The sequence below is a fragment of the Streptomyces thermocarboxydovorans genome, from assembly GCF_039524635.1.
In the GTDB taxonomy this organism is placed as follows: domain Bacteria; phylum Actinomycetota; class Actinomycetes; order Streptomycetales; family Streptomycetaceae; genus Streptomyces; species Streptomyces thermocarboxydovorans.
The window spans coordinates 1-42,517 of the sequence record NZ_BAAAGU010000058.1; the positions used below are offsets into that span (position 1 = coordinate 1).

Genomic DNA, 42,517 nt, shown 5'->3' on the forward strand with positions numbered 1-42,517 from the left:
CTTGGTCGGTGAGTTCATGACGACGTACCACACCACCATGATCCACCATCTAGCGATCTTTGAAGACGGACCCTAGTGGCCTACGGACAGGGCACCGCCCCGGCGGGCGGTCCCGGCCGGGGCGGTGGTGGGGGGTACGAGGAGTGGGGCAGCGGGGACTGGAGCCCTCCTCCTCGGGTCGTGCGGCGGGCCGTCAGCCCATCTCCTCCAGGGCCTTGCCCTTGGTCTCCTTGACGAACTTCAGGACGAACGGGACGGAGAGCGCGGCGAACGCCGTGTAGATGACGTAGGTGACCGACAGGTTCCAGTCGGCCAGCGACGGGAAGCTCGCGGTGATGGCCCAGTTGGCGATCCACTGCGCGGCTGCGGCGACGCCGAGCGCGGCGGCGCGGATCCGGTTGGGGAACATCTCGCCCAGCATGACCCAGACGACCACACCCCACGACAGGGCGAAGAAGAGCACGAAAACATGGGCGGCGATCAGGGCGATCCAGCCCTGGGTCTCCGGGAGCTTGCCGCCGACCAGGTCGAAGGAGAACGCCCAGGCCTCGAGGGCGAGGCCGATCACCATGCCGACGGAGCCGATGATCGCCAGCGGCCTGCGGCCGATCCGGTCCACGAAGATCATCGCGATCACGGTGCCGACGATGTTGATGATCGACGTGGTGAACGAGTAGAAGAACGAGTCCGTCGGGTCGACGCCGACCGACTGCCACAGCGTCGAGGAGTAGTAGAACGCGACGTTGATGCCGACGAACTGCTGGAAGACCGACAGGCCGATACCGACCCAGACGATCGGCTTGAAGAAGAAGCTGCCGCCGAGCAGGTCCTTGAAGCTGGACTTCTCCTCGCGGCGCATGCCGGTCTCGATCTCGGTGACGCGGGCGTCGAGGTCGATCTCGGTGCCCTCGACCTCGGCGAGGATCTCCCGGGCGCGCTCGCGCTTGCCGACGGAGATCAGGTAGCGGGGCGACTCGGGGATGGCGAAGGAGAGCAGGCCGTACAGGACGGCGGGGATCACCATGACGCCGAGCATCAGCTGCCAGGCCTCCAGGCCGAGCAGCTCACCGCGCTGGTCGCCGTCGGCGGCGTTCAGGATGCCCCAGTTGACCAGCTGGGAGACGGCGATGCCGACGACGATCGCGGCCTGCTGGAAGGAGCCGAGGCGGCCGCGGTAGGCGGGCGGGGCGACCTCGGCGATGTAGGCGGGGCCGATGACGGAGGCCATGCCGATGGCGAAGCCGCCGACCACGCGCCAGAAGGCGAGGTCGTAGAGCGTGAAGGGCAGGGCGGAGCCGACGGCGCTGACCGTGAACAGCACGGCGGCGATCTGCATGCACCGGATGCGGCCGATGCGGTCGGCTATCCGCCCGGCGGTCGCCGCGCCGACGGCGCAGCCGATCAGGGCGATGGCGATGACCTGGGCGAGGGTGCCGGAGCCGATGTCGTACCGGTCCCGGATGGCCTCGACGGCACCGTTGATCACGGAGCTGTCGTAGCCGAAGAGGAAGCCGCCCATGGCAGCCGCCGCCGCGATGAAGATGACGTGCCCGAGGTGATCGGGCTGAGCCTGGGCGGCGCCTGTCGCCCGGGTCTGCGCTGTGCTGGTCACGGGTCCACCTGACTGCCTGAATGTAAAAGCAACGTTGCAGAGACTATGCCTTCAAGTTTTGAAGTCAATACCGAGAACGCCGGCGAAATTGTGAGCAACAAGACAGGCCGCTGACAGCACACTGTCAGTCATACGTTCAAGATTTGAAGATCCGGTGCCGCTACAGCGCAATCGCCGTGCGCCGTGGGCCGTACTAGGTAGGGCCTGTCGTTTGGATCAGGCCCTAGCGCAGACGCTGGCTGATGACCTTGGAGACGCCGTCGCCCTGCATGGAGACGCCGTAGAGCGCGTTGGCGACCTCCATGGTGCGCTTCTGGTGCGTGATCACGATCAGCTGCGAGGTCTCCTGCAGCTCCTGCATGATCCGGATCAGCCGCTGGAGGTTGGTGTCGTCGAGCGCCGCCTCGACCTCGTCCATGACGTAGAACGGGCTGGGGCGCGCCTTGAAGATCGACACCAGCAGGGCGACGGCGGTCAGCGACCGCTCGCCGCCGGAGAGCAGGCTGAGCCGCTTGACCTTCTTGCCCGGCGGGCGCGCCTCGACGTCCACGCCCGTGGTGAGCATGTTGTCGGGGTCGGTCAGCACCAGGCGCCCCTCGCCGCCCGGGAAGAGCCGGGAGAAGACCCCTTCGAACTCCCGCGCGGTGTCCCGGTAGGCCTCGGTGAAGACCTGCTCGACGCGTTCGTCGACCTCCTTGACGACCTGGAGCAGGTCCGCGCGGGTCTTCTTCAGGTCCTCCAGCTGCTCGCTGAGGAACTGGTGGCGTTCCTCCAGCGCCGCGAACTCCTCCAGGGCGAGCGGGTTCACCTTGCCGAGCTGCTGGTAGGCACGCTCGGCCGCCTTCAGGCGCTTCTCCTGCTCGGCCCGGACGAAGGGGCGGGGCTGGTTGCGCGGGTGCTCCGGGTCCTCCGGCAGCTGCTCCCCCTCGGCGGGGGGCGAGGGCGGCACCAGCTGATGCGGGCCGTACTCCGCCACCAGCACGGCCGGTTCGACACCCAGTTCCTCCAGCGCCTTGGTCTCCAGCTGCTCGATCCGCAGCCGCTTCTCGGCGCCGAGTACCTCCCCGCGGTGAACCGAATCCGTCAACTTGTCGAGTTCCGCCTTGAGATCGCGGCCCTCGGTCCGGGCGCGGGCGAGTTCCTGCTCGCGCTGGGCCTTCGCGGCCTCGGCCGCGGCCCGCTCCTCCTCGGCACGGGCGAGGGAGACCTCCACGTGCGCCAGAAGCTGCCGGGCGCCGGAGGCGACCGCCTCGGCCACCGCGGCCTCATGGCGCAGCCGGGCCCGGCGCTGCTCGGCCCGGGCGCGCGCCTCGCGCTCCGCGCGGGCGGCCCGGTCGAGGGAGTCGGCGCGCCCGGCGAGCGCCTTGACCCGCTCCTCGTGGGTGCGCAGCTGGAGGCGGGCCTCCATCTCGGTCTGCCGGGCGTTGGCCCCGTCCGCCGCGAGCCGGTCGCGCCGGGAGGTGTCGGGCTCCTCCTCGATCGGCATCTCCTCGGCGACGGCGAGGCGTTCGGCGAGCTCCTCGACCTCGGCCAGGGCCTTGTCCAGGGCCTCCTGGGCGCGGGCGGCCGCGGCGGCGGAGCGTTCCGCCTCGCCCGCGGCGCCGCGGGCCTGGCCGGCGAGCCGGCCGAGCTGCTGCGCCACGGCCGACTTCTCCCGGTCGGCGGCGCGGCGGCGTTCGCCGAGCTCCTCGACCAGGGCGGCCGCCTCGGCCCGCCGCTCGGCCGCCGCCTGCTGCTCCCGCGCGAGCTCCTCGCACCGCACGGCCAGCTCCTCCAGCTCGGCGGCGGCCTCGTCCACGGAGGCCTGCACCTCCAGCAGGCTGGGGGCGCCGGCGGAGCCGCCCTGGGCGAAGTGGGCGCCCAGCAGGTCGCCCTCGGCGGTGACGGCGGTGAGGTGCGGGTGGCGGTAGACCAGGTCCTCGGCGTCCTCGAGGGTGCCGACCACGACGATGTCCCGCAGCAGGCGGTGGACGGCGGGCATCAGGTCGGCGGGGCCGCTGACCAGGCGCGCGGCCGGCCGGGCGGTGGCGGGGAGTTCCTCGGGGGCGGTCGCGCCGTTATCCGCTCCCGCCGGGTACGTCTCCGAGGGCTCCTTCGCGACGAGCAGGGCCGCGCGGCCGCCGTCCTGCTTGCGCAGCAGGCGGATGGCGTCGGCCGCCGCCGACGGCGAGGTGACCGCCAGGGCGTCCGCCGCCGCGCCGAAGGCGGCGGCCAGCGGGACCTCGTAGCCCGGTGTGACGGTCAGCAGTTCCGCGGCGGGGCCCAGCAGCCCGGTGAGGCGGTCCTTCGCCTGCAGCAGCGCCCCGGTGCCGTCCTTGCGGCGCAGGCCCATGGCCAGCGCCTCGTGGCGGGCCTGGGTGGCGGCGCGCCGGCGTTCGGCGTCGCCGAGCGCCTCCCGGGCCGCGGTCAGGGCCGTCTCGGCCTCGGCGAGGCGCTGCTTGGCCGCCTCGTGCTGCTCGGCGAGTTCCGCGTCGCCGGCGTCGAGGCCGTCGACCTCGGCCTTGAGCGCCTCGTACTCCTCCTGGGCGGCGACGGCCCGCTCCTGGGCCTCGTCGCGGGCGGCGGCCAGGCGTTCGATCTCGGCCTGGGCGGCCGCGGCGCGGGAACGGGCGGCGCCGACCTGGCCCTTGAGCCGGGCGAGGCCCTCGCGGCGGTCGGCGATGGCCCGGGCGGCGTCCTTCAGGCGCCGCTCCTCCTGGGCGAGCTCGCGCTCCAGTTCGGCGCGGTGGGCGACCGTGTCCTCCAGGGCGCGTTCGGCCGCCTCGAGGGCCGCCTCCAGCTCGGCCTCCTGCTCGCGGATGCGGGCGGCCTCGCGCTCCAGCTCCTCGGGGTCACGGCCGCGCCGCTCCTCGGGGGGTGCGGAGGTGGCGCTCTTGACCCGGGCGTCGGCCAGCGAGATCGTGCCGCGCACGCGTTCGGCGAGCCGGGACAGCTCGTACCAGGTCTGCTGGGCGTTCTGCAGGCGCGGGGTGAGGCGGCGCACCTCGTCCTCCAGCAGGGCCTCGCGCCGCAGCGCCTTCTTCAGCTCCTGCTCGGTGGCTTCCTTGCGCTCCTTCAGGGCCGCCTCGTCGGCGATCTCCGCCTTGAGCGCCTCGCGCAGCCGTACCAGGTCGTCGGCGAGCAGGCGGAGGCGGGCGTCGCGCAGGTCGGCCTGGATGACGGCGGCCTTGCGGGCGACGGCGGCCTGGCGGCCCAGCGGCTTGAGCTGGCGGCGCAGCTCGTCGGTGAGGTCCTGGACGCGCGCCAGGTTGGCCTGCATCGCGTCCAGCTTGCGCAGCGCCTTCTCCTTGCGCTTGCGGTGCTTGAGGACGCCGGCCGCCTCCTCGATGAAGGCGCGGCGGCCCATCGGGTCGGCGTGCAGGACGGAGTCGAGCTGGCCCTGGCCGACGATGACGTGCATCTCGCGGCCGATGCCGGAGTCGGAGAGCAGTTCCTGGATGTCCAGCAGCCGGCAGGTGTCGCCGTTGATCTGGTACTCGCTGCCGCCGTTGCGGAACATGATCCGCGTGATGGTGACCTCGGAGTAGTCGATGGGCAGCGCGCCGTCGGAGTTGTCGATGGTGAGGGACACCTCGGCCCGGCCCAGCGGGGGGCGGCCGGTGGTGCCGGCGAAGATGACGTCCTCCATCTTGCCGCCGCGCAGCGACTTGGCACCCTGCTCGCCCATGACCCAGCTGAGCGCGTCCACGACGTTGGACTTGCCCGAGCCGTTCGGTCCGACGACACACGTGATGCCCGGCTCGAACCGGAGCGTGGTCGCCGAGGCGAACGACTTGAAGCCGCGGAGGGTCAGGGCCTTGAGGTGCACGCCGCCGGACTCTACCCGGCGGCGAAGTCTCACTCCATGAACGCGCGGTTTCACCGGTGAACGTCCAGGGCAGACCAGACGTTGAAGAGGGTGAAAGGATGCGCGGGACAACCAGGTCGTCCGGTGCGGGCAGCCCGGGGGCTACGCGGGGGCTACCGAGGGCTCGGGAGGCAAGAAAGAAGGGACGCCGGGGCGTCCCTTGCACTTCTGAACAGCGTGGCGGTTGTGACGGGCGACCCGATCACTGTGCCGATGTGAAGCGGTACGGTGATCAGGTGAGCGCAGGCTCCGCCTGGTTCGCGTCAACGCTCTCCACGATCCTGTCGTGAGAAGCGGCAGCCGTCAGTGCGTCGTTCTGGGCCTGGATACGTACGAGCTCGGATTCCAGGTCCTGGACGCGCTGCTGGAGCCGTCGCATCTCGGCGAGGAGTCGAGGGTCGGAGCCGCCGACGTAACCGAGAAGCGCCTTTGCCATGATGGATGGTCCTCCACAATGAGTGACCGACCGATGCGGTGTGGGTCGTGAGGGATTCGCACCCGCGGTTGCTTGACAGGCCTGGAGTTGTGCTGCCGTTCAGCCATGCCAAACAGCTAAGGTGCGCGGGGCTTTCAGCGTCTCACCAAAAAGTTTGACGGTCAACACGATCACGCCCCGTATGGGCGGACAACCGGGTGCGCACGGCCGTGATCGGCGGCGCCGCGACTCCTGCGGGTCCTCGGGGCGTGGCGATCATCTTGGCGGCCGGAGCCGCCCGGGGCAAGCCCTCCTCGGCGGTCACCAGGACTTTTCCGCGGCGCGGAGCCGGCGTGAAGGTCCCCGCGACCCTCGCCGGCCCCCCTTCGGCCCCCTGGGATCAGCGGATGGCGAAGCCGTCGTAGCCGCCGCGAGGTGTGTCCCAGATCTCTGTGACTCCCTCCACGCGCCCGGGCGTGTCGCCGGTCTGGAGCCAGGCGAGGAGGCGCTCACAGCGGTCACGGGAGCCCTCGGCGACCACTTGGACGCGCCCGTCCCCCAGGTTGCGGGCGAAACCCCTCAGGGCGCCGATCTCCAGCGCCTTGGCGCGCGTGAACCAGCGGAAACCCACTCCTTGGACGTGGCCGCGCACCCAGGCGACCAGTCGCACATCCTCGCTCATGTCTGCAACCTAACCGGACAATGTCACACCGGGCACTCCGTCCCCTCGCGCCATGCGGTACCGTCCCGACCCAATGAATCTCATATGAAACTCACTCGATCGTGTGAGTTCTGTGTCGATCGCGAGGACGAGCGACCACAAGGACGAGGAAGGCCAGAACATGGGACGCCACCGACGCTCCGACGCCGGCCGCGCCGCCAGGGGCCGCGCCACGGGGGTCACTCATCACGACGGCATGCCGGACGGCGGCTACGACCCGCTGACCGCCCTGCCGGACGAGTCGGCGCCCACGATGGGCATCGCGCCGTACCTGAACCCGGAGGCGTACGCCGAGACGTACGCGAAGAGCGACGCCTATCTCTTCGCCACGGACGACGGATCCCAGGGCCCCGGGGGCGAAGCCGCCACGGCCGTCCTGACCGGCGAGGACTTCCCGCCCGACTTCGCCCCTCACACCGGCCTCACGCAGGGCGCCTTCACGGGCGACGCCCCCGCGGCGGACGGATTCGGCAGCGCCGGCCCCGCGGGGCACGGCTTCCCCGCGGCCGACGGCTACCCGGACGCCGGCCTCGGCACCGGCGCCGGCACCGGCACCGGCCTGCCGACGGACGGCTACACGGGGGACGCCTACCCGTGGGCCGGCCTCGCGGCCTCCGGCAATCTTCCCGGGCACGGCTTCTCCGGAGACACCTACGCGTACGGCCAGTCCGCCGCCACCGAGGTGCTGGATCTCGGCAGCCTCGACGACGGGGGCTGGGCCAGCAGCATCTCGGCCACGGGCCTGCCGGACACCGGCCGCTCCCGGACCGGCTACTCCAAGAGCAGCTTCACCAACCGGGACTTCACCGGCGGTGCCTTCCGCAGCACGCCCCTGAGAGACGAGGGCTACTCGCCCGACGGCGGCACCTCGCGCGGCAGCGCCCACCGGCGCCGCAAGAAGAAGTCCCCGGCGCCCGTCCGCAGCGGTCTGCTCGGCGTCTCCGCCGCCGTCGCGTTCGGCACGGTGGCGGTCGCCACGGGCGCCGTGCCGGGGCTGGAGAACTACAAGCTCGGCGGCGACAGCGCGCCCAGCGACAGCGTCCAGGCGGGCGACGCGCCCACCAACACCCCCAGCGAGCAGGGCGGTGCGTCCGGCGGCAGTCTGGAGACCCCGGGCCGCGCGGCGGGCAGCCAGGCCGGCCGCGACGGGCAGCGCTCCACTTCCCCGACGCCGGCCCCGTCCACCTCCGAGACGGCGCCGCCCGAGGCGCCGGAGAAGGAGGACCGCGCCGAGACGCCGGAGGAGAAGCCGGAGACGGAGGAGGCGGCCGGCGAGACGGCGGCCCCCGACAAGCCGGGCAACTCCGAGCGCGGGGCGCAGAAGGGCGCCGCCTCGGCGTCGGAGAACGCGGCCGCCGCGCAGGTCCTCGCACTGGTCAACCAGGAGCGGGTCAAGGCGGGCTGCCGCCCGGTCACCCCGAGCAAGGAGCTGGCGGGCCTCGCCGCCGCGTTCAGCGAGGACATGGCCAAGCGGGGCTTCTTCGACCACACCGACCCCGACGGCGCCACCCCGTGGGACCGCGCGGAGCGGGCCGGCATAACCGACCTGGGCGGCGAGAACATAGCCCGCGGCCAGGCCGACGCCGCCTCCGTGATGCAGGCCTGGATGGACAGCCCCGGCCACCGGGCGAACATCCTCAACTGCGACTTCAAGACCCTCGGCGTCGGCGTCCACTTCGGCCCGGGCGGGCCTTGGTGGACCCAGAACTTCGGCTACTGAGCCGTTCGAGGCCCAGGGGTTCCGGGGGTCGAGGACCTGACACCGGACCCCTGGGCCGTCTCCGGGCCGTCCTCCGCAGGCCGCGGGTGCCTTCGGCGGGCGCAGGAGGGCGCACAGGCGCCGTCTGAGGCCCGCGCGGCCCGCTGAGTGAGGCCCCAGGTGCCGTACGTGGGCTGTCAGGGCCGTCGCAGGGTGCTCGACGACGGCCCTCGGAACGCGCTCGGCGGCGACCAGCGCCCGCGCCCACGGATCAGCGAGCCGTCACTCCGCGCACCGGGCGCGGGGGGCGCTGGCATTTGGGGCAGTAGTAGCTGGAGCGGTTCATCCAGGGGCGGCGGCGGATGGGGGTGCCGCAGCGGCGGCAGGGGAGGTTCTCGCGTCCGTAGGCGTCCAGGGAGCGGTCGAAGTAGCCGGACTCGCCGTTGACGTTGACGTAGAGGCTGTCGAAGCTGGTGCCGCCGACGGACAGGGCGGCGTTCATGACATCCCGGACGTGGCCCAGCAGGAGCAGGGTGCGCGGGCGGGTGAAGCCGGTCGTGGGGCGGTCGTAGTGGATGCGGGCGCGCCACAGCGCCTCGTCGGCGTAGATGTTGCCGACACCGCTGATCAGGGACTGGTCGAGCAGGGCCCGTTTGATGGTGGTGCGCTTGCGGCGCAGGGCCTGGTGGAAGGCCTCCTCGTCGAAGAGCGGGTCGAGCGGGTCGCGGGCGATGTGCGCGATGACGCCGGGCAGGCCCTCGGGCGTGGTGTCGTGCAGCGACAGGCCGCCGAAGGTGCGCTGGTCGACGAAGCGCAGCTCGGTGTCCCGGGCGTCGGTGAAGCGGATGCGGATGCGCAGGTGCTTCTCGTCCGGCGCGGAGTGCGGCTGGACCAGCAGCTGTCCGCTCATGCCCAGGTGGGCCAGGATCGCCTGGCCGGTGTCCTCCAGGGGCAGCCACAGGTACTTGCCGCGGCGGCTGGGGGTGCCGACGCGGTGGCCCTTGAGGCGGTGCGCGAAGTCGTCGGCACCGGCGAGGTGGCGGCGCACGGCGCGCGGATGGAGCACCTCGGCGTCGGCGACGGTCCGGTGGGCGACCCAGCGTTCGAGTCCGCGCCGTACGACCTCGACCTCGGGCAGCTCGGGCATGGTGTCGTCCCCTCCGGTGGTGTCCGGCCCCGCGTGCGGGCCGGTGTACGCCCCGAGCGCCCGCCCCGGTCGTGGGGGCGGGCGCTCGGGTGTGACAGCTCGGTCGGCTCGGGCGTGCGGTGTGCTGCCCGTCAGGCGGAGGCCGACGGCGCGTCGGCGTTCTGCTGCTGCCCGGCGGCCTTGGCCTCGGCGGCCTTGACGGCCTCCTCGGCCTCCGCCGCCGCCTTGGCGCGCTCGTCCGCTGCGGCCCGGATGGACCGCCAGGCGGACTCGGCGGCCTGCTGCTCCGCCTCCTTCTTGCTGCGGCCGGTGCCGGTGCCGTACGAGACGCCTCCGACGCGGGCGGCAGCAGTGAAGGTCTTCTCGTGGTCGGGGCCGGTCTCCGTGACCAGGTACTCGGGGACGCCGAGTCCCTCGGTCGCGGTGAGCTCCTGGAGTGACGTCTTCCAGTCCAGGCCGGCGCCGAGGTTGGAGGACTTCTCGATCAGCGGGTCGAACAGGCGGTGCACCAGCTCCGCCGCCGCGTCGAGCCCCTTGTCGAGGTAGACCGCGCCGATCACCGCTTCGAGCGTGTCGGCGAGGATGGAGGCCTTGTCCCGGCCGCCCGTGCCTTCTTCACCGCGGCCCAGCCGGATGAAGGAACCCAGGTCGAGGCTGCGCCCCACGTCCGCCAGCGCACGCGAGTTGACCACCGCGGCCCGCAGCTTGGCCAGCTGGCCCTCGGGCAGGTCCGGGTGGGCGCGGTACAGCGTGTCCGTGACCACGAGACCGAGCACGGAGTCCCCGAGGAACTCCAGCCGCTCGTTGGTCGGCAGACCGCCGTTCTCGTACGCGTAGGAACGATGGGTCAGCGCACGTACCAGAAGGGCGGACTCGACCTGGTAGCCGAGCCGCCCTTCCAGAAGCGTGTGGGACGAGGCCTGGTTGTCCGCTGAGTTCTTCTTCGGCGTGGACACAGTGCCTCTCACCAGCCGCTCAGACCTCGAGGACCTGGCGCTTGTTGTAGGTGCCGCAAGACGGGCACGCGATGTGCTGCTGCTTGGGCTCGTGGCAGCGCTCGCACGCAACCAGGGTGGGGACCGCAGCCTTCCACTGCGACCGGCGGTGGCGCGTGTTGCTGCGCGACATCTTCCGCTTCGGAACAGCCACGGCTACTTCTCCTGCTTCTCGTCGACGCCCGGTTCGGCGCCGCTCATCTCGTCCTTCTCGCCGGCCTTCATGGTGTCGGCGAGTCCCTGCAATGCCGCCCAACGGATGTCGACGGCGTCGTGGTGGTGGTCCGGGTCGTCGTTCAGGTTGACTCCGCACTCGGAGCACAGACCTGCACAGTCCTCCCGGCACACCGGCTGCACCGGCAGTGCGAGCACCACCGCATCGCGCAGCACGGTCTCGAGGTCGATCAGACCGTCCTCGACAAAGAGCCTGTCCTCGTCGTCCTCGGCGTCGTCGGCCGGTTCCGTGATCACACGGCCCCGGTCGTCGGCGTCAGGGTACGAGAACATCTCCTGGAAGTCCGCGTCGGGCCGCAGCTCGACGGGCTCCAGACACCTTACGCACTCCCCCTCGGCCTTCGCACGGGCGGTGCCGGTGACGAGCACACCTTCCATGACGGACTCGAGGCGGAGCTCCAGCTCCACCGGGGCGCCTTCCGGCACTCCGATGACTCCCTTGATACCGAAGTCCTTGGGAGCGTCGACCGTGCGGGTCAGGCGCTGCAGCGCACCAGGCCGCCGCCCCAGCTCGTGAGTGTCGAGCACGAGAGGGTTGCGGTGGTCGAGGCGGGCGTTCAGGGCCATTCCTGCTTTCGGTCTTCGAGCTGAGGGGGGTGCTGCCGCGCGGAGTTCCGGGGCAGCAGTGATCACGGGCGTACGCGCGACCGAAGAGCCAGGATACTGGACCTTCCGCTCTCGGCCCAATCGGCCCTCACCGGGGCCCGCGGTCGGCCCCGGCTCCGGCTCCGGCTCCGTCCGAGCGGCTGCTAAAGGCCCCGCTCGCGCTCGTAGGCCCGCAGCTGCTCGGGGGTGATCATGCTGGTGTCGAAGAGGCTGGTCTCGTCGAGGGTGTAGCCCTGCTGCGGGCCGTGCCCGGTCTGCTGGGCGTGGTGCTGGCCGGCCGTCTGGTTCGGGTCGTACGCCTGCTGCTGCCCGGCGTCGTAGCCCTGGTAGGCGTACGGGTCGGCCTGCTGGTAGCCGTAGGCGTCCTGGCCGCCGTAGGGCTGCTGCGGGTAGCCGGCGTAGGGGTCCGCCTGCTGCTGGTAGCCGTAGGCCGGATCGGGCTGCTGCTGGGGCCCCGGCTGGGCGTAGTCCTGGCGCTGCTGCGGGACGGGCTGGGCGGGCGGGCTCTGCTGCCCGGCCACGGAGGCCAGGTCGGCGAGGTAGTCGGCGTCGCTGGAGTGCTGGACGCTCGTGGAGTCGCCGGCGAGGGCGCCCAGGTCGTCGGTGGCGATCCTGCCGTGCAGCTTCTGACGGCCGCGGCCCACCGCCTCCAGGGTCTTGGCCAGGACCGCCTCGAAGGCGCCCAGCTTGGCGTCCACGTACTCGTCGGCGGTGCGGCGCAGGGTCTCCGGGTCGTGGCTGCGCTCGGGAGCGTCCTCGTCCTCGTAGCCCTGCTCGTCGAGGCCGGGGCCGGTGCCCAGCAGCTTCTCGCGGCCGCGGCCGACCGAGCCGATGGTCTTGGTGAGGACGACCTCGAAGTTGGCGAGCTTGGAGTCGACGTAGTCGTCGGCCTCGGCGCGGATCTCCTCGGCCTCCTTGCGGGCCTCGGCGAGGATCCGGTCGGCCTCGGCCTGCGAGCGGCGGGCGATCTCGGTCTCGGAGATCAGCTTGCTGCGCTCGGCGTGCGCGGACTGGATGATCCGCTCGGCCTCCTGGCGGGCCTGCTCGACCATCTGCTCCCGGTCGCCGATGACCTCCCGCGCCTGGGCGAGGGAGTCGGGCAGGGCCGCGCGCACCTCCTCCAGCATCGAGAGCAGTTCGGCGCGGTTGACCACGCACGAGGCCGACATGGGCATCGACCGGGCCCCGGAGACCGCGGCGACGATCTCGTCGAGCTTCTTCTGCACGTCCACCTGTGCTCGCCACTCTCTACAGCTGTGTTGGAGACGGACGGGACGAACTGTAGCCCCGGGCGGGCCGGTCAGTCCTTGCGCAGGCGCCGGGTGAGTGCGTCATGGACGGCCGGCGGCACCAGGTGCGAGACGTCGCCGCCCCAGGCCGCGACCTCCTTGACCAGGGAGGAGGACAGGAAGCTGTAGGTGGGGTTGGTGGGGACGAAGAGGGTCTCGACGCCGGTGAGGCCGTTGTTCATCTGGGCCATCTGCAGCTCGTAGTCGAAGTCGCTGACGGCGCGCAGGCCCTTGACGATGGCGGGGATGTCCCGCTCCTTGCAGAAGTCGACGAGCAGGCCGTGGAACGCCTCGACGCGGACGTTGGCGTACTCGGAGGTGACCTGGCGGATGAGATCGATGCGCTCGTCGATCTCGAACAGGCCCCTCTTCGACTTGTTGATCATCACCGCGACGTAGACCTCGTCGTACAGCCTGGAAGCGCGGGAGATGATGTCGAGGTGTCCGTTGGTGATCGGGTCGAACGACCCGGGACATACGGCGCGGCGCACTTGTTTCCCCTCGCTCTCCGGTCCGGTCATCGTGCGTCTTCGCACGTAGAGGCGGCGCGACCGTACCAAAACGTTCCCTCGCCGTAGCGGCGGGACCGGATGGCGTCGAAGCCTGGCGGCCAGGCGAATTCTCCGCCTCTGGTGCTGCGCTCCACGGTGACGAGCGCTTGCTTGTCGAGCCAGCCCTCCGAGCGGAGTGTGAGCAGAATCTCGCGAAGATCGTCGTCCGTGACCGCGTACGGGGGGTCGAGGAAGACGACGTCGTACGGCCGGGCGGGGGGCGTTCGGATGATCTGCTCGGCCTTGCCGTGGCGCACCTCGGCGCCGGGCAGGCCGAGGCTCTTCACGTTCTCGCGGACGACGCGGGCGGCTCGCGCGTCGGCCTCGACGAGCAGCACGTGACCGGCGCCCCGGGAGAGCGCCTCGAGGCCCACGGCTCCGGAGCCGGCGTACAGGTCGAGGACGCGCTCGCCGTCCAGGGGGCCGCCCAGGAGGGACTGCCAGGTGGAGAAGAGACCTTCGCGCGCTCGGTCGGAGGTGGGGCGGGTGCCGGTGCCCGGGGGCACGGCGATTCGACGTCCGCCGGCGGTGCCGGCGATCACGCGGGTCATCTCTGGTCCTCGGATCGGGGGGTGGTCACACGTCCAGTCTGGCAGTTCAGCCCTTCTCCAAGTACTGCTCCCGCTCCTCGTCGAGGAGGGCCTGAAGGGCCGTGCGCAGGGCGGGCAGCCGCTCCAGCTCCGGGTCCGCGGCGACGATCCGGGTGGCCTCCTGCCGGGCCTCGGCGATGATCTCCTCGTCCTCGATGACGGCGAGCATGCGCAGGCTGGAGCGGGTGCCGGACTGGGCCTGGCCGAGGACGTCGCCCTCGCGGCGCTGCTCGAGGTCGATGCGGGAGAGCTCGAATCCGTCGAGCGTGGAGGCGACGGCGTTCAGGCGCTGCCGGGCGGCGCTCGCCTCGGGCATCTCGGTGACCAGCAGACACAGGCCGGGGGCGGAACCGCGGCCGACCCGGCCGCGCAGCTGGTGCAGCTGGGAGACGCCGAAGCGGTCCGCGTCCATGATCACCATGACGGTGGCGTTGGGGACGTTGACGCCGACCTCGATGACGGTGGTGGCGACCAGGACGTCGGTCTCGCCGGCGGCGAAGCGGCGCATCACGGCGTCCTTGTGCTCGGGCGGCATGCGGCCGTGCAGCACCTCGACCCGGAGCCCGCCGAGCGGGCCCTTGGCGAGCTGCTCCGCGACGTCCAGGACGGCGAGCGGCGGACGCTTCTCCGCCTCGTCCTCGGGGGACTTCTTCGCCTTGGGATCGTCGGCTTCGTCGCCGATGCGCGGGCAGACCACGTACGCCTGGTGGCCGCCCGCCACCTCCTCTCGGACGCGCTCCCAGGCGCGGGCCAGGAAGTGGGGCTTGTCGGCGGCCGGGACGACATGGCTGGCGATGGGTGAGCGGCCGGCCGGGAGCTGGTCGAGGACGGAGGTCTCCAGGTCGCCGAAGACGGTCATGGCGACGGTGCGCGGGATGGGGGTGGCCGTCATCACCAGCAGGTGGGGCGGCTGTTTGCCCTTGCCGCGCAGCGCGTCGCGCTGCTCCACACCGAAGCGGTGCTGTTCGTCCACGACGACCAGGCCCAGGTCGTGGAACTGGACCTTGTCCTCGATCAGGGCGTGGGTGCCGATGACGATGCCCGCCTCACCGGTGGCCAGGTCGAGCAGGGCCTGGCGGCGGGCGGCGGCGCCCATGGAGCCGGTGAGCAGCACCACCTTGGTGGCGTTCTCCGCGCCGCCGAGCATGCCGCCCTCGGCCAGCTCGCCCATCATCTCGGTGATGGAGCGGTGGTGCTGCTGGGCGAGCACCTCGGTGGGCGCGAGCATCGCCGCCTGTCCCCCGGCGTCCACCACGGCGAGCATGGCGCGCAGGGCGACCAGGGTCTTGCCGCTGCCGACCTCGCCCTGGAGCAGCCGGTGCATCGAGTGCTCGGTCGCCAGGTCGGCGAAGATCTCCTCGCAGACCTTCCGCTGGCCCTCGGTGAGGGTGAAGGGCAGCCGCCGGTCGAAGGCGGCGAGCAGGCCGTCGGGGGCGGGTCTGCGGGCGACGGCGGGGAGTTGGGCGTCGGCGTGGCGGCGGCGGGCCAGGGCGACCTGGAGGACGAAGGCCTCGTCCCACTTCAGGCGGGCGCGGGCCTGCTCGATGTCCGCCTTGGTGTGCGGGCGGTGGATCTTCAGCAGTGCCTCGGGCAGCGGCAGCAGTCCGCGCGCCTCGCGCAGGGACGCGGGGAGCGGGTCGGCGGCCTCCTGGGCGCTGGGCAGGACCGTCTGGAGCGCCTTGCCGATCTTCCAGGACTCGAGTTTGGCCGTGGCGGGGTAGATCGGGATGAGGGCGCCGGCCCAGTTCTCCACCGTCTCCTCGCTGTCGCTGCGCAGCAACTCGTAGGCGGGGTGGGCCAGTTGCAGGCGGCGGTTGAAGACGGAGACCTTGCCGGCGAACATCGCGCGGGTGCCCGGCAGGAGTTCCTTGTGGGGCTTGTGGACGCCCTTGCCGAAGAAGACCAGCTGGAGGCGGCCGCTGCCGTCGGTGATGGTGACCTCCAGGCGCTGGCCGCGGCCGCCCGGGGCCTTGGCGGAGGCGAAGGAGTGCAGGCGGGCGTCGGCGACCTGGGCGACCACCGTGACGTGCTCGTCCATGGGGAGGTCGGCGAGGTGGGTGAGCTGCCCGCGCTCCTCGTATCTGCGCGGGTAGTGGTGGAGCAGGTCGCCGACGGTGTGCAGGCCGAGGTGCTCGGCCATCACCTTCGCGGTGGCGGGGCCGAGCACCTTCTTCAGTGGTTCTTCCAGTGCGGGCACGAGATCCATTGCACACCACGGCACTGACAATGCGGGAACATCCGGGGCCGCCGGATTTCCGGGGCGCCGCGACCGCCGGTTCCGGTGCCCGGGGAGCCGGGCTCGCCGCAGGCCGGGGCCGACCCGGGTGCGCCCGGCTCGCCGCAGGCCGCGACCGCCGGTTTCCGGTGACCGCGGCGTCCGGTCGGTGCAGCCCGCGACCTCCGCTTTCCCGCGCCGCCCTCCCCCGTTTCCGTAAGGTCTGGGGAAAGCGCTGGTCAGGGCCCCTGGACGGGCTCTAGGATGGCGCGCTCCGGCCACCCTTCTCCGCGGTCACCGCCTCACCGGGGCCGCCCGACCCCGCGCCGCAGCGAGCCCCCGCCGGCGCCGTGACGATGGATTCCCAGATCTCACAGGCTTCCCAGGCAGCACAGACACCCCAACCGTCCCAGTCACCCCACACCTTCCAGGTCGACCTGCGCGGCCTGGTGGATCTGCTGTCCCATCACCTCTACTCCAGCCCCAAGGTCTATCTGCGCGAGCTGCTGCAGAACGCCGTGGACGCCATCACGGCCCGGCGCGCCGAGCAGCCCGACTCCCCCGCCCGGGTGCGGCTGTACGCCGAGGGCGGGGCGCTGCGCGTGGAGGACACGGGCGTGGGGCTCACCGAGTCGGACGTGCACAGCCTGCTCGCCACCATCGGGCGCAGCTCCAAGCGCGCCGAGGGGCTCCAGGAGGCCCGCTCGGACTTCCTCGGGCAGTTCGGCATCGGTCTGCTGGCGTGCTTCGTGGTGGCCGAGCGGATCCGGGTGGTCAGCCGCAGCGCCCGCACGCCGGATGCGCGTCCGGTCGAGTGGACGGCCCGGGACGACGGCTCGTACACCGTGCGCACGCTGCCCGGCGACGCCCGGCCCGAACCGGGCACCACCGTGCATCTGACGGCGCGGGCGGGAGCCGCCGAGTGGCTGGCCGAGGAGCGGGTGCTGTCGCTGGCGCGGGACTTCGGCTCGCTGCTGCCGTACGACGTGCGGGTGGGCGAGGAGGCGGTCACCGGCCTTCCGGCGCCCTGGGACCGGACGTATCCGAGCCCCGCCGCCCGCCGGGTGGCGCTGGCCCGGCACTGCCACGAGCTGTTCGGCTTCACCCCGCTGGACACCATCGACCTGAACGTGCCGCTGGCCGGGATCCGCGGGGTGGCGTATGTGCTGCCGTCGGCGGTCAGTCCGGCGCAGCGGGCCGGGCACCGGGTGCATCTGAAGGGCATGCTGCTCACCGAGCGGGCCGAACAGCTGCTGCCCGACTGGGCGTTCTTCGTGCGCTGCGTGCTGGACACGGACAGCCTGCGCCCCACCGCCTCCCGCGAGGCGCTGTACGAGGACGAGACCCTGGCCGGGGTGCGCGAGGCGCTGGGCGAGCGGATCCGGGCCTGGCTGACCGGGCTGGCCGCCGGCGATCCGGAGCGGCTCGCGGCGTTCCTGTCGGTGCACCACCTGGGCGTGAAGTCGCTGGCCCGGCACGACGCGGAGATGCTGCGCACCATGCTGCCGTGGCTGCCGTTCGAGACGACCGACGGGCGGCTGTCCCTGGAGGAGTTCGCGCAGCGGCACCCGGTGGTGCACTTCACGCGGACGGTCGAGGAGTACCGGCAGGTCGCGCCGATCGCCTCGGCACAGGGCATCGGCGTGATCAACGGCGGCTACACCTACGACTCCGAACTGGTCGAGGCGCTGCCCTCGGTGCGGCCGGGCACGGCGGTCGCCGAGCTGGACGCGGACACCGTGACCGCGCATCTGGACGCGGTCGACCCGGCCGAGGAGCTGGCCCTGTCGGACTTCCTGGCGGCGGCCCGGGCCAGGCTCGATCCACTGGGCTGCGACGTGGTGCTGCGCGCCTTCCACCCGCTGTCGGTTCCCGCGCTGCACCTGGACGACCGGGAGGCGCGGCACGAGCAGGCCCGGGCCGAGGCGGAGGAGCAGGCCGACGACCTGTGGGCGGGCATCCTCGGCTCGCTGCGGGGCAGCGCGCCGCGCGCCCGGCTGGTGCTCAACCATCTCAACCCGCTGGTGCGGCGGATCAGTTCGCTCGGCGAGCCGGAGCTGATCGGCACGGCCACGGAGTCGCTGTACGGGCAGGCGCTGCTGATGGCCCAGCGACCGCTGCGGCCCGCCGACTCGGCGCTGCTGAACCGGGCATTCATCGGCCTGCTGGAGTGGGCCACGCACTCGGAGGAGGGGCGCTGATGGGCTCGGCATCCTGCGCTCAGGAGGGGCACTGATGGGTGAGATCACGGACATCGACGCCCTGCGCCGGGCGATGGCGGAGAACTCCGAGCAGCCGGAGGGGCCGGCCCGCAACGCGCGGGCGGAGCAGCTGCTCGCCGAGGCCGAGAAGCTGAACATGCCGCCGGCCGTGATCGAGGCGCTCCGGCACCAGCTGCAGGTCTACAACTACAGCTCGGAGAAGGGGAAGATGTTCGTCCCCTTCGCGCGGCTGCTGCGCATGTGGGACGAACACCCCGAGGACTTCGACGAGTACGAGACGCACTCCCTGCACTGGATGTTCAAGTGGGTCTCGGCCGGCATGCTCCACCAGCCGCACATCCCGCTGGCCTCGATCGAGAAGTGGCTCGGCGAGATGGAGCACCGCTACAAGCTGGCCGGAAATTCCGAACGGGCGGTGCGCAGCGCCGAGTTCAGCGTCGCCGCGCATGTGGGGGACGTCGAGCGGGCCGAGCGGGCGTATGCGGCATGGCTGGCCGCGGACCGCGACTCGATGGCCGACTGCCACGCCTGCGAGCTGAGCGGGCAGGGCTGGTGGCAGGTGGAGCGGGGCCGGGACGAGGAGGCGCTGCGACTGTGGCGGCCGGTCCTGGAGGGCGAGTACACCTGCGCCCACGAGCCGCACACCGTGCTCGCCTCCTCCCTGCTGCCGCTGCTGCGGCTGGGCCGCACCGACGAGGCACGCGCCAACCATCTGCGCGGCTTCCGGCTGGTACGCCCCATGGAGAGCATGCGCGGCGCCTACGCCGACCATGTGGAGTTCTGCGCGCTGACCGGCAACGAGACGCGCGGTCTCGAACTGCTCGCGGAGCGCCCCGCGTACTTCACCGACGACGGACACCCGCGCAGCAAGCTGGACTTCCTGAGCGTGGTGACCCTGCTCATGGAGCGGCTGACCGCACTCGGCCTCGGCGAGCGGCGGGTGCCCGGTCCCTCCGGCCGGTCGTGGACCGCGGCGGAACTCGCCGCGCACGCACGCCGGGAGGCGCTGGCCCTGGCCGACCGCTTCGACGCGCGCAACGGCACCACGTACGTCAGCGAGCGGGCCCGCGCCCGGATGGAGCAGCGCCCGCTGGTGGACCGGCTGCCGCTGGGCGTGCGCACGCCTGGGCCGGCCGGGACGCATCCGTTGACGGCCCCGGTCACCACAGCGCCCCGGCCGCCCTCCCCCGGCACGGGCGAGGACGGTGAGCCGGACCTGCCGGCGCTGATCGCCGAGGCGCGGCGGCTCTCCGACACCCTGCAGCCGCACGCCGTGGAGGCGTGGGCGGCGGTGGCCCGGGCGGCCGAGGGCGTGGAGCTGGACGCCAGGGACCGCGCCGAGATGACGGAGCACGAGGCGATGGGCCTCGGCCCCGAGGGCGTGCACCTCTTCGAGCGGGCCGCCGAACTGTACGCGGAGGCGGGCGACCCCGGCGAGGCCCTGGCGGCCCGCGCGCGGGGCGCGTACGTACGGGCCCTGGCGGGCGCGACGGACGAGGCGCTGGCGGCGGTCGCGGACCCCCGCGAACAGATCCTGGCCCGGTACGCCGACGGCTCCACCGGCATACTCCAGACCGCCTCGGTCCTGATGTCCCGCGCCCGGATCCTGATGCGGTGCGTGCAGGAGGCCATGGAGGCAGTGGAGGCAGTGGAGGCCCAGGAGGCCCAGGCGAGCAGCCTCGGGGCCCAGGAGAGCGGCCGGCAGGCCCAGGAGAGCAGCCCGGAGACCCTTCTCTCCGAGGCGGAGGCCGCCGTCCGTGCCGTGCTCGTGCTCGTGGACGGGCACACGGGGGACGACGTACGGCTGGCCGCGCGGAGCGCCGAGGGGCAGGCGATGCTCGGGGAACTCGCCGGGCGCGCGGGCGAGATCGAGCGGGCCGCCGAGCTGTTCGGGCGGGCGGCCGAGGAGTACGTGGCGGCGGGCCTGCCGTGGTTCGCCGTGGAGTACGAGGCGCGGCTGGCGCAGCTCGCCCGCCATCTCGGCGACGACGCCGGGGCGGAACGGGCGCTGCGCGCCGCGCTTGAGCACGGCGGACCGTATGTGGAGCCGTCCGGGCGGGCGCAGCTGCACCTCCAGCTCGCCGAGGTCACCGCCGGATCGGGCCGGGCGCGGGAGGCCGCCGGCCATGCCCTCGAAGCGGCGCACTGGGCCGACGAGGCGGGCGAGGGACCGGCCCTGGGCGCCTGGGCGCGGCACATGCTCGGCGGGCTGCTGCTGCGGCAGGGGCGGTGGGCCGAGGCCGCGGAGGTGCTGGAGTCCGCCCTGCCCGATCTCACCGTCGAGACCCACGGGGACGGTCCGGTCGTCCAGACACTGTGGTGGCTCGGGGACTGCCTGAGCGAACTCGGCGAGCACCGCGCCGCGGCCGAGCGGAGGCTGCAGGCCGCCGACATCGCCCGGCACTGGCCCGAGCAGCAGGACCACGCGACGCTGGCCCATCTGGCCGCGTCCAGCCTGGAGATGGCGGGCCTGCCCGAGGAGGCGGAAGGTGCCTTCGCCCGTGCGGGCGAGCTGTGGCGCGCCGTCGGCGACACCTCGGGCCTGGTCCGCTCGCTGCGCGCCCGCGCCTGGCTGGCACTGCGGACGGACGCGGCGGACCCGGGTCCGGCACGGAAGCTGATGGCCGAGGCGGTGACGGAGTGCGCGGCGGCGCGGGACAAGGCGGACGACGAGCCGACGCGCCTGCGTCTGACCGCCGAGCTGGGCCACACCCACCGCCAGTTCGCCGACCTGCTGCTCCGCTGGGCGGGCGGCGACGCCGGGGACGACGACCGGGCGGCCGCACTGGAAGAGGCGGTGACCCACCTGGACCGGGCGATCACCGCGTTCGACACCGCCGGACCGGAGCTCCTGCACGAACGCACCCAGACCCAGCTGGCCGCGTCCTGGCTGGTGACCGAGCTGGGCCACCCGGACACCGCGACCGCACACGCGCGGGCGGTACTGGACGCGTACGAGAACGCCCCGGCGGACGACGACACCGCCCGCGACCGCCGCACCGACGCCGAGCACCTGCTGCAGCTGGCGGAGCAGCAGGGAGACGGGGCGGACCAGCAGGAGGGCGGGACGGCAGAGCAGCAGGCCGGGACGGAACAGCAGCAGGACGGCTGACCCGCCCTTCGTTCACTCGACTCCGATGAGCAGCAGGGAGCCCTGGCGGCCGCCGTGGCAGACGACCGTGTCGACGGCGAGGTAGCGCTCGCGGACGCGGGCCTCGAGGTGGTCGGCGACGTTCTCGGGGGCGTCGTCGCCGAGGACCAGGGTGACCATCTCGCCGCCCGCGGCGAGCATCCGGTCGAGGACGTCCGCGGCGATGGCCTCGACGTCGTCGCCGATCACCGCCACATCGCCGTCGACCAGGCCGAGGACGTCCCCGGCCTGGCAGATGCCGGCCGTGGTCCAGGACTCGCGCTCGGCGACCGTGACCTCCCCGTAGCGGGTGGCGCCGGCCGCGGACGTCATGGACACCACGTCCTCGTCGAAGCGGCGCTCCGGCTCGTGCACGGCGAGCGCCGCGATGCCCTGCACGGCCGAGCGGGTCGGGATGAGCGCCACGCGGATGCCCTCCGCGCGGGCCTGCTCGGCCGCGGCCGCGGCGGTGTGGCGCAGTTCCTCGTCGTTGGGCAGCAGCACCACCTCGCGCGCGTGCGCCCGCCGTACCGCCTGGACCAGCTCGCCGCTGGCCGGAGGCTCGCCGGGGCGCGCGAGCACGGTCGTCGCGCCGGCCTCGGTGTACAGCCCGGCCAGCCCCTCGCCCGGCACCACGGCCACCACCGCCCGCTGCGCCCGCTCCCGCAGCGGCCGCTCGGCATGGGTGGTGTGGACGTCCCCGGCGCCGAAGTGGGTGATCCGGATGCGGTACGGCCGCCCGGCCTCGACGCCCGCCTCCACCGCGGCGCCGGCATCGTCGACATGCACATGCACGTTCCACAGCCCGTCGCCGCCGACCACGACGAGCGAGTCGCCGAGCGAGTCGAGCCGGGTCCGCAGCCGCTCGACCGCGTCGTCCTCGGCCTCCAGGAGGTAGATCACCTCGAAGGCGGGCCCGACGGGTGCCGGGGCGGTGTCCTCGCCCCCAGGCTCTTGAAGCTCACCGGCAATCGGGGCTGCCTCGCCGGCGCCCTGCGGCACGGGCTCCAGGCGCATGTGGGCGCCGCCCAGGGCGTCCTTCGGCATCTCCCCGGTGAAGGTCCCCAGCAGCGCCGCGAGCACCGCCAGCAGGCCGCGGCCGCCCGCGTCCACGACGCCCGCCCGGCGCAGCACGGGCAGCTGGTCCGGGGTCTCCTCGAGCGCCGCCCGAGCTCCCTCGTAGGCGGCGCGGGCCACCTCCCCGCAGCCGCCCTCCACGGCCCCGGCCGCGTCGGCGGCGGCCGCGGCCACGGTGAGCACGGTGCCCTCGACGGGGTGGGCGACCGCCTCGCGGGCGGCGTCGGCCGCCTGCCGCAGCGCGAGCCGCAGCTGCGGGCCGTCGGCGGAGGCGCCGGCCGTCTCGTCCGCGGCCAGCACCTGGGCCATCCCGCGCAGCAGCTGCGCCAGGATGGTGCCGGAGTTGCCGCGCGCCCCGATCAGCGCGCCGTGTGCCATGGCCCGTACGGTGTCGGCGAGCGTGGGCCCGGTCGCGGACTCCGTCCCGGTGCCGGCGCCGACGCCCGCCTCGTGGCCCGCGAACACCGCCTCGACGGCGGCCGCGGCCGACTCGACGGTCAGGAAGAGGTTGGTCCCGGTGTCGCCGTCCGCCACGGGGTAGACGTTGATCGCGTCGATCTCCTCGCGCGAGCGCCCCAGCGCTTCGAGCGCGAGACCGCACCAGGTCCGCACCGCGAGAGCATCGAAGAACGTCTGCGGCACCTGCGCCACCTGCGCCTCCCTGAGCTGGACGTGGCACGCAGCGTAGACCGTGGGGGCCTGAATCGCCGGAAGAGGGCCGTGGGCGGGTCGCCGAGCAGCCATGGTAGTTTCGTTCTACGGGTGCAGCCGATGTATGCTGCTCCGGTTGCCCGATCCTGATCGGGCGTCTCCCCTGGCAACGCCACTCGGATCCCCAGGGGCTCCGTAACCGGGGCCCGTGTGTTGATCCCGGCATGCCGGGATCCACCGTAAGTGCATCTGAAGTCTTTGGAGTGACCCGTGGCTGCCAACTGCGACGTCTGCGGCAAGGGGCCGGGCTTCGGCAACAACATCTCGCACTCGCACCGCCGTACGTCCCGCCGCTGGAACCCGAACATCCAGCGTGTGCGTACCGTGGTCGGCGGGACGCCGAAGCGCGTGAACGCCTGCACCTCGTGCATCAAGGCCGGCAAGGTCTCGCGCTGACGCTATCGCTGAGCGCGCAACCACAGCCGGTTCGCCGCACTGAGCCGGTCCACCTGGAGGTGGACCGGCTTTTTGCTGCACCTGTACCTGTCCCGGCGCCCGCAGCTTTGCGGCGCCCGCGCCGCCGGGTACCCCCGCGTCCAGTGCCCGGCGCCTGCGGCCGGTGCCCCGGCGGGCACGCCGGACTGACTCCGGGGTCTGCGCCCCGTCCGGGGCCGGCAGCGGTCCGCGCCCCGGGCGCAGCACGCCAGGCAGCGCCGATTCCGGAGTACCGCACCCCGTGCCGCAGCGCTGCGCCACACAACTCATCCCGCGCCGCACAACGCTCCTGCGCCCCGCCGCGCTCCCCGCAGGACTCCGTGTACCCGCCCCCGGACCGATCCGCCCGGCTCAGTCCCCCCGCTGCCTGAAGCGCCAGCCGTGGTCCACCGGGCCGATGCCCGCGCCCAGGGCGAAGCCGGCGGCGATGGCCCCCGTGACGTAGTCCTTGGCCGCGGACACCGCGTCCGGCACTGGCCGGCCCTTGGCCAGTTCGGCGGCGATGGCGGAGGCGAGGGTGCAGCCTGTGCCGTGGGTGTGGCGGTTGTTGTGGCGCGGGGCGCGGAGCCAGTGCTCCTCGGAGCCGTCGGTCAGGAGGTCCACCGCGTCGCCGGGCAGGTGGCCGCCCTTGATGACGACCCAGCGCGGGCCGTAGGCCAGTACGGCGGCGGCCGCACGGCGCATCTGGTCCGGTGTTTCGACGCGGATCCCGGTGAGCTGGGCCACCTCGTCGAGGTTGGGGGTGGCGACCGTGGCGACCGGGAGCAGTCTGGTCCGTACGGAGTCCAGTGCCGAGGAGGCCAGCAGGGCGTCCCCGTGCTTGGAGACCCCCACCGGGTCGACGACCGCGGGCGCGTCGGTGCCGGCGAGCAACTCGGCGACGGCCTCGACGAGTTCGGCGGTGGCGAGCATGCCGGTCTTGACCGCCTGGACGCCGATGTCGTCGACGACGCTGCGGTACTGGGCGCGCACCGCCTCCACCGGCAGCTTCCAGGCGCCCTGCACGCCGAGCGAGTTCTGCGCGGTCACCGCCGTCAGGACGCTCATGCCGTGCACGCCGAGCGCCAGCATGGTCTTCAGGTCGGCCTGGATGCCCGCGCCGCCGCCGGAGTCGGAGCCCGCGACGGTCAGCACCCGGGGAGGCGCCTGGCCGACGGGCGCACTGCCAGTGGAGCTTGTCATGACTCGATGTCTCCGAAGTGGTCCCAGCCGCCCTTGCTGGTCCACGGCGCCCCGTCGACCGTCACCTGGGGCAGCGCCGATGGGTTGAGCACCTCGCCGATCACCTTCCAGCGGGCGGGCAGCTTCACGTCCGGCGGGAAGGTCGCCACGATCGCGTGGTCCTCCCCCCCGGTCAGCACCCACTGCATGGGGTCGACGCCGACGGCCTGGCCGATGTCGTTCATCTGCGAGGGGATGTCGATCGCCCCGGAGCGGATGTCGATGCGCACCTTGCTCGCCTCGGCGATGTGCCCGAGGTCGGCGATCAGCCCGTCGCTGACGTCGCACATCGCGGTGGCGCCGAGTCCGGCCGCCGCCGGGCCCGCGTGGTACGGGGGTTCGGGGCGCCGGTGGGCCTCGACGAAGGCGCGCGGCGAGCGGAAGCCGCGGGAGAGCACCGCGTACCCGGCCGCGGACCAGCCCAGCCAGCCGGTGACCGCGACGATGTCGCCGGGCTGGGCGCCGGCCCGGGTGACGGGCTCCTGGTTGCGCAGATCGCCGAGCGCGGTGATCGACACGGTGATGGTGTCGCCGCGCACCACGTCACCGCCGACCACGGCGGCGCCCGCGACCTGGCACTCGTCACGCAGCCCGTCCATCAGCTCGGCGGCCCAGGTCACCGGCAGGTCCGCCGGGACGACCAGGCCGAGCAGCAGCGCGGTGGGCACGGCGCCCATCGCGGCGATGTCGGCGAGGTTCTGCGCGGCGGCCTTGCGGCCGACGTCGTAGGCGGTGGACCAGTCGCGGCGGAAGTGCCGGCCCTCCACCAGGATGTCGGTACTGGCCACGACCCTGCGGTCGGGCGCGGCGACCACCGCGGCGTCGTCGCCGGGGCCGACCCGGACCGCCGGTGTGGTGGTGAGACGGGAGGTGAGCTCCCTGATGAGCCCGAACTCACCGAGCTCACCAACAGTGCCCTTCATTGCCCTTTCTCCCCTTCTGTCCCTGTCCGTGCCCGGTCGCGAGGCGTCTGCGCCCTCGCTACGGTCGAAGTGACCGTCAACTTCTGTCGTGCCTGAACCCCGGCGCGCAAGGCCCGGTTCCCGCAGGTCTCCCCGCGGCGAGCGGCGACGCGGTACCGTGGCGTTCCTTTTCCCCACATGATCCTCGTGGCCGCCCTGGAGGTTCCGTGGTACAGGCGTACATCCTGATCCAGACGGAGGTCGGCAAAGCCTCCTCCGTCGCCGACGAGATCGGCAAGATTCCCGGAGTCGTCCAGGCCGAGGACGTGACGGGACCGTACGACGTGATCGTGCGCGCCCAGGCCGACACCGTGGACGACCTGGGTCGCATGGTGGTGGCCAAGGTCCAGCAAGTGGACGGCATCACCCGTACTCTGACCTGCCCGGTCGTCCATCTGTAGCCCCCGTCTACCCTGTGCCGGTGAACTCCTTGCGTCACCGGTACGCCGTCCTGCCCGCGCTCGCGGTGCTGATCACCGTCGCGGGCTGCTCCTCAACGGACGATGACGCGTCCGCGGCGGTTCCCAGCCCGGACGCGAAGGTCACCAAGCTGTGTCAGAACCTGGACAAGGCGCTGCCGGCGAAAGTGGACGGTGAGAGTCGCGACGATCCCGAGCCCGCCTCGGCACTGACCGCGGGCTGGGGCGGCGAGGCGATCATACTGCGCTGCGGTGTGGAGCGACCCCCGAAGATGGTCGATCCCGAGGTGGCCGAGGGCCGGGACCCGGACGCGGTGCCGGGCGGGGTGAACGGCGTCGACTGGCTGATGGAGAAGCGGGGCGAGGACACCTACCGCTTCACCACCGCCAGGCGCGAGGCGTACGTCGAGGTGACCGTGACCGACGGGCGGGACAGCACGGGGGTGCTGATCGATCTGGCCGCGCCCGTCAAGAAGGCGATCCCCGTGGGGATCGCCTCCTGATCGCCTTCTGGGTGACTGCTGCAGTAAGCAGGTGACTGCTGCCGTCAGCGGGTGGCTCAGCGCAGCCCGGTCGGCCGCCGCAGCGCGGCCTGCACCAGCAGGTCCACCAGCTCCGGGTAGCTCACGCCGGTCGCCTGCCACATCTGCGGGTACATCGAGATGGGCGTGAATCCCGGCATGGTGTTGATCTCGTTGATGACGAACTCGCCGTCCTCGGTGAGGAAGAAGTCCGCGCGCACCAGCCCCTCGCAGGACGCCGCCTCGAACGCCTCCACGGCGAGCCTGCGCACCTCGGCGGTCTGCTCCTCGGTGAGCGGGGCGGGCACGATGCCGGGCGTGGAGTCGATGTACTTGGCCTCGAAGTCGTAGTACGCGTGGTCCTCCGGCGGCGGGATCTCGGCCGGTACGGAGGCGCGCGGGCCGTCCTCGAACTCCAGCACGCCGCACTCGATCTCGCGGCCCCGCAGCGCGGCCTCGATCAGGATCTTCGGGTCGTGCGCCTGGGCGGTGGCGATCGCCTCGTCCAGGCCGGACAGGTCGTCGACCTTGGTGATGCCGATGGAGGAACCCGCGCGGGCGGGCTTCACGAACAGCGGCCAGCCGTGCTCGCCGGCGAAGTCGATGATCTTCTTGCGGGCGGCGGACTCGTCCTGCTGCCACTCGCGGGGCCGGATCACCACGTACGGGCCGACCTTCAGCCCGAAGGAGGTGAAGACCCGCTTCATGTACTCCTTGTCCTGGCCGACGGCCGAGGCGAGCACCCCGGAGCCCACGTAGGGGACGCCGGAGAGCTCCAGCAGGCCCTGCAGGGTGCCGTCCTCGCCGTAGGGGCCGTGGAGCACCGGGAAGACCACGTCGACCTCGCCGAGCGCCTTGGGCACCGAGCCGGGCTCGCTGTAGACGACCTCGCGGCTGGCGGGGTCGACGGGGAGCACCACGCCTCCCTCGCCGGTCTCGGCGAGCTGTTCGACGCTGGGCTGCCGTCGTTCGACGATCGCCATGCGTTCGGGCTCGTCGGCGGTGAGCGCCCAGCGGCCGTCGCTGGTGATACCGATCGGCAGGACGTCGTACTTGGTCCGGTCGATGGCCTTCAGGACGGCGCCGGCGGTGACCACGGAGATGCCGTGCTCGGAGCTGCGCCCACCGAACACGACGGCCACGCGCGGTTTACGCGCCGGCGGCTCGGGCTGCTGGGGGAGGTTCTCGGTGCTCATATCGCGATGAGCGTACCCGCCCGTAGGGGGCTGAGACAGCGCCCGGGAGGCGGTGTCGCTCAGCGTCGCTCGGGCTTGGCGCTGCGCGACATCAGCTCCTTGAGGGCGACCACGGGCGGCTTGCCCTCGTGGACGATGCCGACGACCGTCTCGGTGATCGGCATGTCGACGCCGTGCCGGCGGGCCAGTTCCAGCACCGACTCGCAGGACTTGACGCCCTCGGCGGTCTGCTTGGTGACGGCGATGGTCTCCTGCAGGGTCATGCCCTTGCCGAGGTTGGTGCCGAAGGTGTGGTTGCGCGACAGCGGCGAGGAGCAGGTGGCCACCAGGTCGCCGAGGCCGGCGAGTCCGGAGAAGGTCATCGGGTCGGCGCCGAGGGCGACCCCGAGACGGGTGGTCTCGGCGAGGCCGCGGGTGATGAGCGAGCCCTTGGCGTTGTCGCCGAGGCCCATGCCGTCCGCGATGCCGACGGCGAGCCCGATGACGTTCTTCACGGCTCCGCCCAGTTCGCAGCCGACGACGTCGGTGTTGGTGTACGGGCGGAAGTACGGCGTGTGGCAGGCGGCCTGGAGGCGCTGGGCCACGCGCTCGTCGGTGCAGGCGACCACGGCGGCGGCCGGCATCCGGGCGGCGATCTCACGGGCCAGGTTGGGCCCGGTGACCACGGCGATCCGTTCCGGGCCGACCTTGGCGACGTCCTCGATGACCTCGCTCATCCGCATGGTGGTGCCGAGTTCGACGCCCTTCATCAGGGAGACCAGGACCGTGCCCGGGGCGAGCAGCGGGGTCCACTCGGCGAGGTTGCCGCGCAGCGTCTGCGAGGGCACGGCGAGGACGGTGAAGTCGGCGTCGCGGGCGGCCTCGGCGGGGTCGGTGGTGGCCCGCAGGTTCCGGGGCAGCTCCACGCCGGGCAGGTAGTCGGGGTTGATGCGGGTGGAGTTGACGGCGTCGGCGAGCCCGGGGCGCCGCCCCCACAGCACGACGTCGCAGCCCGCGTCGGCGAGGACCATGCCGAAGGCCGTGCCCCACGACCCGGTGCCGAAGACGGCCGCCTTGACCGGTGTGCTCACTTGCCCAGCCCCTCTTCCTGTGCGGCGGCGCGGTCGTCGTCCTGGATGCCCTCGCGCAGGGCCTGCACCCGGGTCTTGCGGCGTTGCTCGATCCGCTCACGGCGCGGGTCGTAGGGCGTGTCGGGGGCCTTCTCGCCGCGGATCTCCTCCAGCTGGCGGGTGATGGCGGCCATGATCGCCTCGGTGGCCTCCTTGAGGAGCTCCGGGGTCATCTCCCGGTCGTAGAAGCGCTCCAGGTCCACCGGGGGTCCGGCCAGCACCCGGTGGGTCTTGCGGGGGAAGATGCGGGGCTTCTTGGAGTACGGGGGCAGCAGCTCGTTGGCGCCCCACTGGGCGATCGGGATGACCGGGCACCTGGTCTGCAGGGCGACCCGCGCGGCGCCGGTCTTGCCGGTCATGGGCCAGCCGTCCGGGTCGCGGGTGAGGGTGCCCTCGGGGTAGAAGGCGACGCACTCGCCGCGCTCCACAGCCTCGATCGCGGCGCGGAAGGCGCTGAGCGCGTCCGTGCTCTCCCGGTAGACGGGGATCTGCCCGGTGCCGCGCATGGCGGCTCCGACGAATCCCTTCTTGAAAAGCCCGCTCTTCGCCAGGAATCGCGGAACGCGCCCGGTGTTGTACTGGAAATGCGCGTAGGCGAGGGGATCGATGTGCGAATTGTGGTTCACCGCGGTGATAAATCCACCCTCGGCCGGAATGTTCTCCATTCCGCGCCAGTCCCGCTTGAGCAAGAGCACCAGCGGCGGTTTGCAGATCACCGCGGCGAAGCGGTACCAGAAGCCGATTCTGCGGCGCGGCACAAGGACACCTTCCTCTAGGGCCTGGTTGGGGCCTGGACCCGGAGGCCAGGCGGGCCGCACAAGTGTCGCCCCGGGCCGCCGGTCTGTCGAGAACACGGTACGCCCCGACTCCCCGGTCACCTCAGGCCCCGGGTGACAATGGCCGCGACAAGAGAGGGACGCGACACACGTGCAGTGGACCTTGCTGGTACCCCTGAAACCGCTTGCTGAGGCCAAGAGCAGGCTGGCGGACACCGCGGACGACGGGCTGCGTCCAGGTCTCGCGCTGGCGTTCGCCCAGGACACGGTGGCGGCCGCGCTGGCCTGCCCGGCGGTGCGGGATGTGGTGGTCGTCACGGACGACGCCCTGGCCGCGCGTGAGCTGGCCGCCCAGGGTGCCTCGGTGGTCCCCGACGGGCCGCGCGCCGGTCTGAACGCCGCGCTGGCCCACGCGGCGAGCGAAGCGCGCGCTCGCGGCGCCGGCGCGCTGGCCGCCCTGAACGCCGATCTCCCCGCCCTTCGCCCGCGGGAACTGGCCCGCGTACTCGAATGCGCCGCCGCCTTTCCCCGCGCCTTTCTCGCCGATGCGGCCGGCACCGGAACGACCTTGCTGTCGGCGGCACCGGACCGCGAATTGCGCCCCCTGTTCGGCCCCGATTCCCGCACCCGGCACCGCGCATCGGGTGCGGTGGAACTCCTGGCGGACCCGGTGGATTCGACGGATTCGACGGATTCGACGGATGCGGTGGATTCGGTCGATTCGGTCGATTCGGTACGGCAGGACGTCGACACCGGCGAGGATCTGCGGGCGGCTCTGGCACTGGGCGTGGGTGCGCACACGGCCGCGGCCGCCGCGCGGCTGCTGATGGCCGAGCAGTAGGCTGCCTGCCATGCAGGCGACCGCATACACCTTCGACCCCGCCAGCCGCAGCGGCCAGGTACTGCTGGACGACGGCACCCCGGTCCCCTTCGACGCCCCGGCCTTCGACGCGGGCGGCCTGCGCCTGCTCCGCCCCGGCCAGCGGGTCCGCATCGAAACGGAGGGCAACGGCGAGAACCGCCGCATCACACTGGTGACCCTCCAGACGCTCTGAGCGCCCAGCCGTTCTGACCGCCGGCCAGCCTTTCGGGCGTTCTGAGCGCCGCCCGCACTCCGGACGTTTCGAGCGTCGGCCGCACTACGGGCGTTCGAGCGCCGGTGACGCTCCCGACAGTGGGGCGACGCGATGGCGAGGGGGCGGCGGAGGCGCAGGAGGGGGCGGACATGCCGCGGGCCGGGCTCCGTGGGGAGTCCGGCCCGGCGCGTGAGTACCGCTCGGCTGTGTCCGTCCTACTTCTTGCGGGCGGTGGTCTTCTTGGCGGTGGTCTTGCGCGCAGTCGACTTCTTGGCGGGTGCCTTCTTGGCCGTGGCCTTCTTCGCCGGGGCCTTCTTGGCGGTCGTCTTCTTCGCGGCGGTGGTCTTGGCGGTCCCCGTGGTCTTCTTCGCGGGCGCCTTCTTCGCCGTGGTCTTCTTGGCCGTCGCCTTGGTGGCGGTCTTCTTCGCCGCCGCCTTCTTGGTGGTCGTCTTCTTGGCAGCGGCCTTCTTCACGGTCGCGGAGGCGCCACCGGAGAGGCTGCCCTTGGGCGCCTTCTTGACGGCGACCTCGCCGCCGCGCGGCAGCTTCTTCGAGCCGCTCACCAGGTCCTTGAAGCCCTGGCCCGCACGGAAGCGCGGAACCGAGGTCTTCTTGACCCGAACCCGCTCGCCCGTCTGGGGGTTCCGGGCGTAGCGGGCCGGACGGTCGACCTTCTCGAACGAACCGAAGCCGGTGACCGAGACCCGCTCACCCGCGACCACCGCGCGGACGATGGCGTCCAGGACATGGTCGACAGCATCGGCGGCCTGCTGGCGGCCGCCCAACTTGTCGGCAATCGCTTCTACGAGCTGCGCCTTGTTCACGTCTTCCCCTTCGGAGACATCGCCAGAACGAAAGTGTTCAAGCTTTTTCGCACGTTAGGCAGATATATACCGCAAATCAAACACGAAACGGGCTAATCACCCTTGTGCCGCAACGAACTCGACTGTCTCGACTGGTTCAGCGTTCCGCTTCGGGGAATCGCCCCTCGTCCAGGTCCGCGTTGAACCGCTCCAGACGCCTTGCCGCACCGGCGAGATCGTGCTTGGCCGCGGCCGTAATGACCAGCAGCTTCCGGGTCAGCGCCATCCGTACGCCCTCCGGGACTTGCAGTGCGCGCACTCGGGAGTGCGCTTCTTTGAGCCGGACCGCGACCGCCGTACAGAGCTCGAGTTGGCCGTCGTGTTCCATGCACAGATTGTGCCATCTGGGGCGAGTTGTCGCCTGCGCAGGGGGGCAACTGCCGCCTCGGACGGCCCAGTCGGGCATGGCCGCCGGTCGCGGTCCGGTGACTCGTGTACCCGCCTAATTACCTTCATAACGTGGGAAGTTGAGGTCTGGCGAGGCGGCGCGCGGGGGGGATCAGGGCAGCGAAAGGCCCGTACCTCCGATCGGGCCGATCGGGGGTACGGGCGGGGTGTCGCGGTGGCCGAAAGTCGACCCGCGACGGGGACTTCGGCACTCGGCGGATGCCGGCCGGGCCGGGGCGGCGGGACGGACCGCCGGGACGGCCGGAGCCGGACCGCCGGGGCGGTCAGACCGTGAGGGTGCGCGGCTTGAAGGACGGGCGCTTCGCCTCGTACGCGGCGATGTCCGCCTCGTTCTGCAGCGTGATGGAGATGTCGTCCAGCCCGTTCAGCAGCCGCCAGCGGGAGTTCTCGTCCAGTTCGAAGGAGGCGGTGATGCCCTCGGCGCGCACCTCGCGCGCCTCGAGGTCGACGGTGATCTCGGCCTGCGGATCCTTCTCGGTGAGCTCCCACAGCGCGTCCACGACCGGCTGCTCCAGCACGACCGTGAGCAGGCCGTTCTTCAGCGAGTTGCCGCGGAAGATGTCGGCGAAGCGGGAGGAGATCACGGCCTTGAAGCCGTAGTTCTGCAGCGCCCAGACGGCGTGCTCGCGGGAGGAGCCGGTGCCGAAGTCGGGGCCGGCGACCAGCACGGTGGCGCCCTGGCGCTCGGGCCGGTTGAGCACGAACTCCGGGTCCTTGCGCCAGGCCTCGAACAGCCCGTCCTCGAACCCGTCCCGCGTGACCTTCTTGAGCCAGTGGGCGGGGATGATCTGGTCGGTGTCGACGTTGGAGCGGCGCAGCGGCACGGCCCGGCCGGTGTGGGTGGTGAATGCTTCCATGACTGATCAGACTCCAGCGGGCGCGGCGGTCTCGGACAGGTCGGCGGGCGAGGCCAGGTGGCCCAGCACGGCGGTGGCGGCCGCCACCTGCGGCGACACCAGATGCGTGCGGCCGCCCTTGCCCTGCCGGCCCTCGAAGTTGCGGTTGGAGGTGGAGGCGGAGCGCTCGCCGGGGGCCAGCTGGTCGGGGTTCATGCCCAGGCACATGGAACAGCCGGCGTGCCGCCATTCGGCGCCGGCCTCCTTGAAGACCACGTCCAGCCCCTCGGAGACGGCCTGCAGACCCACCCGCGCGGAGCCGGGGACGACCAGCATGCGTACGCCGTCGGCGACTTTGCGGCCCTTGAGGATCTCCGCGGCGGCGCGCAGGTCCTCGATGCGGCCGTTGGTGCAGGAGCCTACGAAGACGGTGTCCACCTTGATGGAGCGCAGCGGCTGGCCGGGCTCCAACCCCATGTATTCCAGGGCCTTTTCGGCGGCCAGGCGCTCCGAGGCGTCCTCGTACGAGGCAGGGTCGGGGACGGAGGACGAAAGCGGTGCGCCCTGACCCGGGTTGGTGCCCCAGGTGACGAACGGCGACAGTTCGGCGGCGTCGATGACGACCTCGGCGTCGAACTCGGCGTCGTCGTCGGTGCGCAGCGTCCTCCAGTACTCCACGGCCGCGTCCCAGTCGGCGCCCCGGGGGGCGTGCGGGCGGTCCTTGAGGTAGGCGAACGTGGTCTCGTCGGGGGCGATCATGCCCGCGCGGGCACCGGCCTCGATCGACATGTTGCAGATGGTCATGCGGGCCTCCATCGAGAGCTTCTCGATGGCGGAGCCGCGGTACTCCAGGATGTAGCCCTGGCCGCCGCCGGTGCCGATCCGCGCGATGATCGCCAGGATCAGGTCCTTGGCGGTGACGCCCTCGGGCAGCTCACCGTTGACGGTGATCGCCATGGTCTTGGGGCGGGCCATCGGCAGCGTCTGGGTGGCCAGCACGTGCTCCACCTGCGAGGTGCCGATGCCGAACGCCAGCGCGCCGAAGGCGCCGTGCGTGGAGGTGTGCGAGTCGCCGCAGACGACCGTCATGCCCGGCTGGGTCAGGCCCAGCTGCGGGCCCACCACGTGCACCACGCCCTGCTCGACGTCGCCCAGCGGGTGCAGGCGCACGCCGAATTCCGCGCAGTTCTTGCGCAGCGTCTCCAGCTGGGCGCGGGAGACCGGGTCGGCGATCGGCTTGTCGATGTCGAGGGTCGGGGTGTTGTGATCCTCGGTGGCGATGGTCAGGTCGAGCCGCCGCACCCGGCGACCGCTCTTGCGAAGACCGTCGAAGGCCTGCGGGCTGGTCACCTCGTGCAGCAGGTGCAGATCGATGTAGAGGAGGTCGGGCTCGCCCTCGGCGCGCCGGACGACATGGTCGTCCCAGACCTTCTCCGCGAGTGTCCTACCCATCGCTTTCCCTCCGGCCGGCAAGGCGCCGACCCAACTAGAGATCTTGAGGAGACGGCGCCCGCACCCCTGACTCCGGGCGTCCGCCGCCGGGCCCTTGTGTCCACGGGCCGGTGTGACTTCGTGATTCCAGAGTGGCGTGTTCCACGGAAAATTGAACTTGCGTTTCACAGAGTGAGACGCAAGTATCGTTGCATGGACAACAGTAGCGGCGTCGGCGTTCTGGACAAGGCGGCACTCGTCCTGAGCGCTCTGGAGTCCGGTCCGGCCACCCTCGCGGGTCTGGTCGGGGCGACCGGACTGGCACGACCCACGGCCCACCGCCTGGCCGTGGCGCTGGAACACCACCGGATGGTGGCGCGCGACATGCAGGGCCGGTTCATCCTCGGCCCGCGCCTGGCCGAACTGGCCGCGGCGGCGGGCGAGGACCGGCTGCTCGCCGCGGCCGGACCGGTGCTCACCCACCTCCGCGACGTCACCGGCGAGAGCGCCCAGCTCTACCGCCGGCAGGGCGACATGCGCATCTGCGTCGCGGCGGCGGAGCGGCTGTCGGGCCTTCGGGACACGGTCCCGGTGGGGTCCACGCTGACCATGAAGGCCGGTTCCTCGGCGCAGATCCTGCTCGCCTGGGAGGAGCCGGAGCGGCTGCACCGCGGCCTGCAGGGCGCCCGTTTCACGGCGACCGCCCTGTCCGGTGTGCGCCGCCGCGGCTGGGCCCAGTCGATCGGTGAGCGCGAGCCGGGCGTGGCGTCCGTCTCCGCGCCGGTGCGCGGCCCCTCCAACCGCGTGGTGGCCGCCGTGTCGGTGTCCGGCCCCATCGAGCGCCTGACGCGCCACCCGGGCCGTATGCACGCCCAGGCGGTCATCGACGCCGCCGCCCGGCTCTCCGAGGCACTGCGCCGTTCCTGAGCCTCCTCTGTCCCTGCTTCTATCCCTGCCACTCAGCGTTCGGGGGCGGGGCCGCCTCAACGCCGCGGCGGCTCCGCCCCCGTTGTTCTGCACCCCACGTGGTCGCGGACCTTCGCCTTGCGCTCCATGCCGTTGATGACCGGCCACGCCCTGTGATGGAACGTGTCCGGGGCGTGCACACAGGGACGCCGAACAGATGGCGCCGTACGCGGAGTTGCTGCACCAGGCGGCCCGGCGTGATCCGAACTGCGTGGAGACCTTGGCCGCAGTCGTTGAGTGACACGCGTGTGCGGCGCGTGTACATCGGGTGAACGCCCAAGGGGCCTCCGCCGAAGCGGAGGCCCCTTGGGACTCGTACCCCCGACCGGATTCGAACCGGCGCTACCGCCTTGAGAGGGCGGCGTGCTAGGCCGCTACACAACGGGGGCGTGGACTCTGCGTTTCCGCAGGTCCGAGCTGGTCTACCTGGACTCGAACCAAGACCAACTGAACCAGAATCAGTCGTGCTGCCAATTACACCATAGACCAATGTGGTTTAGACCAGTCAGTACCCCCGACCGGATTCGAACCGGCGCTACCGCCTTGAGAGGGCGGCGTGCTAGGCCGCTACACAACGGGGGCCCTAGCGATCCTGCATCGGTAACGGTGGGAGCTACCCGAACCATTCCCGCGGGAAGGATCTGTACCCCCGACCGGATTCGAACCGGCGCTACTGCCTTGAGAGGGCAGCGTGCTAGGCCGCTACACAACGGGGGCTTGCGGATGATGATCCGCGGGTGCAGATGAGCTCTGCGAGCTGGCCTACCTGGACTCGAACCAAGACTAACTGAACCAGAATCAGTCGTGCTGCCAATTACACCATAGGCCACTGGAACGCAAGCCCCGGAGGGGTCCTTGTTCTAGTTCCGCGCCCCGGGTCCGGGGCCTGTCGGCCCGCTTCCCGCGGCGCAGGAAGAACATTACCTGAAGGAGCGCGGCGGTCCAAAACGAGTATCGCCGCAAAGGAGCGCCGGGAGTTCGGCGAGGGAGGCGATCCGGCGCGGACCCTCGGGCGGGTCGACGGCGGCCCTGCCGCCGGTGCGGTCGATCCACACCGACAGCAGCCCGGCCTCGGCGGCGCCCCGCCCGTCGATCTCCCGGTGATCACCGACGTACGCCACCTGCTCCGGGGGCAGCGACAGCGCCGCGCAGGCGGCCAGGAACGCCCCGGGCTCGGGCTTGGAGACGCCCAGCTCGGCGGCGCACAGAATGGCCTCGAAGCGGTCGTGCACGCCCAGCACGCGCAGCTTGCGGTCCTGTACCGGCAGGCTGGAGTTGGACAGCACGGCGTGCCGGTGGGTGGCCGCCAGGGCGTCCAGCACGGGCAGCACGTCGGGGAAGAGGCTCCAGGCGGCCTCGTAGTGGACCAGGTAGCGGCCGAACCAGTCGTCGGCCTCCTGGTCGGTCAGCTCCCGGCCGAGGAAGACCCGGGTGCGGTCGCGCCGCTGCGTGACGAAGTCCACCTCGCCCGCGGCGAAGCGGGCCCACTGGGCGTCGGTGATCTCCCGCCACAGCGCCAGCGCCTCCTCGGCGGAGCCGTACCGGGCGAGCAGCCCCTCGGCCAGCAGATGGGCGCGCAGGCCCTCGCGGTCGGCGGTGGTGTAGTCGAAGAGGGTGTCGTCCACGTCCCACACGACGGCTCGGATGCCCATGCGAGAGACGGTACCGTCCGTACCGAGGGGCGGCTCCCGGACCACCGGGAACCGCCCCTCCAAGCAGGCGACAGCAGAGGATCGGGCCGTCAGGCGGTGAGCTTCGCCAGCGCCGCGTCGATCCTGGCCAGCGACTTCTCCTTGCCCAGGACCTGGAGGGACTCGAACAGCGGCAGGCCGACCGTGCGGCCGGTGACGGCGACCCGGACCGGGGCCTGCGCCTTGCCGAGCTTGAGGCCGTGGGCCTCGCCGGCGGCCAGGACGGCCTCCTTCAGGGACTCCGGGGAGTTCCAGTCGGCGGCCTCGAGCTTCTCCCGGGCGGTGCGCAGCAGGGCGTCGCTGCCCTCCTTCATCGCCTTGTTCCAGCTGGCCTCGTCGAAGACCGGCTCGGGCAGGAAGAGGAAGTCGACGTTGTCGGTGATCTCCGACAGCACCTTCACCCGGGTCTGCGCGTGCGGGGCGACGGCCTGCCACTTCTCCTCGTCGAAGGCCTCCGGCGCCCAGGGGGCGTGCGGGGCCTGCAGCCACGGGCGGCAGCGCTCGGCGAAGTCCTTCACATCCAGCATGCGGATGTGGTCGCCGTTGATCGCCTCGCACTTCTTCAGGTCGAAGCGGGCCGGGTTGGGCTGCACATCGGTGACGTCGAAGGCCGCGACCATCTCGTCCAGGGTGAAGACGTCCCGGTCGGGGGCGAGGGACCAGCCGAGCAGGGAGAGGTAGTTGAGCAGGCCCTCGGGCAGGAAGCCGCGCTCGCGGTAGAGGTTGAGCGAGGACTGCGGGTCGCGCTTGGAGAGCTTCTTGTTGCCCTCGCCCATCACGTACGGCAGGTGGGCGAAGCGGGGGATCTCCTTGGCGACGCCCAGCTCGATCAGCGCCCGGTACAGGGCGATCTGCCGCGGGGTGGAGGAGAGCAGGTCCTCGCCGCGCAGGACGTGGGTGATCTCCATCAGGGCGTCGTCGACCGGGTTGACCAGCGTGTACAGCGGGGCGCCGTTGGCCCGGACGATGCCGTAGTCGGGGACGTTCTCCGGGGTGAAGGTCAGCTCGCCGCGGACCAGGTCGGTGAAGGTGATCGCCTCGTCGGGCATCCGGAAGCGGACGATCGGGGTGCGGCCCTGGGCTTTGTACTCCTCGACCTGCGCGGCGGTCAGCTCGCGGCAGTGGCCGTCGTAGCCGGAGGGCCGGCCGGCGGCGCGGGCGGCCTCGCGGCGGGTGTCCAGCTCCTCCTGGGAGCAGTAGCAGTGGTAGGCGTGGCCGGCGTCGAGCAGCTTCTGGGCGACGTCCCGGTAGATGTCCATGCGCTGCGACTGGCGGTAGGGCGCGTGCGGGCCGCCGACCTCGGGGCCCTCGTCCCAGTCCAGGCCCAGCCAGCGCATCGCGTCGAGCAGCTGGCTGTAGGACTCCTCGGAGTCGCGGGCCGCGTCGGTGTCCTCGATGCGGAAGACCAGGGTGCCCTGGTGGTGCTTGGCGTACGCCCAGTTGAACAGGGCGGTGCGGACCAGGCCCACATGGGGGTTACCGGTCGGTGAGGGGCAGAAACGGACGCGTACAGGTGCGCTAGCCACGCTTGACAACCTTGTTGGTGAGAGTGCCGATGCCTTCGATGGTGACGGCGACCTCGTCGCCGACGTTGAGCGGGCCGACCCCGGCGGGGGTGCCCGTGAGGATGACGTCGCCGGGCAGCAGCGTCATGGCCTCGGAGATGTTGACGATCAGATCCTCGATCGAGTGGATCATCTCGCTGGTGCGGCCGAGCTGGCGCTGCTCGCCGTTGACGGTGAGCTGGACGGTCAGATCGGAGACGGCCTTCAGGTCCAGGCCGGTCTCCACCCAGGGGCCCAGCGGGCAGGCCGTGTCGAAGCCCTTGGCACGGGCCCACTGCTTCTCCCGCCGCTGGACGTCGCGTGCGGTGACGTCGTTGGCGCAGGTGTAGCCGAAGATCACGTCGGCGACGCGCTCGCGCGGGACCTCCCGGCACATCCGGCCGATGACCACGGCCAGCTCGGCCTCGTGGTGCACCTCCTGGGAGAAGGAGGGGTACTGGATCTCGTCCCCGTGGCCGATCACGGAGGTCGCCGGCTTGAAGAAGGCGAACGGGGCCTCGGGGACCTCGTTGCCCAGCTCGCGGGCGTGCTCGGCGTAGTTGCGGCCGAAGGCGACGACCTTGTTGGGGAGCACCGGGGGCAGCAGCCTGACCTTGCTCACCGGGACCTTGGTGCCGGAGAGCTCGAAGTCCGCGAACGGGATGCCCTTGATGATGTCCAGGACGAGCTCGTCCTGCCGGTCGCCTTCGACCGCGCCGAAGGCGACGTTCCCGTCGATGGAGAATCTGGCGATGCGCACGGGATGCTTGGCCCCTTGACTGATGCGGCTGGAGTCTGACGCTCCAGGCTAGCGCGGCGGCGCGCTGCGACCTCGACCATTACCGGCGCGGGAGCCGCGGGGCGCATGATGAAGGGGCGCCCCGCGGTGGCCGGGCGCCCCTTGAGCAATCGGTCGCCGGTGCGCGTACTGACTGGTGTCAGTTCGCGGCACCCGCCGTGACCGGGATCTCCGTGAGGATGGTGCGCTTGGGGTTCGCTGTCTGGGTCGGGAGTTCGACGGGGTGCTCCTTCTGGACCGGCGCCTGCAGTTCCTCGGTGTCCTCGAGGTGTGCCAGCGTCGTGCGCCGCGGGTTGGCGATCTTGTGGAACATCATCGTCGTCTTCACTGTTGACTTGACCCTGTCCTCTGTGTCCTTGGTGCGGTTACAGATGCATCCATCTTGTAAAGCGTCAGGCTAAACATTCAATTCCGTACGGACGGCGCCGGACAGCCATGATCGGCGTGTGAGTTTCCTCACGAATCGCTGGACAAACCGGTCAATCCGGCGCCCCCTCCTGCCCTCCGGAATCGGACATTGCACCTCTGAACCCGTCATTCCGATCCTGATCATCGCGACTGGGACACCCGCGCGACGCCCTGACGGCCAGGTGGAGTTGCCCTCGCCTGTCCATTTTGCCCCAAGTTTCTCCTCACAGCAGGTGACCGCGCTCTCACTCTTCGTCATGTGTGTCACGGCCTCGTCCACGGGCCTTGTTGGAGATCCGGCACTGTGCTGGAATTCCACGGACCGCCGCAGGATCGAGCCGGCGCACAGGGGGCGCACAGACGCGCCGAAGTGGCGGCGAGAAGGGGGAGCCAGCGCCGGTCATCCACGACCATCACGGGGGCGCTTTCAGGGCGCCCCCTGACGCCGACACCGTGCCTCGCCGTTCACCCGGCAAGGCGCCTGGTCCAGAGGTTGCGACGCTAGTGCAGGGACGTTTCAAGAGGGATGGCAGCGCTTCGGCCGAGCCGGAGCACGGCGGGACTGGCCCGATGGCCGTCAGCTCCTCGCCCCAGCACGCCCAGAACCAGGGCCCGGCCGGCTCAGGTGACGGCGGCGATCGCGCGGGCCGCCCCGGCGGCGCCGCGCCCACGGGCGCTCCGGGCCCGGCTCCGGCCGCTCCTCCCCGGCCGCCGAAGGGCCCGACCGGTCCGGGCTCGCGAATAGCCCTGCGCAACTGGCGGATCTCCACCCGTCTGGTGTCGCTGCTCGCCCTCCCCGTGGTCGCGGCCACCTCGCTGGGCGCCCTGCGCATCAACGAGTCGATGAACGACATCCAGCAGCTCGACAACATGAAGCTGCTGACGGACATGACCAAGCAGGCCACCGAGCTGGCCCTCGCCCTCCAGGAGGAGCGCGACCAGTCGGCCGGCCCGCTGGCGCACAACGGCAACGCCACCGACTTCACGGTCAAGGGCCTGCGCGAGAAGACCGACCGGGCGATGAAGAACTTCGTCGACTCCACCGAGGAGGTCGACGACGCCGACAAGGGCGGCGAGCTCAGCGGTGTCCGCGAGAAGCTGGTCCAGGTCGCCAGCGACCTGCAGCAGATCGAGAAGGTCCGCAAGACGGCCTACGGCCAGAAGAACAACTCCACGCAGACGATCGAGGCCTACCACCGCCTGATCGAGAACCTGATCGACCTCTCGCAGGACATGGCGGAGGCGACCAGCAACCCCGACATGATCAAGCGCACCCGTGCGCTGGCGTCGTTCTCCACCGCCAAGGAGTACGCCTCCATCCAGCGCGCGGCCATCGCGGCGGCGCTGCCGGCCAGCAACAACACCACCGGCAAGCTCTCCGAGAACGACCGCCTCTACGCCGAGGGTGCGCGCAACAGCGAGAAGTCCGAGCTGGACGCCTTCAAGAGCATCTACGGCGAGGACCGCGCCGCCGAGCTGCTGGCGCCCGTCACGGACGGCAACATCACCATCAAGGCGACCGACAAGTACGCCGGCCGTGCCCTGGTCTCCGCCGACGGTCTGGCCGCGGCGGGCAAGCGCTCCTACCGCGACTGGCTGGACGACAGCTCCACCAAGATCCAGCAGATGAAGTTCATCGAGCACACGCTGCTCGAGGAGATGGAGCAGAAGGCCCGCGAGCTGCGCAACGCCACCGAGCGCGACGCGATCATCTCCGGTGCCCTGATCCTGCTGGTGCTGGGCGTGTCGCTGGTCGGCGCCTTCGTGGTGGCCCGCTCCATGATCCGCTCGCTGCGCCGCCTGGAGGAGACCGCCACCAAGGTCGCCCAGGAACGCCTGCCCGAGCTGGTCAAGCAGCTCTCCGAGTCCGACCCGCAGGACGTCGACACGTCCGTGGAGTCGGTCGGTGTGCACTCCCGCGACGAGATCGGCCGGGTGGCCGCGGCCTTCGACGACGTGCACCGCGAGGCGGTCCGCCTCGCCGCCGAGCAGGCCCTGCTGCGGGGCAACGTCAACGCGATGTTCACCAACCTCTCGCGCCGCTCCCAGGGTCTGATCCAGCGCCAGCTGTCGCTGATCTCCGAGCTGGAGTCCCGCGAGGCCGACCCGGACCAGCTGTCCTCGCTGTTCAAGCTGGACCACCTCGCCACGCGTATGCGCCGAAACGGTGAGAACCTGCTGGTTCTCGCGGGTGAGGAGCCGGGCCGCCGGTGGACCCGCCCGGTCCCGCTGGTCGACGTGCTGCGTGCCGCCGCCTCCGAGGTGGAGCAGTACGAGCGCATCGAGCTGGCCGCCGTGCCGTCCACCGAGGTGGCCGGCCGCGTGGTCAACGACCTCGTGCACCTGCTCGCCGAGCTGCTGGAGAACGCCACCTCGTTCTCCTCTCCGCAGACCAAGGTCAAGGTCACCGGTCACGCCCTGCCCGACGGCCGGGTGCTGATCGAGATCCACGACACCGGTATCGGTCTGTCGCCGGAGGACCTGGCGGCGATCAACGAGCGGCTCGCCTCGCCGCCCACCGTGGACGTGTCGGTCTCCCGCCGCATGGGTCTGTTCGTGGTCGGCCGTCTGTCGCAGCGCCACGGCATCCGCATCCAGCTGCGCCCCTCCGACTCCGGCGGTACGACCGCGCTGGTCATGCTGCCCGTCGACGTCGCCCAGGGCGGCAAGAAGCCGCAGGGCAAGCCCGGCCAGCCCGGTGGCGGTGGCGGTCCCGCCGCCGCGCAGGCGGCCGCCGGTGCCGCGGCCGCACGGCGTGCCGCCGCGGGCGGTCAGTCCTCCGCGGGCGCCCTGGG

Annotated in this window: 35 protein-coding genes, 5 tRNA genes and 1 pseudogene; 10 read left to right on the forward strand and 31 right to left on the reverse strand. The window is 71.8% G+C overall.

Annotated elements, in window-relative coordinates:
• Positions 1-193: 193 nt before the first annotated feature.
• The 4 genes from ABD198_RS24365 to ABD198_RS24380 form a co-directional block, all read right to left on the reverse strand.
• Positions 194-1,612, reverse strand: a complete 1,419-nt coding sequence (locus ABD198_RS24365) for a sugar porter family MFS transporter (protein ID WP_344005699.1) — start codon at positions 1,610-1,612, stop codon at positions 194-196.
• Positions 1,613-1,835: 223 nt separating this feature from the next.
• Positions 1,836-5,420 (reverse strand): chromosome segregation protein SMC, encoded by a 3,585-nt coding sequence (gene smc, locus ABD198_RS24370; protein ID WP_344005701.1) that lies wholly within the window; start codon positions 5,418-5,420, stop codon positions 1,836-1,838.
• A 271-nt stretch (positions 5,421-5,691) separates the two neighbouring features.
• Positions 5,692-5,895, reverse strand: a complete 204-nt coding sequence (locus ABD198_RS24375; RefSeq protein ID WP_344005703.1) for a hypothetical protein — start codon at positions 5,893-5,895, stop codon at positions 5,692-5,694.
• Between the two features lie 379 nt (positions 5,896-6,274).
• Complete coding sequence (locus ABD198_RS24380; protein ID WP_344005705.1) at positions 6,275-6,556, reverse strand: acylphosphatase; 282 nt, start codon at positions 6,554-6,556, stop codon at positions 6,275-6,277.
• 874 nt (positions 6,557-7,430) lie between these two features.
• Between ABD198_RS24380 and ABD198_RS24385 the strand changes: the two are divergent.
• Positions 7,431-8,315: pseudogene (locus ABD198_RS24385) on the forward strand (CAP domain-containing protein); the annotation flags it as partial.
• A 250-nt stretch (positions 8,316-8,565) separates the two neighbouring features.
• On the opposite strand, the gene mutM reads toward ABD198_RS24385, so the two are convergent.
• The 8 genes from mutM to recG all read right to left on the reverse strand — a co-directional run bounded on the left by mutM (position 8,566) and on the right by recG (position 15,912).
• Positions 8,566-9,441, reverse strand: coding sequence for a bifunctional DNA-formamidopyrimidine glycosylase/DNA-(apurinic or apyrimidinic site) lyase (gene mutM, locus ABD198_RS24390; protein WP_344005707.1), 876 nt, complete (start codon positions 9,439-9,441; stop codon positions 8,566-8,568).
• Positions 9,442-9,572: 131 nt separating this feature from the next.
• The gene (gene rnc / locus ABD198_RS24395) at positions 9,573-10,397 is read right to left on the reverse strand and encodes a ribonuclease III (protein WP_344005764.1); all 825 of its coding nucleotides are present in this window, start codon (positions 10,395-10,397) and stop codon (positions 9,573-9,575) included.
• Positions 10,398-10,416: 19 nt separating this feature from the next.
• The gene (rpmF, locus tag ABD198_RS24400; RefSeq protein WP_003951102.1) at positions 10,417-10,590 is read right to left on the reverse strand and encodes a 50S ribosomal protein L32; all 174 of its coding nucleotides are present in this window, start codon (positions 10,588-10,590) and stop codon (positions 10,417-10,419) included.
• Between the two features lie 2 nt (positions 10,591-10,592).
• On the reverse strand, positions 10,593-11,237 hold the full coding sequence (locus tag ABD198_RS24405; protein ID WP_344005710.1) for a YceD family protein: 645 nt from the start codon (positions 11,235-11,237) through the stop codon (positions 10,593-10,595).
• 182 nt (positions 11,238-11,419) lie between these two features.
• On the reverse strand, positions 11,420-12,508 hold the full coding sequence (locus tag ABD198_RS24410; RefSeq protein ID WP_344005712.1) for a cell division initiation protein: 1,089 nt from the start codon (positions 12,506-12,508) through the stop codon (positions 11,420-11,422).
• Positions 12,509-12,576: 68 nt separating this feature from the next.
• On the reverse strand, positions 12,577-13,056 hold the full coding sequence (gene coaD, locus ABD198_RS24415; protein WP_344005766.1) for a pantetheine-phosphate adenylyltransferase: 480 nt from the start codon (positions 13,054-13,056) through the stop codon (positions 12,577-12,579).
• Positions 13,057-13,082: 26 nt separating this feature from the next.
• Positions 13,083-13,667 (reverse strand): 16S rRNA (guanine(966)-N(2))-methyltransferase RsmD, encoded by a 585-nt coding sequence (gene rsmD / locus ABD198_RS24420; RefSeq protein ID WP_344005714.1) that lies wholly within the window; start codon positions 13,665-13,667, stop codon positions 13,083-13,085.
• Positions 13,668-13,713: 46 nt separating this feature from the next.
• Positions 13,714-15,912: an ATP-dependent DNA helicase RecG gene (gene recG, locus ABD198_RS24425; RefSeq protein WP_344005716.1), complete on the reverse strand. Its 2,199-nt coding sequence runs from the start codon at positions 15,910-15,912 to the stop codon at positions 13,714-13,716.
• Between the two features lie 365 nt (positions 15,913-16,277).
• Between recG and ABD198_RS24430 the strand changes: the two genes are divergently transcribed.
• Together ABD198_RS24430 and ABD198_RS24435 are read left to right on the forward strand one after the other, a co-directional pair.
• Entirely contained in the window at positions 16,278-18,122 is a 1,845-nt protein-coding gene (locus tag ABD198_RS24430) for an HSP90 family protein (RefSeq protein WP_344005718.1), read from the forward strand.
• Between the two features lie 34 nt (positions 18,123-18,156).
• A complete protein-coding gene (locus ABD198_RS24435; RefSeq protein WP_344005720.1) occupies positions 18,157-21,255 on the forward strand; it encodes a tetratricopeptide repeat protein in 3,099 nt (1,032 codons plus the stop codon).
• A 12-nt stretch (positions 21,256-21,267) separates the two neighbouring features.
• On the opposite strand, the gene ABD198_RS24440 is transcribed toward ABD198_RS24435, so the two are convergent.
• Positions 21,268-23,001: a DAK2 domain-containing protein gene (locus ABD198_RS24440; RefSeq protein ID WP_344005722.1), complete on the reverse strand. Its 1,734-nt coding sequence runs from the start codon at positions 22,999-23,001 to the stop codon at positions 21,268-21,270.
• Between the two features lie 270 nt (positions 23,002-23,271).
• Between ABD198_RS24440 and rpmB the strand changes: the two genes are divergently transcribed.
• A complete protein-coding gene (gene rpmB, locus ABD198_RS24445) occupies positions 23,272-23,457 on the forward strand; it encodes a 50S ribosomal protein L28 (protein ID WP_003993230.1) in 186 nt (61 codons plus the stop codon).
• Positions 23,458-23,847: 390 nt separating this feature from the next.
• Here rpmB and thiD read toward each other — a convergent pair whose 3' ends face one another.
• The gene (thiD, locus tag ABD198_RS24450; RefSeq protein WP_344005725.1) at positions 23,848-24,678 is read right to left on the reverse strand and encodes a bifunctional hydroxymethylpyrimidine kinase/phosphomethylpyrimidine kinase; all 831 of its coding nucleotides are present in this window, start codon (positions 24,676-24,678) and stop codon (positions 23,848-23,850) included.
• Positions 24,675-25,640, reverse strand: coding sequence for a thiamine-phosphate kinase (locus tag ABD198_RS24455; RefSeq protein ID WP_344005727.1), 966 nt, complete (start codon positions 25,638-25,640; stop codon positions 24,675-24,677). Before ABD198_RS24455 ends, thiD begins: the two co-directional genes overlap by 4 nt.
• 206 nt (positions 25,641-25,846) lie before the next feature.
• Between ABD198_RS24455 and ABD198_RS24460 the strand changes: the two genes are divergently transcribed.
• Both ABD198_RS24460 and ABD198_RS24465 read left to right on the forward strand, forming a co-directional pair.
• Positions 25,847-26,080 carry an Lrp/AsnC family transcriptional regulator gene (locus ABD198_RS24460; RefSeq protein ID WP_344005729.1) on the forward strand — a complete coding sequence of 78 codons (234 nt, stop codon included), beginning with the start codon at positions 25,847-25,849 and terminating at the stop codon, positions 26,078-26,080.
• A 20-nt stretch (positions 26,081-26,100) separates the two neighbouring features.
• On the forward strand, positions 26,101-26,601 hold the full coding sequence (locus ABD198_RS24465) for a DUF3515 domain-containing protein (RefSeq protein WP_344005731.1): 501 nt from the start codon (positions 26,101-26,103) through the stop codon (positions 26,599-26,601).
• A gap of 56 nt (positions 26,602-26,657) precedes the next feature.
• On the opposite strand, the gene ABD198_RS24470 is transcribed toward ABD198_RS24465, so the two are convergent.
• From ABD198_RS24470 to ABD198_RS24480, 3 genes are read right to left on the reverse strand one after another with little or no spacing between them, the layout of a single operon-like run.
• Positions 26,658-27,815, reverse strand: a complete 1,158-nt coding sequence (locus ABD198_RS24470) for a D-alanine--D-alanine ligase family protein (protein WP_344005733.1) — start codon at positions 27,813-27,815, stop codon at positions 26,658-26,660.
• Between the two features lie 59 nt (positions 27,816-27,874).
• Positions 27,875-28,885, reverse strand: a complete 1,011-nt coding sequence (locus ABD198_RS24475; RefSeq protein WP_344005735.1) for an NAD(P)H-dependent glycerol-3-phosphate dehydrogenase — start codon at positions 28,883-28,885, stop codon at positions 27,875-27,877.
• The gene (locus tag ABD198_RS24480; protein ID WP_344005737.1) at positions 28,882-29,682 is read right to left on the reverse strand and encodes a lysophospholipid acyltransferase family protein; all 801 of its coding nucleotides are present in this window, start codon (positions 29,680-29,682) and stop codon (positions 28,882-28,884) included. The genes ABD198_RS24475 and ABD198_RS24480 overlap by 4 nt, the downstream gene beginning before the upstream one ends.
• A gap of 169 nt (positions 29,683-29,851) precedes the next feature.
• Here ABD198_RS24480 and cofC point away from each other — a divergent pair, with 169 nt between their 5' ends.
• A complete protein-coding gene (gene cofC, locus ABD198_RS24485; protein ID WP_344005739.1) occupies positions 29,852-30,541 on the forward strand; it encodes a 2-phospho-L-lactate guanylyltransferase in 690 nt (229 codons plus the stop codon).
• Positions 30,542-30,551: 10 nt separating this feature from the next.
• On the forward strand, positions 30,552-30,755 hold the full coding sequence (locus ABD198_RS24490; protein WP_344005741.1) for a hypothetical protein: 204 nt from the start codon (positions 30,552-30,554) through the stop codon (positions 30,753-30,755).
• Positions 30,756-30,991: 236 nt separating this feature from the next.
• Here ABD198_RS24490 and ABD198_RS24495 read toward each other — a convergent pair whose 3' ends face one another.
• The 4 genes from ABD198_RS24495 to leuC form a co-directional block, all read right to left on the reverse strand.
• Positions 30,992-31,600, reverse strand: coding sequence for an HU family DNA-binding protein (locus ABD198_RS24495; RefSeq protein ID WP_344005743.1), 609 nt, complete (start codon positions 31,598-31,600; stop codon positions 30,992-30,994).
• Positions 31,601-31,736: 136 nt separating this feature from the next.
• Positions 31,737-31,967, reverse strand: a complete 231-nt coding sequence (locus ABD198_RS24500; protein WP_344005745.1) for an SCO5555 family protein — start codon at positions 31,965-31,967, stop codon at positions 31,737-31,739.
• 343 nt (positions 31,968-32,310) lie between these two features.
• Positions 32,311-32,904 (reverse strand): 3-isopropylmalate dehydratase small subunit, encoded by a 594-nt coding sequence (leuD, locus tag ABD198_RS24505; protein ID WP_344005747.1) that lies wholly within the window; start codon positions 32,902-32,904, stop codon positions 32,311-32,313.
• A gap of 6 nt (positions 32,905-32,910) precedes the next feature.
• Positions 32,911-34,335 (reverse strand): 3-isopropylmalate dehydratase large subunit, encoded by a 1,425-nt coding sequence (gene leuC / locus ABD198_RS24510; RefSeq protein ID WP_344005749.1) that lies wholly within the window; start codon positions 34,333-34,335, stop codon positions 32,911-32,913.
• Between the two features lie 192 nt (positions 34,336-34,527).
• Between leuC and ndgR the strand changes: the two genes are divergently transcribed.
• Positions 34,528-35,241, forward strand: a complete 714-nt coding sequence (gene ndgR / locus ABD198_RS24515) for an IclR family transcriptional regulator NdgR (RefSeq protein WP_167996554.1) — start codon at positions 34,528-34,530, stop codon at positions 35,239-35,241.
• Between the two features lie 355 nt (positions 35,242-35,596).
• Here the strand turns inward: ndgR and ABD198_RS24520 are convergent.
• The 9 genes from ABD198_RS24520 to ABD198_RS24560 all read right to left on the reverse strand — a co-directional run bounded on the left by ABD198_RS24520 (position 35,597) and on the right by ABD198_RS24560 (position 39,642).
• Positions 35,597-35,669 (reverse strand) — tRNA-Glu (locus ABD198_RS24520).
• A 28-nt stretch (positions 35,670-35,697) separates the two neighbouring features.
• Positions 35,698-35,769, reverse strand: a tRNA-Gln gene (locus ABD198_RS24525).
• 20 nt (positions 35,770-35,789) lie between these two features.
• Positions 35,790-35,862: transfer RNA gene (locus ABD198_RS24530), tRNA-Glu, on the reverse strand.
• A gap of 62 nt (positions 35,863-35,924) precedes the next feature.
• A tRNA-Glu gene (locus tag ABD198_RS24535) sits at positions 35,925-35,997 on the reverse strand.
• 40 nt (positions 35,998-36,037) lie between these two features.
• A tRNA-Gln gene (locus ABD198_RS24540) sits at positions 36,038-36,109 on the reverse strand.
• 91 nt (positions 36,110-36,200) lie between these two features.
• Complete coding sequence (locus ABD198_RS24545; RefSeq protein ID WP_344005752.1) at positions 36,201-36,932, reverse strand: HAD family hydrolase; 732 nt, start codon at positions 36,930-36,932, stop codon at positions 36,201-36,203.
• Positions 36,933-37,021: 89 nt separating this feature from the next.
• Positions 37,022-38,506, reverse strand: a complete 1,485-nt coding sequence (gltX, locus tag ABD198_RS24550; RefSeq protein ID WP_344005754.1) for a glutamate--tRNA ligase — start codon at positions 38,504-38,506, stop codon at positions 37,022-37,024.
• On the reverse strand, positions 38,490-39,275 hold the full coding sequence (locus ABD198_RS24555) for a fumarylacetoacetate hydrolase family protein (RefSeq protein ID WP_344005756.1): 786 nt from the start codon (positions 39,273-39,275) through the stop codon (positions 38,490-38,492). Before ABD198_RS24555 ends, gltX begins: the two co-directional genes overlap by 17 nt.
• 178 nt (positions 39,276-39,453) lie before the next feature.
• Positions 39,454-39,642: a hypothetical protein gene (locus tag ABD198_RS24560; RefSeq protein WP_344005758.1), complete on the reverse strand. Its 189-nt coding sequence runs from the start codon at positions 39,640-39,642 to the stop codon at positions 39,454-39,456.
• Positions 39,643-40,226: 584 nt separating this feature from the next.
• On the opposite strand from ABD198_RS24560, the gene ABD198_RS24565 reads away from it, so the two are divergent.
• Positions 40,227-42,517 (forward strand): sensor histidine kinase (locus tag ABD198_RS24565; protein ID WP_344005760.1); only part of this gene is annotated, 2,291 nt, incomplete at its 3' end.

Bases quoted from the DNA above. Each gene is read 5' to 3' on its own strand.
- ABD198_RS24430 (WP_344005718.1), top strand. From the start codon at position 16,278: ATGGATTCCCAGATCTCACAGGCTTCCCAGGCAGCACAGACACCCCAA.
- ABD198_RS24435 (WP_344005720.1), top strand. From the start codon at position 18,157: ATGGGTGAGATCACGGACATCGACGCCCTGCGCCGGGCGATGGCGGAG.
- ndgR (WP_167996554.1), top strand. From the start codon at position 34,528: ATGGACAACAGTAGCGGCGTCGGCGTTCTGGACAAGGCGGCACTCGTC.
- ABD198_RS24455 (WP_344005727.1), bottom strand. From the start codon at position 25,640: ATGAAGGGCACTGTTGGTGAGCTCGGTGAGTTCGGGCTCATCAGGGAG.
- recG (WP_344005716.1), bottom strand. From the start codon at position 15,912: ATGGATCTCGTGCCCGCACTGGAAGAACCACTGAAGAAGGTGCTCGGC.
- ABD198_RS24470 (WP_344005733.1), bottom strand. From the start codon at position 27,815: ATGAGCACCGAGAACCTCCCCCAGCAGCCCGAGCCGCCGGCGCGTAAA.
- ABD198_RS24545 (WP_344005752.1), bottom strand. From the start codon at position 36,932: ATGGGCATCCGAGCCGTCGTGTGGGACGTGGACGACACCCTCTTCGAC.
- mutM (WP_344005707.1), bottom strand. From the start codon at position 9,441: ATGCCCGAGCTGCCCGAGGTCGAGGTCGTACGGCGCGGACTCGAACGC.
- ABD198_RS24380 (WP_344005705.1), bottom strand. From the start codon at position 6,556: ATGAGCGAGGATGTGCGACTGGTCGCCTGGGTGCGCGGCCACGTCCAA.
- leuC (WP_344005749.1), bottom strand. From the start codon at position 34,335: ATGGGTAGGACACTCGCGGAGAAGGTCTGGGACGACCATGTCGTCCGG.
- ABD198_RS24490 (WP_344005741.1), top strand. From the start codon at position 30,552: ATGCAGGCGACCGCATACACCTTCGACCCCGCCAGCCGCAGCGGCCAG.
- rsmD (WP_344005714.1), bottom strand. From the start codon at position 13,667: ATGACCCGCGTGATCGCCGGCACCGCCGGCGGACGTCGAATCGCCGTG.
- ABD198_RS24375 (WP_344005703.1), bottom strand. From the start codon at position 5,895: ATGGCAAAGGCGCTTCTCGGTTACGTCGGCGGCTCCGACCCTCGACTC.
- thiD (WP_344005725.1), bottom strand. From the start codon at position 24,678: ATGACAAGCTCCACTGGCAGTGCGCCCGTCGGCCAGGCGCCTCCCCGG.
- leuD (WP_344005747.1), bottom strand. From the start codon at position 32,904: ATGGAAGCATTCACCACCCACACCGGCCGGGCCGTGCCGCTGCGCCGC.
- ABD198_RS24500 (WP_344005745.1), bottom strand. From the start codon at position 31,967: ATGGAACACGACGGCCAACTCGAGCTCTGTACGGCGGTCGCGGTCCGG.
- ABD198_RS24405 (WP_344005710.1), bottom strand. From the start codon at position 11,237: ATGGCCCTGAACGCCCGCCTCGACCACCGCAACCCTCTCGTGCTCGAC.